This is a genomic window from Streptomyces sp. NPDC048484 (assembly GCF_040651415.1).
GTDB lineage: Bacteria > Actinomycetota > Actinomycetes > Streptomycetales > Streptomycetaceae > Streptomyces.
The window spans coordinates 1-57,671 of sequence record NZ_JBEZJY010000009.1; the positions used below are offsets into that span (position 1 = coordinate 1).

Genomic DNA, 57,671 nt, shown 5'->3' on the forward strand with positions numbered 1-57,671 from the left:
CGCCTGGCTGCACACCTACAATCACCACCGCGGACACACCGCACTCAAAGGCCAGCCACCCGCCAGCCGCGTCCCCAACCTCACGGGTCACTACACCTAGACCCGTCCGCGGGCCCGCCGGGACACCACGGCGCGCAGCACGCGCCGACCCTCCGTGGAGAGTTCCCGCGCCCGGCGCAGACCGCCCTGGCCGTGGGCCGACAGCAGTTCGAGGATGGCGACCTGACGGCGCAGTTCGGCGGCGACGAGGGGCGACATGTCCTGCGTACGGCCCTCGCGCCGGGCCGCCACCGAGAACGTGCCGTCGGACGCGGCGCCGGATGCGGCACCGGACGTGCCATCGAGGAGGCGGTGGATCTGGAGCGCGGCGACCGAGCAGGCGTCGGCCCACTCCCGGAGGTTCTCCGCGGTCCACTCGGCGGGGGCGGCGCCGAGCATGCGGTGAGCCAGCGCGACGGCCTCGCCCTCGGCGGACCCGTCGCCCCCCGAAGCCCCGGAGACGGCCCCGGAGAAGGCTTCGGAGACGGCTTCGGAGACGGCTTCGGAGACGGCTTCGGAGACGTAGAGCTTGGCGCGCGTCTGCTCGACACACTCGCCCCAGTCGCGTTTCCCCTCCTCGGACTCGGGCTCGGCGAGGCTCGCCCACAGGGGCCGCAGGATCTCGTCGTCGCCGCCCAACAGGGGCACACACCTGTCCAGGCACGCCAGACCGCCGGCCGCGAGACCCAGCTCGTCGGCCTGAGCAATCAGTTCCACCAGGCTCATCACGCCTCCCTCGGTGGGGCCGCCGCTGGTTGCGGAGCCCACACTTCCCCTTACTGCGCGCACAGTGGCCGAAACGTCACACTGTGAGGTGGCCGAAATCTACAGGGGGACGACCCCCAGCCGGTCCAGGAACCGAAAGAAAAGCATCTCGGCCGAGGGGCTCGCGTCGGAGGTGAGTACGTCGAAGAGCCGTTCCTCCGACGCGTCCCGCCCCGATTCGGCGGCCCAGGCGACGGCCCGTGCGACGGCGTCGCGCGGTTCCAGGAAGAAGTCGTCGACGGCCAGGCCGTCCTCGTTCCCGCCCAGGTATCCGGCCATCGCGCCCCTGTCCAGGCAGGTCGTCCAGGCCCCGCTGTCGGGCGCGGACGCCTCGACGACCACGCAGTCGCTGTCCATGACGTATCCGAAGAGCGCGGGCGCGCCCGTCTCCTCGGCCAGGTCGTTCATGTTCCCGACGTCGCCGGCGCCACCGTCGGGAGTGTTCGGGTACTCCCACACCTGCCAGCCGTCGTCCGTCGTCTCGTGCAGCGTCATGCCCGCCGTGCCCGACAACGCGCCGAACTCCGCGAGCGGCCGCTCGCTTCTGCCCACGACGAAATACCCCCAGTAACCCATGCCGCTCCCCCTGCTGTGTCGGTTCGGCCAGCGCCGAATAGACCACACGCGCACAGTAGTTCGCCACTCAAACACGCAAGCCGCCGCAACTACACAGCTGCGACCAAGGAGCCGCCGCGGGCTTTCTCGTCCTGCATACGGGTGAGGCGCAGGACCACGAGGACGGCGAGGACGCCGGCGACCATGTCGGTCAGGTCCGCGAACATCACCTGGCCGGCGGCGTCCCGGATCTCCTCGGCCGTCTCGGCCCTGCGGTACGCGGTGGAGCCCGCCCGGTTGGCGATCAGCGAGACGACCCAGAGCGTCCACCAGACGTTGACCAGGCCGTGCGACGCCCGCCCCGCCGGGCTGCTCGCGTCCCAGACGTCCACCATGACGCGGCGCGGGAACCACAGGTTGACGATGGGCACGAACCAGCTCCAGCAGGTCCAGCCGCGCTTCATCCGGTGCCCTGACGGGCTGAACACCTCGGCGTTGACCCTCGCCCGATGGAACCAGACCAGGAAGAGGATGACGGCCACGGAGAACGCGATCGTCTGTACGAGCCCGGTCACGGTGTAGATCGTGTCCGCGCGGTCGATGTCCTCCGCGGCCACCGCGCCGAACCTGTCGCCCGCCAGCCGGTCCGCGACGTCGTACGACATGTAGCCGGACCAGACCGCGACGAGGTCGGTGGCGACGGCCACCCCGATCGCCGCGGCGGCCACCTTCCCGATCACGACGGGCGAGCGCAGCCAGGCGGGGCCGTGCGGCTGGTAGGGCGCCCCGGCGTACGCATCCGGGGCGTACGCATCCGGCGCGGCGGTGAGCGGCGGGGCCATGGGCAGCGGACCCGGCCGGCCCGCCTGAACCTGCTGGGCCACCGGCCGGGTCGTGGCGCCGGCGCAGTTCTGGCAGAGCGTGCCGCCCGGTCTCACGGCGGACTGACGGCATTGGGCACAGAGCATGGGTGAGGGTCCCCCGAAGATGCGTGAACAAGGCGTGTGGACAACGCACTTGAACGAAGGTGAACGTAGAGGCCGGGCGCGCCCTCTCCCCAGAGGCCTCACGCGGCCTCCGGAACATACGGTTCGCGCACCCCGCCCGTCCACTTGGATTCAGCCGTTGTGCAGACCGGCCACCGTGCGGGCCTGCCGTCCCGGGAGCCTGCCGTCCCGGATCCGGCGGGACCTCAGCCCAGCTTGCCCGCAAGCCCCTTGAAGTCGGCCCACGACGACTCGGGGTCGCGCGGGTCCCACAGCTTCTGCGTCAGCGCCCGCAGCGGCATCCGGATCCCCGCCGCCACCTGGTCCTGCGTCTGGGAGCCCGAGAGGTCGCACCAGACGGCGAAGTACGCGCCGAGGATCTGGTCGTCGTACTCCTTGGACACCGGCTTCGTACCGCGTACGACGAGGGGGGTCCACTGCTCGTAGATGCGCTGTCCGGTCGGGTAGACGAAGGTGTTGGGCTGCCCGAGGACGTAGTAGAGGTACTCGTCGTTGTAGTTGATCATCTCCCGCCCGGCCCGCAGGTACTCGGCCGGCTCACGTGCGCCGATCTCCTTGCCCGTCCAGTACGCGACCTGGATGTCGTCGTCGGCCTGGACGGTGCCCCCGGCGAAGAACCCGTCGTTCCACGCGCGCATCGTCCGGTCGTGCCCGCGCATCGTGTCGGCCCGGTCGTTGAGCCACCCCGTCGCCAGGTCCGCGATCCCGGCATCCGAGCCGTACGCGTCCTTCGCGGCGTCGGCCAGCTGCGGATAGGAGGCCGCCGGGTTCGCGACCGTCAGGGCCTGGTACTCGTCGGCGCCGAGGTGCCAGTACCGCCCCGGGAACAGGTCGGCGTACTCGTTCAGCAGTTCGTCCACGATCTTCGCGGCGGCGGGCTCCGAGATGTCGATCGCGCCCCGCGACGCGACCCCCTGGGTGTTGCGCAGCTGGAGGTCCGGGTAGGCGGCGATCACAGCGCCGAGGTGGCCGGGCGAGTCGATCTCGGGCACGACGGCGATGTGCCGGCTCGCCGCGAGGGCGAGGATGCGCCGCACCTCCGCTTTCGTCAGGTGCTCCTTCGACACGATCTCGGGATGCGAGTCGGAGGCGATCCGGAAGCCCTGGTCGTCGGAGAAGTGCAGTCCGAGCTGGTTGTACTTCAGGTCGCCCAGCTCACGGATCCGGTCCTCGATCCACCCGGCGGTGAAGTGCTTGCGCGCGATGTCCAGCATGAATCCGCGCTGCGGCTTGGCCGGCGTGTCCCGTACGACCCCCTCGGGCGCCGTGGCGTTCCCGTGGACCTCCTGCTTGAGCGTGCGCGTGCCGTAGAAGACGCCCGCCTCCTCCGCGCCGCTGATCCGCACCCGGCCGTCCTCGACGGTCATCGTGTACGACTCCGGGTTCGCGTCCCCGTCCGTGAGGTCCAGCCCGACGTCCCCGGCGCGCGGCTCGCCCTCGCCCGCGTAGGCCAGCCCCAGTTCCTTCGCGAGCAGCCGCCCCTCGTCCGCGAGCTCCCCGTCGCCCACGACCACGCGCGAGCCCTTCGCGGGGCGCCAGCCCGGACCGCGGGCCGGGGTGTGCTTGCGCACGGCCGGAATCGTCCGGGGCGTCTGTGACAGCGGATACGTCCGACTGGGTGACGGAGTCGGGGAGGCATCCGGCGCCTGGGCGCTTCCCGCGCCGGAAGGCCGCCGGGTCGAGGGCGCGCCCGAGTCACCGCTCGGCCAGAGCCCGGCGGTCAGCGCGGCACCCGCCACAACCGCGACCACGCCCGCACCGACCAGCAGCGGCTTCCTGTTCGCCGATGCCGAAGCCGATACCGATCCCCTGCGCCTGCGCCTGTTCACCACGGACCACTCACTCTCCCGAGACCGTCCTCATGCGCTGTACCTCCGCTGTACCTTCGCTGTGAACCTAAGCCCCTGCTCCCGCTGCCGCCGTCCGGTCCCCTGCTGAAACTCTCCCTTACGGGTGAAGTTCGGGCATCTGTCGGACAACTCCGGTCAAGCCTCGATAGCGTGATGACACATCCCTCACTTGATCTCCTGTGATCTCCTGCCGAACCACGTGTGGCGCCCGTCCCGAGTGCCACCGAAACCGCTGAGGAACCCACGCTGTCCGCGCACCGTTCTTCCCGCCTCCCCGGCCAGGCCGTCGCCGCACCGGAGTCGCCCGAATCACCGGAGCCGCCGGAGCGGACCCGCTCGGCACCGGTTTCCTCCGGGCCGCGCCCCACCGGCCTGGACCGGTTCAACGCCCTGCCCGCCGACGCGGCCGAGCACGCTCTGCTCGCCTGCTGCGGCAGCTGCCACTGGGCCCGTCGTGTCGCCGCGCACCGCCCCTACCCCGACCTGGACTCCCTGCTGGCCGCGGCCGACGAGGCGGCGTACGACCTGGCGCCCGGGGATGTCGACGAGGCCCTGGCCTGCGAAACCCTCACGCTCCTCCCGGACGGCGCCTACTCCGCCGCGCACACCGCCCTGAGCGCCGCCCACGCGGCGTACGAGAGCCGTTTCGGTCATGTCTTCGTGATCTGCCTGGACGACACGGCCCCCGAGGAGGCCCTCGACCAGGTCCTGGCCGGAATCCGGGCACGGCTGGCGAACGATCCGGACGAGGAGCGGGCCCACACGGCCGAAGAGCTGCGCCGCCTGACCAGGGGCCGCCTCGCCAGATCCTTCGGCCCCCGCTCCATGAACCACGCCCGTAATAGCCCGTACGAGCCTGTTTGGCCGCCAGTTCGATCACATCGGTAGGCCCGCCGTAAACGTTCCGACAACACGTCGCTACGATGGCCAGGGCCGGTGGACCGTACCCGGCCGGGCCCGACCGACATCGAAGCCGGCAGGCTCCAATCCCCGCTCCCGGAGGGTTCTTCCGTGCCGGCTGGAACGCTGTACCGCGGCCGGGAAGGAATGTGGTCCTGGGTGGCTCATCGAGTCACCGGCGTCCTCATCTTCTTCTTCCTGTTCGTACACGTACTGGACACCGCTCTTGTCCGTGTCTCTCCCGAGGACTACGACAAGGTCGTAGCCACCTACAAGACGCCGATCGTCGCGTTGCTGGAGTACGGCCTCGTCGCCGCCATCCTCTTCCACGCGCTCAACGGCCTGCGTGTGATCGCCGTCGACTTCTGGTCGAAGGGCCCGCGCTTCCAGAAGCAGATGCTCTGGACCGTGATCGGCATCTGGGTCGTGTTGATGATCGGGGCCCTGTATCCCGTACTCGGCCACGCCGCTCGTGAAGTCTTCGGGAGCTGACGCGCAAGATGTCGAACAACACAGTCACCACCGAGAAGACCGCAGCCGGCATCGGCCCCGTGGAGGGCGCGTCCCTCTACGACGTCGACAACCCGGCACCCCTGATCGAAGCCCCGCGCAAGCGGACCAAGAAGACCCCGAAGTCCACCCGGGGCAACTTCGAGATGTACGGCTGGCTGTTCATGCGGCTGTCCGGCGTCGTCCTGGTCGTCCTGGTCCTCGGCCATCTGCTCATCCAGCTCGTCCTCGACGGCGGCGTCTCCAAGATCGGCTTCGCCTTCGTGGCAGGCCGCTGGGCCTCCCCGTTCTGGCAGGTCTGGGATCTGCTGATGCTCTGGCTCGCGATGCTGCACGGCGCCAACGGTCTGCGCACGGTCATCAACGACTACGCGGAGCGCGCGAACACCCGGCTGTGGCTCAAGGGCCTGCTCTACACCGCCACGGTGTTCACCATCCTGCTGGGCACGCTGGTGATCTTCACCTTCGACCCGAACATCCGCTAGGCACGGGGCTGCGAGAATCATGAAGATCCACAAGTACGACACCGTCATCGTCGGCGCCGGCGGCGCCGGCATGCGCGCCGCCATCGAGGCGACGAAGCGCAGCCGCACCGCCGTGCTGACGAAGCTCTACCCCACCCGCTCCCACACGGGCGCCGCGCAGGGCGGCATGGCCGCCGCGCTCGCCAACGTGGAGGAGGACAACTGGGAGTGGCACACCTTCGACACGATCAAGGGCGGTGACTACCTGGTCGACCAGGACGCCGCCGAGATCCTGGCGAAGGAGGCCATCGACGCGGTCCTCGACCTGGAGAAGATGGGCCTGCCGTTCAACCGGACGCCGGACGGCACCATCGACCAGCGCCGCTTCGGCGGCCACTCCCGCAACCACGGCGAGGCCCCGGTCCGCCGGTCCTGCTACGCGGCGGACCGCACCGGCCACATGATCCTCCAGACGCTGTACCAGAACTGCGTCAAAGAGGGTGTGGAGTTCTACAACGAGTTCTACGTCCTGGACCAGCTGATCACCGAGGTCGACGGCGTCAAGAAGTCGGCCGGCGTCGTCGCGTACGAACTGGCGACCGGTGAGATCCACGTCTTCCAGGCGAAGTCCGTGATCTACGCGTCCGGCGGCACCGGCAAGTTCTTCAAGGTGACGTCCAACGCGCACACGCTGACGGGTGACGGCCAGGCGGCGGTCTACCGCCGGGGCCTGCCGCTGGAGGACATGGAGTTCTTCCAGTTCCACCCGACCGGCATCTGGCGCATGGGCATCCTGCTGACAGAGGGCGCCCGCGGTGAGGGCGGCATCCTCCGCAACAAGGACGGCGAGCGCTTCATGGAGAAGTACGCGCCGGTCATGAAGGACCTCGCGTCCCGTGACGTCGTCTCGCGCTCCATCTACACGGAGATCCGTGAGGGCCGTGGCTGCGGCCCCGAGGGCGACCACGTCTACCTCGACCTCACGCACCTCCCGCCGGAGCAGCTGGACGCCAAGCTGCCCGACATCACGGAGTTCGCCCGTACCTACCTCGGTATCGAGCCCTACACGGACCCGATCCCGATCCAGCCCACCGCGCACTACGCCATGGGCGGCATCCCGACGAACGTCCAGGGTGAGGTGCTGCGCGACAACACCACCGTCGTCCCGGGCCTGTACGCGGCCGGCGAGGTCGCGTGTGTCTCCGTCCACGGCGCGAACCGGCTGGGCACGAACTCGCTGCTCGACATCAACGTGTTCGGGAAGCGCGCGGGCATCGCGGCGGCGGAGTACTCGGCCACGGCCCCGGACGTCGAGCTGCCCGAGGACCCGGCCTCGCTGGTCGTCGCGCAGATCGAGCGGCTGAGGTCGGCCACGGGCAACGAGCGCGTGGCGGACATCCGCCGCGAGCTGCAGGAGTGCATGGACGCCAACGTCATGGTGTTCCGCACCGAGCAGACGATCAAGACGGCCGTCGAGAAGATCGGCGAGCTGCGCGAGCGCTACCTGAACGTGTCCGTCCAGGACAAGGGCAAGCGGTTCAACACCGACCTCCTGGAGGCCGTCGAGCTGGGCAACCTGCTCGACCTGGCCGAGGTCATGGCCGTGTCCGCGCTCGCCCGCAAGGAGTCCCGCGGCGGTCACTACCGCGAGGACTACCCGAACCGCGACGACGTGAACTTCATGCGCCACACCATGGCGTACCGCGAGGTCGGCGACGACGGCACCGAGTCCATCCGTCTCGACTACAAGCCGGTCGTCCAGACCCGCTACCAGCCGATGGAGCGTAAGTACTGATGGCAACCCCCACTCTGGACAAGGCAGACAACACGGGCGCGGCCGGCACACCCGAGCCCGGCTTCGCCGACTCCCCGTACATCACGGCCACCTTCCGCATCCGCCGCTTCAACCCCGAGGTCTCGGGAGAAGCGGTGTGGGAGGACTTCCAGCTGGAGATCGACCCCAAGGAGCGTGTCCTCGACGCGCTGCACAAGATCAAGTGGGACCTGGACGGCACTCTGACGTTCCGCCGGTCCTGCGCGCACGGCATCTGCGGCTCGGACGCCATGCGGATCAACGGCAAGAACCGGCTGGCCTGCAAGACGCTGATCAAGGACATCAACCCCGCCAAGCCCATCACGGTCGAGCCCATCAAGGGCCTCACCGTGCTGAAGGACCTGGTGGTGGACATGGAGCCGTTCTTCCAGGCGTACCGCGACGTGATGCCGTTCCTCGTCACGAAGGAGACGAACGAGCCGACGCGCGAGCGTCTCCAGACGGCGGAGGACCGGGAGCGCTTCGACGATACGACGAAGTGCATCCTCTGCGCCGCCTGCACGTCCTCCTGCCCGGTGTTCTGGAACGACGGCCAGTACTTCGGCCCGGCCGCCATCGTGAACGCCCACCGCTTCATCTTCGACTCGCGCGACGATGCCGGTGAGCAGCGCCTGGAGATCCTCAACGACAAGGACGGCGTGTGGCGTTGCCGCACGACGTTCAACTGCACGGACGCCTGCCCGCGCGGTATCGAGGTCACGAAGGCGATCCAGGAAGTGAAGAGGGCGCTGATCACGCGCCGCTTCTGAGCGAACCGACCGCTGAGCCGTAGAACGGCGCCGACGTGCGAGGGCCCCGCTCCAACTACTGGAGCGGGGCCCTCGCACATCACCGGACGTCAGCCGCGCAGCACGCGGCCCTGCTTGTCGGTGCGGTCGTTGCTGGTGAGGAACAGGATGCCGTCGACCAGGGCCCAGATGCCCAGGCCACCGCAGGTGAGGAGCTGCGCGACGCCCACGCCGACGGAGCCGACGTAGAAGCGGCCTATGCCGAGCCCGCCCAGGAAGATCTGGAGGATGCCCGCGACGATCTTCGACTTGTCGGAGTAGGGGCGGCCCTGCGGGTCGACGCCGTACGAGGTGGGAGTGGGGACGGTCATGAAAACCTGCTCCTGGATTGCTGAATGAGACCGGAGCGGACCTGCTCCGGGGATCCCAGGAGGAACCGATGGCGGAGACCGCCAAAGACCGCGTGGCGCGTAGCCGCGTACACGTCATCCCCCTGTGACGTGTGAGCGTACGGAAAGCCGTGGGGCGGGTGGGAGAGTGAACCCCCTATCGTTCCCATCCCGTGATCAAATTACACCGAAATATCAACTCCGGATGTTACGAATCACGGTCCACACCACCGCCACCGCAAGTACCAACGCCTGCGTGCGCGCGCTCAGTTCGGGCCGCCAGCGGCGTCCGCGCAGCCCCTCCACGATCCAGCGTGCGAGCAGCGCGAGGGCGAACGGCGAGGCGAGCAGCAGCACCCTGTTGTCGAGCCAGGCCGCGGCGAACTGGCGGTGCATCAGGTCGTACACCATGCGGGTGCCCCCGCACGCCGGGCAGAGCAGCCCGGTGACATAGCGGAACGGGCACCCGGGCAGGACGTGGCCGGGCTCGTGCGGGTCGGTGGCATACAGATAGCCCGCGCCGACGGCTCCGGCGACGAGCACCACGAGGGGTGCCGCCGCCGGATGCCGCAGAACGCCGGCGCGCGCTCCACGCGCGCCGAGCATTCCGCGCACTCCACGCACTCCACCCACTCCGCGCACGGAGCCCGGCTCAGCCACGCAGGGGCCTGCCCTGGGCGTCCGTGGCGTTGTGGCCCGTCAGCAGCATGATCCCGTCGATGAGCGCCCAGATGCCCAGACCGCCACACGTGAAGAGCTGGGCGAGACCGATACCGACGCTGCCGATGTAGAAACGTCCGACACCGAAGCCTCCCAGGACGAGCTGGAGGACACCCGCTATGATCTTCGACTTGTCCGAGTACGGGCGCCCGTAAGGGTCGTAGCCGTACGGGGCGCTGGGGTCACCGGTGTAGGTACCGGGCGGGAACGCGCCGGGCGGAGGGTACCCGCCGGCTCCGGGAGGCGGGTATCCCCCCGGGTGCGGATACCCGTACTGCTGCCCCGGCCCCTGCCCCTCTCCCGGCCCTTGCCCCTGCCCCGGCTGACCGGTCGCGTACGGGTTCGGGCCGCCGGGCGGAGGCGGAGTGGCACCGGGGTTCGGATAGCCGTAGCCGGGCGGGGTTGCTCCCGGGTTCGGATAGCCGTAGCCGGGCGGCTGATTCGGGGGCTGTTGGGGCTGCTGCGGCTGCTCACTCACGGTCGCTACTCCTGGGGACGGAAACACGTATGGAAAGAATCAAGTCAGATCATCCTGCCCGAGAAAACCCATAACAGAGAATCCGGTTCGGCGAAGGGCGAACCGTGACCCACACCCCCACCCCCACCCCAGAGAGCCTGACCGCCGAGGCGACTGCTGGGGCACCCGCCGGGGACACCCCGCTACCGCGCGTCTATGCACCCGGGACGCGCCACTCCGCCCAGACCTCCTTGCCGCCGCCGTTACGACGTCCGTTGACCAGGAGGTAGTGCCCCCACTCGTCGGCGCACGCCCGTGTCAGCCAGAGCCCGCGCCCGCTCTCGGCGTCGGGTTCCGGTCCCGTCACGGGCCCTGGCCAGCGCGGAGGCGGAAACGGACTGCTGTCCCACACGCTGAGCCGCAACCGCCCGTCGGCGCGCACGAGCCTCACGGCGACGGAATCCCGCGTACACGCGAGAGAGTTCGTGACCAGCTCCGAGGCGACGAGCTGCGCGTTGTCGAGAACGGTGGAGTCGGCCCGGTGCCGGGTGAGCACGGCCCGCACATGGGCCCGGACGATGCCCGGACCGAAGGGCGAGTGGGGAATCCGGAGCGCGTACTCCCAGTCACCGTCGAGCGGCGAGTCGGCGGGGCGTTTCAGGGCGAGTTCAGTCATGGCCGTAACTCCTCTGTGCGATACGGGTGTTGATACAGGTGTTCATGCAGGGGCTGACGCGGGGGCTGATGGATGAGATCGAGTGACGCAGGCGGTGGCTCTGCCGCTGGTGCGGTGCACTTCCGGGACTCCGGCGCCACGTTGAGTAATCGTCTCGACACACAAAGTAGAGCACCTGGCTACAATACTGCTACCGAACACGGCAACTTCTTGGATTGGAGCCACGATGCCACCAAGGCCTACAGCAACCGTCAAGCAGCAGCGCCTGGGCGCTGAACTGCGCAAACTACGTGAGCGTGCGGGCCTCAACTCCCGCAAGGCGGGGCAGAAACTGGGTATCGATCCGGCCCGGATCAGCAACATCGAGTCCGGGCGGTTCGGCGTCAGCGCGGATCGTGTTCGAGCATTCGCCCACGGGTACGAATGCTCTGATGAGTCCTACATCGACGCGCTCGCGGCCATGACGGGCGGACGCTCCCGCAACTGGTGGGAGGACTACCGAGATCTCCTCCCGCCGGTCCTGCTGGACCTGTCGGAGATGGAGGAGCACGCGAGGGCGCTGCGCACGGTCCAGTTCACCCACCTGCCCGGCCTGCTCCAGACTGCGGACTACGCACGTCTGGTCTTCCAGCAGAACGTGCCCACCCTGCCGCCCCCGATGATTGAGCACCGCCTGTCCCACCGCATCAAGCGTCAGGGGATTCTCTACAGCGACGCCCCGACGCGGTATACCGGGATCATCCACGAGGCCGCTCTGCGTATGCGGTTCGGAGGCCCCGAGGTCATGCGCGAACAGTTGGCACACATTACGCAGATGAGTGAGCGTGAGGGCGTAACCGTCCTTGTGCTTCCCTTCTCGGCAGGCATCTTCCCCGGCGCCGGCCAGACGGTGGTCATCGCCAACGGTCCACACCCGCACCTGGACACCGTGCAACTGGACACAGAACACGGCTCCGAATTCCTGTATGCGGAAGCCCAGTTGGAAAAATACCGAACCATCATGGGCCGCATGGAACAGCTCTCACTGAACGCCGCCGACTCTCGCGACTTCATCCACAGACTCATCGCCGACTTGTGAAAGGCCCCGCCATGACCGAACTCCGGTGGCAAAAATCCACATTTAGCAGCGAGGCCAGCAACTGCGTCGAACTCGCAACCGCCCCCGACGGAACACTCCACCTCCGCGAATCCGACGACCCAACAACCACCCTCACCCTCCACCCCTCGACCCTCCACCCCCTCCTGACCGCAACCCGCCAGGAGATAGCCGATCACTCTTGAGGGCAGCCCGCCGAAAGGCCCTGCCGTCGCGTCTTCTCAACCTGGCCGACTTGGAAGACCACGCCACCACGATCCGCACCGCTTGAGTCGCACTCATCTCCGGCCTCCCGCGAACTGACCCACGAGATCATCAGCGACCCGTGAAAGGCCACAAGTGTCCAGCCTGCACTGCGTACAAGATGCCCTGCAGGCACTGCCGATCCGGCACCGGCCGCGGACCGGGCGCCTTCATCGGGCCACGGCGGAAGCAACGGCTCGAGAAGCTCCCACAACTGATCATTTAGCAGAGCGCGTGAGCAGCTCTCTAACGTTCGTCTCAGGTTCGCTCGGTAGGAAGTAGGCATGCGGACAAGCGATGCAACCCGTATGTAGAAGGCTAGTGATGGCAGTCGACGCAGCACCATCGGGGAAAGCGCAGGGCACCCGCACCACAAACCTCATAGAGTCACGACCGTCTCACTGGACTTGAAATCTTCCGGCAGCCCCTGGACTTCGGGCCCAGTTGCGACGGGCCTTGATTCTCGTGCGGGTGTCGAACGGCGCTCCGGAGAGTACTCCCGTCGGAGTAACGTCGTACCGCCTGTCTCCCGAGGGATGACGACCGCAGTATGACGAAACAGAACGGAATCGGGCCTAGCGTTGGGGCTATGCCGGAACTTGATAGTCCACTGCGGAGGTTCGGGGTGGCCACCAGGGCGCTGGCGACGGCGTTCCCTGTCGCCGCATGCGGGGTCACACACCGACAACAGTGCGGGCCCGCCGCGGCCGGCCCGCACAGCGCGCACGCGGACGGTCGTCAGCTCCACCACAGCCGCTGCGCACCGGCGAGCGGTTCCTCGACCTGAGCGCTGCCGCGGTGCGCGGGCAGCACGCGAAGACCCCCTGAAGCATCTCGCAGACGGATGCCGTACGGATACCTCACCACACAAACGCCTGAAGAGAGGGACTGACATGAAGCCCATGGGACGCCGCGGTTTTCTCGCCACCAGCACGGCACTTGGCATTGGTGCCGGCTTGTCCACGCACGCCATTGCCTCGGAGGTGAGCGAGGACGAGACTTCGGGCAAGACTTCGGACATTTCACGGCGGGACCAGGACCTGCCCTTCATCGGCGCGGAGGAGACCTTTTCGACTCCCACGTTGTTGAAGCTGAACTCCATCAATCAGGATCACATAGATTTCCTTGAGGAAATTGGTCTTTCGGATCTAGGTCAACGCCGCATCGGCGATATGGATGCGGGGGGACTCAACGTTCAAATCCTCTCTGCTCATACACCCTCCGTGCAAAATGTCCCTGGGCAGAGGGGCATCGACCTTGCCTATCGTCTTAACCGGCAGCTTGTAGACGGGCCAATCGCCAAATATCCGGGCCGCTTCAAGGCTTTCGCCACCTTGCCCTTGCAGAGCCCGGAGGCGGCGGCGGACGAACTGGAACGCTCGGTTCGGGAAGACGGCTTCTTGGGTGCACTGACCAACGGACACATCACGAAGAAGTATCTCGATCATCCCGATTTCGAGCCTGTGCTGGCACGTGCCGTTGCTCTCGATGTGCCGATCTACCTGCATCCCGGCTATCCAGCTGACGAGGTCTTCAAGATCTACTACAGCACCACGCGGTCTGAATACACGGAAGAGTTTCAAGACTACATTTTCAGTGGGTCTGGATATGGCTGGCACCAGGAGGTGCTGACCCAATGCATTCGGATGATCACGTACGGGGTTTTCGACCGATTCCCCAAACTGAAAATCATCATTGGCCACATGGGTGAAGGTCTTCCCTTCTACTACAAGCGGATCGTCAATGACATGGGCGAGCCGACCAAAGACTCGCTCGAGAAGCCCATCGCGCAATACTTCCAGGACAACTTCTGGGTCACAACCAGCGCATTCCCCCAGACCGAACTGCTCGATCTCCTGTTGAAATACATAAGCGTGGATCGAGTGATGTTCGCAACCGACTATCCGTTCGCGGACATAAAGGAGCAGACCGACTGGTTCCGCGGAGTCGATTTGCCACGCGAAGACAAGGAAAAGATTGCATTCCGAAATGCAGAGAAACTGTTCAGAATGAAAGTGCCCGTGAAGTGATACGCCAGCGTCGGCCGGAGTGAAAGAATGCTTTGCTGTAAGGCGAGAGTACGGCCGAAGTATGCGATGCGCGGCTGCCCCATAACGCGGTCTCATACAGGCTCTTCTAAGAGGATGTCTCACGTGCTCGTGTGGTGAGCTGCGGCATCATTGCTGCTTGTGGGTGTCGATCTGTCGCAGCGGCTGGTTCCTGACGGTCTGTGGGAGCTGGTCGCACCGTTGCTGCCGTCGTTCAACTCCCGTCCGCAGGGCGGCGGGATTGCTCCGTGTGACGAGCGGGCCGTGTTCACGACGGTCGTGTATGTGCTGACCAGCGGGTGCGCCTGGCGGCATCTGCCGGAGACGTTCGGCGTCTCGCCCGCGACCGCGCATCGCCGGTTCACCGCGTGGACCCGGGCGGGACTGCGGCGTCGGCTCCACCGGGCGGCCCTGGACGAACTCGGTGCGCGGGGCGAGCTGGACTGGGCCTCGGCGATCGTCGATGCCGCCTCGGTCCGGGCCAAAAAAAGGGGGGCCCGCTGACCGGGCCGAACCCGGTCGATCGCGGCAAGAAAGGCAGCAAGCTGCATGTGCTGTCCGAGGCCCAGGGCATCCCGCCGGCCGTCGCGGTGTCCGGTGCGAACACCCACGACAGCCTGGCTCTGAAGCCGCTGATCCGCGCTATACCCGCCGTCCGCTCCCGCCGCGGGCCGCGACGGCGTCGGCCCGTCAAACTCCGCACGGACAAGGCGTATTTCTCCGCCGAACACCTCACCTGGCTGCGCGAGCGAGGGCTCGTCCCGCGCATCGCGCGTCCCGGGATCGAATCGAGCGAGCGGCTCGGCCGGCACCGCTGGAAGGAGGATCGAGCGGTCGATCGCCTGGCTGTTCGGCTTCCGCCGGCTCACGGTCCGGTACGAGCGAAAGGGATCTCACTTCCTCGCCTTCCTCGGCCTCGCAGCCGCCCTCACCTGCTACAAGAAGCTCGCGAAACTCGCCACGTGAGACATCCTCTAATTCCTCTGCAGTTTATTAGATCCGCAGAAGGCAGACAGATCTGAACCTTGTTTACGCTACTCCGGCACCGGCACGCCCACAGTCTGAGTGCCCAGCCCCTCCTTCCCGGCTACTCGCGAAGGGATACTCGTCACAGCTCCCTGGAGCGGCCCAGGCACTTTTACAACCGGCGAACTCTCGATTCCCGCAACGCGCTCATACACGGACGGCCCGCCGGAAGCAGAACTTCCGGCGGGCCGTCCGTGTATGAGTGCGTTCAGCGAACCCGTCGGTGATCCACCGGATCAGGTCACTTCCCGTAGTACGCGTTGTAGATCGAGATCGTCGACTTGTTGCCCTTCTTGTCGGCGATCTTGGCGTGGAACGAGATCCCCTTGCCCTTGGCCGGGTTCGTGATCGCGATCTTGCCGTTCTTGACCGTGACCTTCTTCCAGGTCTGGCCGTAGTCGTACGACACGTACACCGACAGGGACTTCAGGTTCGAGCCCGCGGCCGAGCCCTGGACGGTCACCGGGACGGAGACCTTCTTGTCGGCCGGAGCCCTGCTGTCCAGGCCGACGGCCGCGTCGAAGCGGATCGAGGACGCGGGCAGCTTGGCCAGATCGGCCTTCTTGGAGCGGAAGGTCCAGCTGGCGTCGACACGGGTGGAGGCCGCGGCGACCTTGACGCTGCGCTTGACCGAGGTAGTCAGCTTGTACGCGGCATCACCGGCCGGGACCTTGAAGGCGCCCTGCCCTTCCAGCGGGTCGCTGTTCGAGCCGACCTTGGTGCCGTTGCGGTAGAGGGTCGTGGTGGCCGACGAGTAGAGCGAGGAGCCGACGTGGGTCTGTCCGTCGGCGAACAGCGGCAGGGAGCCGTAGATGCCGTTGCCCTCGCGGTAGATGCCCAGGCCGGAACCGATACGCGGGCCGAAGACCCCCGCGTTGAAGGTCTTTTCGTAGCTCTTGCCGGCCTTGAAGGTCTGCGGAGTGCCGAGCATGTATGCGGCCTCGACGATCGGGAAGCCGTCTTCGTCGAGCCCGCCGTGCTGCTCGAAGTCGAGCTTCCACTTCGCCCCGCCCGCGGTGGACAGGTGCAGCGTACGCGTGCCGGGCAGCGTCTGCTGGACCCCGGTCGGAAAGTAGCCTGGACTGCCGGGCAGCTTGCCCTCGGCGAAGATCGCGCCCTTCTTGCCGCTCGACGAGGCGCCCAGACCGGTCTTCACCGTGGCCAGTTCGCTCGCCTTGTAGTGCTTGGTGTAACCGGTGGCGAGCTGCTTGACCTTGCCGCCGACGATGATGTCGTACTCCTCGGCGGGCTTGGCCCAGAGACCGACCCATTCCTGGTACAGGGTGCCGTCGGTGACCTGCGGGCCGGCGTGCGCGGTACGGAAGTTGGCGTACGAGTCCAGCCACCAGCCGAACCCCTCGTTGCCGTACGCCGTGCCGACGGTATAGGTCGGCGAGACGGCCCCCGCCTTCGCCGCAGCGTCGGGCACGGTGATGTCCACCGGCTTGGCGGTCCGCGCGTCCACCGTGATCGTGGCGTTCTTGGTGATGCTCAGCTTCGGCTGCGCCACCCAGTCGATACCCTTGGCGGCATCCTCCGGGTCGCCCAGAATCCCCGTGTTGAAGATGTAACCGCCCTTGGGAACCCGGACCTTGACGGTGCCGGACTCGTCGTAGGGCGAGTAGTACTTGTCCTGGGCGAGCCCGGAGACACCGACCAGCTTGGCGCTGTAGTACTTCGCCGGGTTGCCGTCACGGCCGAGGAACTTCAGCGTGACGTCGTACGACTCCATCTCGCGCAGCACCGCCGCCGCCGTGCGTACGCTCTGCCCGCCGCCGGTCGCGGTCACGTACGCGGAGTAGGTGCCGTCGAGCGTGCCGCCCAGTTTGGTGTTGACCTTGAGGTCGGCGGAGGCCGTGCCGCCCGCCGGGACGGTCAGCGTCCTGGCGCCGAGTGTGAAGAAGCCGGCCGGTGCGGCCTGCCCCTTCGGGTTGGTGGCCGTCACCGCGAGGTTCAGCGTGACGTCGGCGGTCCCGAGGTTCTTGTACGTGACCTTCTCGGTCGCCGGGGTGTCATCGGTGTGCGGCCACTGCTGGACGCCGAAACTCACCGACGACGGGACGGCGACCACGCTCTGCTTGATGGCCTTGTCGACCTGGATCCGGCCCGAACCCTGCTGGAACGGCGTGTACTTGCCGCCCTTGGCGGAGCCGGTCAGCGCGCCCTTGAGTTCGGTGTACGTCCAGTCGGGGTGCTGCTGCTTGAGGATCGCCGCGGCGCCCGCGACATGCGGGGTCGCCATCGACGTACCCGAGATGCTCACGTAGCCGGCCGGGTTCTCGCCGACCTCCTTGGCTATGACGCTGCCCGGGGCCGAGGCGGCCGTGATGTCCACGCCGGGCGCGGTCAGGTCGGGCTTGATCTGCCCGTCGAGGCCGGGGCCCGTGCTGGAGAACTCGGCCAGCTTGTCCAAGCCGTCGACGGCGCCCACGGTGAGCGCGGCCTCCGCGCTGCCCGGGGAGCCGATCGTCTGCTCGCCCCCCTCGTTGCCCGCGGCGATGGCGAAGAGGACGCCCTTCTCCTTGGACAGCTTGTTGACCTGGGCCTCAAGCGGGTCGATGTCGGGGGTGTCCCCGCCGCCCAGGCTGAGGTTCACGACGTCGGCGCCCTGATCGGCCGCCCACTCCATGCCCGCCAGGACGCCGGAGTCGTCGCCGTAGCCGTCGTCGTCGAGCACCTTGCCGTTGAGCAGCTTGGCGCCCGGCGCGACGCCCTTGTACTTGCCCGCCGACTTGGCACCCGTACCGGCCGCGATGGACGCGACGTGCGTGCCGTGGCCGTACCTGTCGCTCGCGTCGGGGGACGTGGAGAAGTTCTTCTCCCCGACCACCTGCTCCTTGAGGTCCGGGTGGGTCGCGTCGACACCGGTGTCGAGGACGGCGATCTTGACGCCCTTGCCGTCGTACCCGGCGGCCCACGCCTTGTCGGCGCCGATCTGCGGGACGGACTTGTCGAGGCTGGCCTTGCGGACCCCGTCGAGCCACACGTGCGCGATGCCGGCGGCGGTCCTCGCGCCGCCGGACGGCGTGTCGGTGACCGCGGCCCACAGGTCGGACGCGTCGCCCTTGGGCGTCAGCACCGCGTCCGCGTTCAGCGTCTTGAGCGTCCTGCGGACCTGGGTGTCACCGGCGTCACGGACGTCCGCCTTCGCCGCCGCTGCCGCACCGCGGTAGCCGACGATCAGCTTGAGGCCCTGCTTCTGGGCCTTGCGGTTGGCCGACTTGTTGAGCTCGGTGACGTCGAAGAGCCGCTGGTCGAGCTTGCCGCCGGCTATCAGCAGCGCGGCGTCGGCCGGTACGACGAGGGTGTGTCCGTCGGTCTTGCGGACCTGGACGGGTATCCTCTCGCGGCCCTTGGCCCGTTCCAGGCCGATGACACGGCCCTTGGCGTCCACGACGACACGGTCGCCGGTGATCAGGGTGATGCGGTGCTTGGGCGCGGTCTGCGCGGTCTGCGCGGCCGAGTCACTGGCCGAGTCACTGGCCGTACGCTCGGCCTCCGCCGACGCCGGGCCGGTCATGCCCGCCGCCAGAGCCACAGCTGCCGCCGCGGCGATCGTGGCCGCGCACGCTCTTTTCACTTGTCTGCGCAAGTCTCCCCCTGGAGGCTCTCTGAGAACTTGTTGTCTTCCGGGTGTAATCACTGGGTTTCTGCTGGTCAGGCGTAGATCTGCCGCCGCCCGCTTCGCCATCGACGCGGTGTTCCTCATGTCGGCTCGTAAGGGCAAGGGTTCGCTTTCGCTCGCCCGTTCGGACCTCCCCATCGCTTGTGGCGTGATGATGGCCCGTCGTGCCCTTGAGCTTGACCAACTCGGCTCAGCAGCCCCGCGTCACCGCAGACGCACCCGAGGCTGGGGCACGCCATCGGTCACAGGCCTGAGCGGTGACTGACGACGGGCGCGTGCGGGACGGGAAACCGTCCTGGCCGCGGCGGGGGCACCTTCAGCAACGGACATCGGTGGCAGGGCCTTTCAACAGTGGCGAAGAGACTCGGCCAGCATGCCGGGACCTCGTTGACCGGATGCTGATCCAACCTGACCGGATGATCAGGAAGGCGGGCCGGAGCTGTGCGAGGCTGCACCGCATGCGCATCCTGGTGGTCGAAGACGAGGTGGACCTTGCCCACACCCTGCACACCGGTCTGACCGCCGAGGGCTACAGCGTCGACCTCGCCCACGACGGCCGGCAGGGACTGTGGATGGCCCGGACCGGCGAATACGCCCTGGTCGTACTGGACTTGATGCTCCCCGGACTCAACGGCTACAAGGTCTGCGCCCAACTGCGCCGGGAAAGCAACGCGACCCCCATCCTGGTACTCACCGCCAAGGACGGGGACTGGGACCAGGCGGAGGCCCTGGACACGGGGGCCGACGACTACCTGGCCAAACCCTTCTCCTACATGGTGCTCGTCGCACGGCTGCGGGCCCTGGTCAGACGAGCCGCCGCGGTCGCACCGCCCGTCCTTGCCGTGGGCGACCTCTCCTTGGATGTCGCCGCCCGGGTCTGCCGCCGGGCCGGGGTCCGGGTGGAACTCACACCCCGGGAGTTCGCCGTGCTGGAACTGCTGGCCCGGCGGGCGGGCCAGGCGGTCTCCAAGGCCGATCTGCTCTATCACGCGTGGCCCGACGAAGCCTGGGATCCCAACCTGGTGGAGGCACGCGTCAGCGCGCTGCGCAAGAAGGTGGACGCCGCGTTCCACCGGCAGTCCCTGCAGACCGTGCGGGGTACCGGCTACCGACTGGTGGATGACCGTGAACGCGACTGAGCCGCGACGCCGCTGGTGGCCGACCGTGAACGCGACCGGGCCGCGACGCCGCTGGTGGCCGCGTTCGGTACGAGCCCGCACGGCCCTGGCCGCCGCCTCGGCCGCCGCCGTCATCCTGGTCGGCATCGGCTGGTGGGTACACCGCGACGTCTACCGCGAGAGCACGCAGATCGCCGAAGGGCAGGCGGAGGCACAGCTCTTGGCTCTCGTCGACCAGGTGGAGGAGGGCGTGCTTCCCGTTCGCCGAAGCACTGTGCCGTACGAGGTCGTCGCGACCGGCCGCCGCGGTGCTGTCGCCTACGGCGGAGGCATGGAGGAGTTCGATCCCGGCACCCGCCATGTGCTGCCCGCCCCACCCAAGGCCGAGTTGCCCGCCCCACCGGATGACGGAGCAGCCTGGGGCTATGCGACCCGTCCCATGCGCATACCGGCGCGCCACGACTCCAAGCCCCGGGACCGGTTCGGCAGGGACGGTGGGACCTACCTGGTCATGTACGACGATGTCAGGGCCGATGAACTGAGCAACGACAAAGTCGCCGCTCTGGGTATCGACGCCGACGCCCAGCTGCGGATCCATGTGGTGATGCTCCCGCACGCAGGCGAGGACATCGCCGGGACAATCACCGAAGCCACCGACCGCCTGCTGCTGCGGGCCGGGCTCGTCGGCCTCGTACTGATCGCCGCCGTCGCCTACTTCGCCGTCCGCATCGCGCTGCGGCCGCTCGAAGCCATCCGCGTCCTCACCGCCTCGGTCACCGCGAGCGACCCCCGCGAACGCGTCACCGTCCCCGCCACGGGACACGAGATCACCGCCCTGGCCACCACCATCAACACCACCCTCCAACGCCTCGACAACGCCGCCGCCCAGCAACGCCGCTTCGTCGCGGATGCCGCCCACGAACTGCGCAGCCCCCTCACCACACTGCTGGCCAGCCTGGAAGTCGCGCTCGCCTACCCGGAACGCACCGACTGGCCCGCCGCGGCCACCACCGCCGCACGACAGACCCGACGCCTCCAGTCCCTCGCCGAAGACCTGCTGCTCCTCGCCCGCCTCGACACCCGCACCGCCGCAGCCGGCCCCGAAACCGTCGACCTGACAGCCCTCGCCTCCCGGCTGACCGAGCAATACCCCCTCACCGAACGGCCGTTGACCCTCACCTGCGACAGCACCGCCCCCGCACACGCACACGGAAACCCCGACGCATACGAACGACTGCTGCGCAACCTCATCGACAACGCCGCCCGCCACGCCGCACACCGCATCCAGATCACCGTCCGGAACCAGGACGCCTGGGTCGTCCTCACGGTGGCCGACGACGGACCGGGCGTGCCCACCGAGGACGCCGAGCGCATCTTCGAACGCTTCGTCCGGCTCGACGACGCCCGCTCCCGCGACCAAGGCGGCACCGGCCTGGGCCTCGCCATCGCCCGCGACCTGGCCCACCGCCACCAAGGCACCCTCACCCTCACCCCCCGGACCCTCGGAGCATGCTTCCAGCTACGCCTCCCCCAAGCCCCCACCCCAGCCGAGGAATAGCGCGCTTCACCCAGGCAGCACTGGCCACCTGGGGTTCGTCGAGGTCATCGGCCCCGTCGGGGTGGTCGCGGTGGGCGACGAAGGCGCCCTTACCGGGGCGGGAGGCCGCCCGCCCGTTCTGCTTCAGCAGGGCAATCGCCTTCTGCACGGTCAGACTCGACGCCCCGAACTCTCGCATCAGCGCGGCCTGCGTCGGCAACGCGCCATGACCGAACTCCGCTGGCAGAAATCCTCGTTCAGCAGCGAGGCCAACAACTGCCTGGAACTCGCCACCACCCCCGGCGGCACCCTCCGCCTCCGCGAGTCCGACGACCCCACCACGTCTCTCACTCTCCGCACCCTCGACCTGGTATCCCTCCTGACAGCCGCACGCCGGGGCATATCCACGGAGCGCAAGGTCCAGGGCGCCTGAGTGCGGAGGGGCTGTCTGCACGCCGCAGCTTCCCGCAACTTCATTCACAGACTCATATAGGGGCATGCGGATGGGCACGCCACGGCGTCCGCGGGGCACGTGTCGGCGCTCGACCTCCTCGGCCGGACGGCGGCTCCTCACACCCGCGTGTAGGTGAGCCGCTGGCCGTCGGCCAGTTCCCGCACGAGTTCGTCGCCCTCGGTGCGCAGCGTGGAGGAGCCGCCGTGGCTGCACAGGCCGGTGGACTTGGTCCGGTCGACCGCAGGCGGGGCGAGCCGTACCGGACTGTCCGCGTCCGCTACGGAGACCAGGTTCATGTCGGCCTCGCAGTACTCGCCGCCGCCGTCCGAGACCAGCACGGCGGCCGCACTGCCCACCGCCTTCTGTTCGATGGTCATCCGCTGTGTGCCGCCGTTGGCCAGGGGGCGTTGCCAGGTGCCGAGCAGTTCTCCGGGGAGTTGCTCCGGTCCCTCGATCCTGTGCAGTACGGCGGTACGCCCCGCCGCTTCCCAGCGGAGGGAGTCATCGCCGGTCCGGGAGAGGACATGCTCTCCGAGGGCCGAGCATGAGCCCGCGGGGACGCTGCTGACGACCTTGGTGTCCAACCGCAGCGACTTACCGCCGCCGGACGACGGCTTGGCAGCGAGTTTGCCGTCGCTCTTGCACTCGTAGTTCGCGCCGAGGCTGATGCTGGTGGCGACGATCTCGCCCAACTGCCCCGGCGAGACGGTGAACCGGCGGTACTGATCGGTGGGCTTCCCGTCCCGCTCGACCTCTCCCGCCCAGATGCCCACGAACTCCTTGGGCACATCGGATGTTGGGCCGCTCTCGTCACCGGAGCCGGATTCCGATCCCCTGTAGGGCAGCGGCAGACCGGTGGCCGACGCGGCGAACGCGGCTGCCGCGACCACGGCGGCGGCCACCAGCGCGATCACGGCCCGCCGCTTCCCGGCCGTACGACGAGGGCGCGGCGACGGAACCGGCTCCGCGGGCGTGAGGCCCGGTTTCCGTACGACCTGGGTCCCCCACTCAGCCGGTTCCGCATACTCAGACCCCTCCGACGCGGGAGATTCTTTCCGAGTCACGGGGGAAGCGGCGGGCGCGACTGGTGCCGACGCTGCCGTTGCTCTCACGTGCGGCGGCGTGTCCGTGTCGAGCAACTGGACGGCACTGCGCCCCAGTTCGGCGATGATCTGGGCAGGCAGCCACGGCAGCGACGAGGTGCCGGCGTCCACCGGCTGAACCCGTGCGAGTACATCCGCCGGAGTCGGTCTGGCCGTCGGCTCCTTGACGAGGCAGTCGGCGATGAGCCCCCGTATCGACTCGTCGATCCCCGTCAGGTCCGGCTCCTCCCGCGCGATGCGGAACATCACGGCGTGAATGCCGCCGGGACCGCCACCGCCGAACGGCGTCTGCCCGGTCGCCGCATACGCCAGCACCGCGCCCATGCAGAAGACGTCGGCGGCCGGACCCACCGGCTCGTCCTTGAGCTGCTCGGGCGACATGAAGCCGGGCGAGCCGACCATCACGCCCGTGCTGGTCGGGGTCGACCCGGGCACCGCGTCCAGCGCCCGCGCGATGCCGAAGTCGATGACCCGGGGTCCGTCGATGGTGATCAGGATGTTGGAGGGCTTGAGGTCCCGGTGGACCAGCCCCGCGCCGTGAATGTCCAGCAGAGCGGAGGCGAGTCCATGGGCGAGGCCACGTACGGACAGGGCGGGCAGGGGGCCGTACCCGCGAGATGAGACGAAGTGTTCGAGCGAGGGCCCCGCTATGTAGCCGGTGACCACCCACGGCATTTCGGCCTCGGTGTCCGCGTCGAGCACCGGCGCCGTCCAGCGGCCGCTCACCCTGCGTGCCGCCTCCACTTCCAGCCGGAAGCGCTCGCGGAACTCGGGTACGGCGGCCAGTTGCGGCTTGATGAGCTTGACGGCGACCGTGCGCCCGCCCTCCGAGCGCGCCAGACAGACCCGGCCCATGCCGCCGGTGCCGAGGGTTCTGAGCAGCCGGTACCCGCCGATTCTCTCGCCGACTCCACCGGAGTCGGCATCGAAGTCGCCTGTCGACGGCTTCGTCATCTGGCTGTCTCCCCTCGTTCGGCGCTCCCGCCCCACTATCCGTCACGAAGGTCACGAGTCGGCCGCCCATGAGCTTGCGTTTGACCCGAAGGAACGCTACCGGCTTTCCAGCCGCTGGTTACGGGGTACGGGGCACAGATCAACCACAGGTGGCCGAGGCGAGTGAGCTCGAAGCGGCCACAGCGAGCGTACGGCCGTACACCCTCCCCGCTGCAACCGGCCGGCCGCAGCCGGGGTTCGTGGGAAGCGACTCTGTTCGTCTCCGTTCGTCGAGACAGACGAATCCCTCCCCCACCTGCGGTTTGGTGGTGCGTCGAGGTGCTTGGTTGTGCGCTGGCGTGCGTAGTTGTTGCCGTCTGAGGTATAGACCACCGGTCGGGCTACAGCACGAGTATCAGCACGGGGACGTGGGCGGGCTTGACGACGCTGAAGTGCCGCCGGTCGAGGGTGGCTACCCGGTCCACGCCAAAGCGCTCGGCCACCGCGATGACCGAGGCGTCGACTCCACCGAGCGGGAAGGCACACACGCACGAACATGGGTGACTCTGCGAAAATCACCCCTCCCGCAAAGCCCTTTTGACCTCATCAAGCGCCGCCTTCGCTTGCACCCTCTCCGCATCATCGACCCAGCTACGCCACCACCAACCATCGACAGGGAGAGCGGCTTCAAGCGCATCAATCGCCAAAGTTCGCACCTGAAGCGAACTGGCTTCGGTAGCCATTCCGTTATCCCTGGAGCCTCTTCATTCCATAAGAAGCCCTCCCCAGAGGGGAGGTTTGCCGCAATCACTGCCGCAGCGGAAATAGCTTCCTCTGGAAGCGTTTCCGATGATACTGACTGTGCACTCGCCAGGATCGATTCCAGCGTTCGCTCCACAAATTCCAGCCGCCCCGCAGCTGGTAGCATCCCGAGTCCTTCTAGGAAGTCAAGCGCGATGTCACTGTCGAAAGGTTCTACACCCCACGTACCCGCTGCGTACTCCGATCTCGAATCCAGCTCGCCAGGCGTTCACCTGGGAGGATACCAAGGGGCGGCATCTCATATGACAGCTCTCCACACCGAGAGGAAAGGAGACGCCCCCGCCTCTCGAACTCTTCGCCTGCCAGACCGAGGTCTTAGCATAGTTACCTGCCTACACGCATTGGAAGTCACACCTGCTCCGGGATAACAATTCCCGATCTCGACTACCCTCCAATCGAGGCCCTGGCCGCAGAGATCTGCCGCCAGGGCCTCGGAGTCAAGGAAGATGGCTGCCGGTTGGTATATCTATTTCTGGGCCCCTTCGATTCGAGAGCGTGACACCTCTGCTCTTCAACCCTTCCATTACCTTTTTGTCTATTCGGCGAGCAGTAGTCGCCTTCACACCACTTGGCAGATTGAAGAAGGTGACGTTCTCAACGTCACCTGACCATAGCCACGCGATCCGACTGCACGCTTAGAGCGCATAGAGGCTGCGACGCGACTGTAATGTTCGTTGTGGACATTCCCGCATAATTTGTGCCGTCGTTGAGGTGAATGGTGTAAACACCCGGCTGCTCAGGCACGTTGAATGTGCCGGCGTGTCCGCAATTCGAACTGTGCATCAGGACCGGCGTGGCCCCCGCCAGCACATAGTACGTGTGCTATGCGAAGCCTTCGACACCCTCAGCAGCGCACTCGACTTCCCCTGACGGCCTGACGGAAAGTGCCCCTGAAACCCCACCAGACGCACGCTGACGGGGTTTCAGATTTGTAATTGCGTCAGCCCTCTTCGATAAATGCTCGTGCAGTCTCGATGAGCTTCCCCACCAGGGCTACGGGCACATCGCCCACCTGCGGGTCAATGCTCAGGCGCGCCTGAGCCCAACCTCCACCGTCAGGAACGACAACGGCAGCGAACGCGCTCTGCGCCGGAGCGCCGCCTCGGTAACGGAACTCAAGCACCCGTTCCCCAGCCGTGACGTCACCAAAGTCGGTTACTTCAATCTCTGCTGCGCCGAACTTCACTACTCGCACCTCAAGCACCTCCAATCAGTCCAAGAAACCCGAGAAGCTTCCACCGGGAGTGAACCTGGCCCCCAAGCCGCTGGGTAGGCGGATATCGACAACATCTTGCCATTGACCGCCGATTCGCCCTCGCCCTCGCGTCTCAATCGAACCGGGATGGGTGAGGATGTCGTCCAGCATGTCCTGCCCTGCCGAGTTCCATCCCTTGGGGTTCTGCTTGCCGGATGGCGTAGGCCAGCCATTCGGGTTTCCATTCCTCCCCGCGTGCTTCTGGAGGGCTCTCCCTGCCATCGAGTACTGACCACGGCTGTCGGACGGATCACTATTCGCTCCGGACTTCGACGCGAAATCGACATCCATCGTGCAATTGCTGTTGTGGACGAGAATCGGCGTCTCGCCCGCCAGCACATAGTACGTATGCAGGTCGTCGACCGTCAGGTTGTACGTGCGAGCGTGCTTGGTGAAGGAGCGGCTACCGGTGACGATGACGGTGTCACCGGCCTCGGTGAGCAGGGTCATCCCCGGGGTGAGGTCGCCTGCCTCGACCCAACTGCGCTCGGACGGTGACCAGAAGGGGTGCTCATGGGTGGCCGTGAGCTTTTCGATGCCGTCCTGCGTGGCGATGGACAGCTCGTTGAAGTGCTTGTCGTCCTCAGTAATGATCAGACGGGTGACTCGTCTGGGTCCGGACTCGCCGGTTTTCGGGTCGGCGGCCTGGACCTTGTCGCCGACCTTGACGTCCTCGATATTCTTAGTGCCCCCATCCGACATTAGAACGTCGGTTCCAGCAAGGAAGCACTTGGTGCAAGAAGAGGACAAGTTACGTCCCCGTGGCCTACCTCCCCCGCCGAGACCGCTCTGCCCTTCGCTGGCGCCTACCATAGCCAGGTATGCCATGGACGTCGTGAGAGAGGCAACCTTTCCCAAGCAACCACTCTGGCGACCGAGGCTCAAACAGGCGAGCGTTTTAAGGTGCATGAGTTGACTCAGGTCAGCTTGTGCTTCCTCTGGGTCCTGCGCATCAAGAAGGCAGCTGGAATTCTCCTGGCAATGATTATCGATCTGCCGATTGAGGAGGCGCGCGAACTCGTTGGCGTATTTCCACTGCCTGTCCACCCACACGCCGGGGTAGATCTCCATGTGTTTCTTACTGGATATCGTTACGGCCGGGTGGGCAGTACCCCTGTCCAGCGCTGCCTGATAGTTCTGTGAGTTCTTCTTCTTCCCGGGCTTATGGCCCGGTGTGGTGTTCTCGGAGTTGGCATCCGGACGGGTCGGGCAGTCGATGTACGGGCACAGACCAGTGGGGTCGCTCTTGCTGACGGGGCTGTTGCTGCTGTAGGCGTAGCCGTTCATCTGCAGCGGGTCCGCGATGTTGATGACCGGGTCGGCCGAGAGGAAGCGGCCCGAATTCTGGTCGTACTCGCGAGCGCCGATGTGGGTCAGCCCGGTGGCCGCGTCGTCGATGCCGACGCCCAGGTAGCTTCGCTTGTTCGGCCAGGTCGACGGTTTGGGTCCACGGGCTTCGCCGTAGGGCTTGAACGCGCGGCGGGTTACCGCCTGGCCACTCGACAACTCCACTGTTGTGTTGGCCGTGCCGACGTGGTCCGCAAGCAGCGTGCTGAGCTTGTGGCCCGTGGTAGCGCCGTTGCTCGTGGTGCGGACCACCGTGGGTGCTCCGGCCTGTCCGTAGGCACGTGAGGCGCGAGTGATCGTTCCGGTGGCGTCCGCCGTCACCTCGGTCTCGCCCATATAGAGGGTCGAGCCCGACGGTGAGTTCTCCAGGAGGCGGTTGCCGGCGGCGTCGTAGACGTACGTCGTCTTCTTGCCGTCGTCCGTGATCGTGTCGAGCTTGTTCTCGGAGGTCCAGGTCAGGTTCTGCGTGGCGTCCGAGAGGTCGCGGACTTCGGTGTTTCCCACGGCGTCGTACGAGTAGCTGCTGCCCTTGCCGGACGGGGTGGAGTTGATCCACTTCATGGTGTGCGGCTGGGGGGCGCCGTAGCCGTACGTGTAGCCGACGTTCTTCGTCGCGTCGGCCGGGTCGTGCTCGGTCATGTTGGCCCGGTTGCCGAGCCAGTCGAAGGTGAATGACTGGCGGTAGGCCGTGGCGCCACTCGCCACGGTGCCCGCGTCCGGTGCGCTCGCAGCCAGGGTCGACGTCAACGAGGTGTCCGGGCTCGATACGTCGGTCGACGCGTCCGGGGCGTCCGCCACCGGGCCGGACGAGGCGGCGAAGTCGGTGCGGTAACCCCAGGTTGATCCGCTCGACGATTTGCAGCCGGTGCCGTTTCCGTCCGGCGCGACGCTCGACGTCCAGGCGTTCACGAGCTCGCCCATCACGTCGTACGAGAAGCACTGGTTGTCCCACGTCGTGCCCGAACTCTCGGACAGCTTGCGGGCGTTGGAGGTGATGGTGCCAGAGGTGTCGTAAGAGTAGTGGCTGTCCGTGATGCGGTGCGGGCCGGCAGTCTCGCGGTCCGCGACCGTGCGCTGGAGGCGGCCCGTGTGCGGGTCGACGAAGTTCGTCGTCCATATCCGGTTGGGCTGAGGGCCGGAGACCGTCCGCAGGGCTTCGCCGTACGGCGAGTAGGTAACGTCGGAGGTGTACCAGGCCTGGCCCGACGTCGACTCGGCGAGGCCGTCCGCGTTGTAGCGGGTGACGACCTTCTCCTTGGCCAGGCCGCCCACGGCGGGCAGCGTGGTCGACAGCGGTTTGCCGGTCGGGGTGTAGGTATACGCGGAGGCGTACGTGCCGGCCAGGCCGGTGGTCGTGGTGTTGGCCGGGATCACCGTCTCGCTGCCGGTGGGCTGGTAGCCGGTGTCGTAGCCGGTGACTCGGTTGATGTAGTCGCCGCCCGTGGTGTGCCTGGTCGAGGCGACGGGCTGGCCGAGGGCGCCCGGCAGTGTGTCGTAGGTGAACGACTTGGCTGGCGTGGCGGTCGCGGAGCCTTCTCGGATGTACTTGATCCGGCTGAGTTCGTCGTATTCCGTGTACGTCGTCCGGGACTTGGCGTCCGTCACCTTGATCGGCCGGTCGGCCTCGTCGTACCCGGTATCCGTCTTCCCGACATCCGGATCGGTCGTGGACGTTACTCGGCCACGGGCATCGTAGGTGTAGGTCCAGGCGTTACCCGCCGGGTCCGTGACCTTGCTCTGCTTGCCGCGAGCGTCGTACTCGTAGGCGGTGACACGCCCGCTGTCCGAGCCCGAGTCGTCGTTGCTGTAGTGCCGGATCGAGGTGACCCGGCCGAGCGCGTCGTTGTAGGTCCGGGTTCGCGGAGCGGTCGAGCCCGCCGGATTCACGTACGTACTGGTGTCGCTGTAAGTGGTGTACGTCGCGTACTCGTAGTCGCCGTCGTAGTACGTCGACTGGCGGACCTGGCGCTCCAGGCCGTCGTAGCGCAGTTTGACCCAATTGGGGATCAGCGACTTCGACCTGGGGGCGAACAACTCGGCGGCCGGCTCGCCCTTCGCGAGGTAGGCGCTCGTCTGCTCATCGGGCAGGCCGTGGTCGTTGTAGGTGACGTCGGTGATGATCCGGCCCGGGCCATGGGCCTCGGACTGGGACTGGACCTGGCGCATCAGGCCGTCGTAGACCGTCACTTGACGGCTGTAGGAGCCGTCGTCCTTCAGTGTTCTGGCCGTGACGGCGGCCGGTCGGGTCTGCTCGGATGTGGCGATCGCTGCTTGGTAGTCGATCTCGATGTCCGGCGTCTTGCCGCCGGACGAGCGTGACGGTGACCAACCCTTCACCAGACGCCCGAGCGCGTCATATTCGCTGCGCGTTACCCGGCCATTGGCGTCGGTGACGGTCAACGCAAGGCTGCGGCCCGGATCGAAGGTCGTGGTGGCGGCATGCCCCTTCTCATTGATCGCCTTGACTGATGTGACCGGCCCACCTGAATCCGCAGGGGTGTATTGCGTCTCGCTCGTACCGGTGCCCGGCTTGGTGACGGTGCGCAGGCGACCCAGCGGATCGTAGGTGGTCTTCGTGATGACGGCGTACGACGATCCAGCAGCGTCGATACCCGCGGAGGAAGTGACGAGCCCCTTCGTCGGAGTCTCACCGTAGGCCAGGCCGTCGTAGCTGTTGCGCACCGCCGATACGAGCTTGGTGGCCGGATCTGCCGCCTCGTAGCCCGCGCACGAAGTCCCCGTGCTGCGCTGTTCCTTGGGCAGTCCGATCAGCCACACCGACGTGTTGTGCACGTACGACGTCTTGGTGCAGCTCTGGTCGGACAGGACCTCGCTGCTGCCGCTCGGCTTCACCACCGCCGTTTCGGTCTGGACCGGCAGTCCGTACGTGTCCTCGACCGTCGTCAGGGTGCGGACGGCGCGCCAGCTCGTGTCGACCGTCTGGATCTCGTCCGTGCGCTTGACGCCGCTGCGGTGGGCGAGCAGCGGGTCCATGTCCGTGCCGTTCTCGGCTTCCCTCGCACGGGACGCGGTCTGCTTCGACCAGGGGTAGTTGAGCGTCCGCTTCTGCACCCGCTTGTCGGAGTTGAGGTAGGTGATGCTCTCCGCCGCCATACCCGCGTACTGCGGCGCGTCGTCCGCGAGCAGCGTGTACGCGCCCGTGGAGTCCTTGACCTCGCCGCCCACGCCCTGGAAGTAGCGGGTATCGGAGTACGACTGGGACTGCGGATCGCCCTGCTGGGAGCTGGACTTGCTGCCCTTGGTGACCGCCACTTTTCGGTAGCCGCGCCAGTCGCTGTACGTGCGCAGGGACGGGCGGGTGAACTCGTCGTCGGACTTGGCCCAGGCTGGATCCGTGTAATCGTACGTCGTGTAGATGGGCTTGCCGTGTGAGGTGACCTTGTCGGTCTCGGTCACCGAGTCGACGACGTACTTGTTGAACCACGCCTTCGCGGGCGTCTTCTCGTCACCGTCGGGAGACCAACGGATCGGGTAGCAGGTGCCGTTCGCCTTGCCCTTGTCCTCGGACGGTTCGCTCGCGCAGCCGCCCTTGTACTCGACCTCGATGTCGCCGCCGTACTCGGTGGCGACCGTGCCGATGCGGGGCCGGGTGAAGCCGGGGCGCTGGTCGTTGGCGCCACTGGGGACCAGGTTCGGGAGCTGGCGGTCCTTGAGGCGAAGGCGCAGGGGTGAGGTGGCGCCGACCGAGTACTCGGCGAAGCTGACGCCGTCCTTGTGCTGGAGGGTGCCGGTGGTGTCGCCGGGCGCAAAGCCGCGGCGGGTGATCGAGTTCAGCCAGAGGCCGGGTGAGGTGTCGTACCAGTCCTCCGGGAAGGACTGGTGGAGGGTGTAGGTGTCGACCTTGCCCAGTCCGCTCTGGCCGGCGCGGGCGGCTTTCGTGGTCACCGTGTCCAGGCGCATCTGTGTCCAGAAGGACGGGAAGGCAGGGCACATTTTCGACGTCGACTTGCAGTTGAGGTTGCCGGGAGTGTCCCACCAAGGGCGGTAGGCGCCCGGGTCGTCGGTCTTGGCGAAGTTCGCCGCATCACAGGCTGTATCCGACTTCAGGCAGCGCTGCCTGGCGCCGAACTCGACCGTCGCGGACGGCTTGGTCAGGTCCGAACGCATGCCGTACTCGATGGTCGTCGGGTAGGCATATCGGTCGTATTGCTCGGGGGACTTGAACTTCTTCTTCACCGCGTAGTGGTTCGTCTCCTGCTTCCAGGTGACGACCAGCGCGTTGCCGTGCACGTCGACGACCTTGTCCAGGCCCCAGCGCCAAGCCTGCTTCTTGCCGGCGCCGCAACGGGAGTCGGCGAAGGCGGTGGCGTGGCAGGGCTCGCCGGGGTGGTTGCCGAAGACGGGGACGGTGGAGACGGAGTCGGTGTCGGCGTGGCCGCCGCCGACGTTGTTCAGGCCGTAGAAGTACTGGGTGCCGTCCGTGGTGGTGACGATCCAGTGCTCGCCGTCGTTGTCACCGTTACTGCCACCGGTCTTCAGCTGGACGCGGGTGCCGTCGTCCTTCATCGGGCGGTAGGTGTCGGTGGCGCCGACCCGCACCAGCTCGGTGGTCTTGCCGGCCAGGGACATCACCGCGTTGTTCGACACCCAGCACAGGTCGGACGTCTTGTCTGCCTTGGCCGTGTTGTTGGGTGTGCCGGAATTCAGCGCCTTGCGGTCGTCCTGGCAGGCGCGGTAGCGGCGCTCGATGTGGCCGGGGTCGTATCCCCAGCCCTCGCCGATCCAGGAGGCCTGCGGCGAGGACACCGCCGTACGGCCGTCCACCGTCTGCGAGTTGTAACTGAAGGAGACGTTGGGCGCCGGCCCGGCAGGCGCGGTTGGCACGGTCAGCGGATATGACCAGTTGAACGCACCCGAGGAACCGCCGGCCTCCCACTTGCCGTTGGAGGCGAGCGGCGTGGCCTTGAACGAACCACCGCCGCCGCCACCGGAGTCGACCGCGCCGATGACCGCGGTGTCACCTGCGGCTGCGACCGGGACCGCCGAGACGCGGTACGACGCCTGGGCTGCAGACGGCCCCTTCGCACCCGTCGCCGCAGCTGCGGCCGGAGTGACCGTTCCGTCAGCCGCCGTGTCGACCGTGGCGGTGATCGACTGGGTCTTCGTGTCGTTGGCCGTCTCCAGTTCCTCGTACGCCTGGCACGCCTCGTCGTCCGGCGTGGTCAGGTAGCACTCGGGGAACTGGACGAAGCGCAGCCGGGAGGCCCAGTCGGCGCCGTAGAGGTTCTTGAACTCGGCGTAGTCGAGCTTGACCGAGATCGGCACGGAGCCGGTCGCCGGGGCCTGGACGGTCACGACGGCGCCGTCGACGCCCTGGGACACGGGTGCGGTGCGGTCGGCGACGGAAACCTGCCAGGTTCCGGTGGGTGCGGCCTGGTCGGGGGCCTGACCGAGGCTGACGGGCAGGTCACCGACCGGGGTCAGGTCGACCTGCTGGGCGGCCGTGCCCATGCGGGATGCCGTCGCGGACGTGCCCTTGCGTGCCGCGGTCATGGGCGAGGGGGTGCGCGTCGAGGTCTGGGTCGCGCTTGCCGTTGAGCCAAAGCTGACTGTCCCGGTGTCGGCGGGCGGTGGTGTCGCCGTGCCGGCCGGGGCCTGTTCCAAGTCCTCGGGAACGTCGACCTTCAGGGTCTCCAGGTCTCGTTCGAAGGCCTCACCCGAAAGAGGTTTGTCCTGGTCCAGTGCCTCAAGGTCGAGTGTTTCGCGTCCCTGCTCGGCGGCGGCCGGGTCGGGCGGCAGGGCCAGCGACTGGGCGGGCAAGAGGCCTACCAGCAGGGCGGCCCCGAGGGCAGGGACGACGGCCGTGCGCAGGCGACGCGCATGGCGGCGCCGGGCAGGCGAAAAGCGACCGAACACGGTGGGGTCCCCCCGGACCACTAGGAGCGGGACCAGGTTCGGACCACGCGTGATGGCGTATCAGATGCGCAGATTCTGTGGTGCCTCTGTGAAGTTCCGCTAGATCGACTGTGCGGATGTGATCACCGTCACGGTATGCAGTATGACGTAACGGTTAGCTATGCCCGGACTTCATGATTCGGGCCATAGTGAGCGCTTTCGGATCTCTCTGATCTAACGCGTAATTCGTCAATCGCCCTGGCAAATACCCTTGGAAGCGTGGGCGTTGAAAGATGTCTTGTGGCGGTTTGCGACCGTGGCAGCCGCATGGCCGGACGGTTTCGGCATGTGCGCCCACCTGTGAGTACGGCTGACGCCGTCGATCGACTCAGCCTCCTCCCCCGAACGCAAAGGGTGACGACAGCGCGCTCATAGGTCATCATCGGCGGGCCCGGCAGCGCTCTGTCACGCGCCGGTTCCAAGGGGAGAAGGGGAACTCACCCGATGACGCGCACCCAGACGGGCAAGAGACGCGGCTGGAGCCGCGCGCCCGGGAGCCGCACCACCGCGACCGTCCTGGCGGCAGCTCTCGCCGCCACCGGCATCGCCTTCGTGGGCCTCGGCCTGGACGATTCCAGTACCGGTGGCAAAGCGGACGGCGACCGGAAAGCGAAGCCGGTCAGTGAAGCCGCAGCCTCCGCACAAGCGGCCAGGACCGGGAAGTCCGTCGAGGTCACCGCAGTGCGCACGGCCCGCTCCACCACCTGGGCCCGGCCCGACGGTCTCCTCGCCAAGAAGCTGTACTCCTCCCCGGTACGGGCCAAGGTGGGCGGCGAGTGGAAGGCCATCGACTATGACCTCCACCGCACCAGGGCGGGCTGGGAACCCCGCGCCACCAACGCACGCATGGTGTTCTCCGCCGGCTCCGAAGAAACCGGCACCAAGGGGCGTGACGGCGAGCAGCGTTCCTCCCGTGGAACGGCCCACCGCGTCTCCCTGGTCAAAGGACTCAAGGACGCTGCCGCAGCCGATGAGACGGCAACCCCGCTGGTCACGCTGACCGTTGACGGTTACGACATCCAGCTCACGTGGCCTGGCCCCGTGCCTGCCCCGGTCATCGACGGCTCCCGGGCGCTGTACCCGGAGATCTTCCCGGGTGCCGACCTGGTCCTGACCGCCGACGACGAGGGCTTCGGCCAGCTCGTCGTCCTCAAGAACCGGCAGGCCGCCGCCGATCCACGCGCCCAGCAGTTGTCGTACGGCATCACGTCGGAGGACCTGACCTTCAGACTCGACCCGGTGTCGGGCATCGTCGTGGCCGAGAGTGCCTACGGCAACGAGGTCGCCATGTCGCCCACCCCGCTGATGTGGGACAACAGCGGCGCCCCCGCCATCACCGACGGGACCGTCGGCGCCACCGCCCAGCCGACCGCCTCCGAGAGCCCCGACCCCACCGGCCCGGCCACCGACACACCCAGCGACAGCCCGAGCCCCACCGAAGAGCTCATCGAGACGGACGAGCAGACCGACACCACCCCGGAGACGCTGCCGGCGGCCACCGACGGCCCCGAGCCCACCGTGGCGGAGTCCCCGCTGCCCACCGCGCCGGCCGAACCGACACCCGCGCCGTCGCCCACCGGCTCGGCAGCCACGCTCGGCCTGTCCGGACTCGACGGCCCCTCCCCCGACTCCCGCGGCGAACTCGTCGAGACCGACCTGTCCGGCGCGAACTGGGTGATCACCCCGGCCCAGGACTTCCTCACGGACCCGGCCACCACCTACCCCGTGTTCATCGACCCGTCGGTGAAGAAACACACCCAGAACTGGACCACCGCCTACAGCCGCCACCCCAACGCCACCTTCTACAACGGCAAGGGCTTCAACAAGGGCGGCACACACGAGGCCCGGGTCGGCTTCGAGTCCGACACCTGGGGCACCTCCCGCTCGTACTTCAACATCTCCTTCGACAAGGACCTCAAGGGCACAAAGATCACCAGCGCCAAGCTGCGCATGCTGGAGACGTACTCCTGGTCCTGCAGCGACCGCTCGATGAGCGTGCACCTCACCGGCGAGATCAACTCCCACACCAACTGGAAGAACGCCCCCAAGCTGCACGACGGCAACAAGTTCGCGACCAAGAGCTTCGCGCACGGCTACAAGTCCGGCTGCCGGGACGCCTACGAGACCTTCGACGTGAGGAAGGCCGCGCAGAAACGGGCCGACCAGGGCAAAGACACGATCACGTTCGGTATGCGGGCCCGCGACGAGCACGCACAGTACGCGTGGAAGAAGTTCCGGGCCAACGGGGACAACGCGCCCGTCCTGGAGCTCGTCTACAACCGCAAGCCGACCGTCGACTCCAAGTCGCTCGACCTCGGCCCCGAGGGCAAGTGCACCACCACCGAGCCGTACGTCCGCATGGGGTCGGCCAATCTGACCTTCACCGCCCGGGCGTCCGACAAGGACAAGAACCTCGACTACCTCGACTTCGACCTGTGGGCCAAGGGCAAGTGGGACACCACCGGTGACCTGCTGAAATCCACCGGAAAGGTCTCCGCCGGCGGCGACAAGGGCACCGCGCTGCGCACCACCAGCGGCTTCTCCACCAGCACGCTCACCAACGGCACCGTCTACTCCTGGCGGGTGCGGGCCGTCGACGACGCCAACGCCACCTCCGGCTACACCCCGGCCAAGACACCCTGCCGGTTCGTCCTGGACACCGTCGCGCCCAAACCGCCCAAGGTCGCCTCCACCGACTTCCCCAACGCCGACGGCAGCGAGAACGGCTTCGGCAACGACGCCGAGGACGCCAACTGGAGCACCCTCAAGTTCGGCACCGCGGGCGCCTTCACCGTGCGCGCCCTCAACACCGACGTCGTGCGCTACGAGTACGGCTTCAACTCCGCCTCCTACACCGGCACCCTGAACCGCACCTCCGGAACGGCCACCACCACCAGCGCCACCATCACAGGTGCCAAACCGCCCACCGCCGGCCCCAACGTCCTCTACGTCAGGACCGTGGACAGCGCGGGCAACGTCTCACAGCCGACAAAATACTTCTTCTACGTCACCCCACGCGACCAGGCAGACGCCCCCGGCGACTTCACCGGCGACAAACTCGCCGACCTGCTGACCGTGACCGAAGCCGGCACCCTCTCCCTCTATCCGTCCCAGGCCACGACCGACCTCAGCAAGGGATCCGGCGACCTGGACTACTCCATGTCCGGCGCCTACCGCGCCAACCCCGACAAAGACCCCAACGGCGACGACCTGCCGCCCTTCGTCGCCGCACCCACCGGCCACTTCAAGGGCGCGCTGATCACCCACAACGGCGACATCTACGGAGGCGACGGCCTCCAGGACCTCATCGTCCGCGTCGACGGCAAACTCTGGGTCTACCCCGGGGACGGCTACGGCGCCGTCAACATCGACAAACGCCGCGAGGTCCTGCTGCCCGACGGCGCTCCCAGCCCCGCCGGCCTCACCCAGATCATCTCCGCCGGCGACGCCACCGGCGACGGACGCACCGACTTCTTCGCCACCGTCGGCGACGAACTGTGGGCCCTCACCGGCTACCACGGAGCAACCGTCGACCAGGCCACACGGCTCGCCGCCACCACCTGGACCGAACGAGACCTGGTCACCGCCCAGGACATCAGCGGCGACGGCATCACCGACATCGTCTACCGCACCGACGTCTCCGAGCGCCTGCTGCTGCGCAAGGGAATCGCGGCCAGCGGCGGCGGAGTCAACATGGACTCACTGAAGTCCGGCGCCGCCTCTTCAGGAGGCGCCGACACCGAGTACGGCGCCGCCGGCTGGTCCAGCGCCAACATCCCCCAGCTCATCGGAACACCCGACACCAACGGAGACTCCATCCCCGACATCTGGACCGTACGCTCCGACGGCTCCGTCCGCTTCTACGCAGGCGGCAAGACGGTCCTCTCAGGCTCCGGCACCGAGATCATCGCCCCCGCAAGCTACTGGAAGACCCGCATCGCCATCGGATGACGTGACTGTGGGCCCCGTTTCCCGGTTCCCTTCCGGGGAGCGGGGTCTCTGGCCTCCTCGGAGCTGCCATACGTCACACGTATGGCAGAGGCAGCGTTCTGATCACCCTTGAGCCGAGTCCCTCGCGTCCCCCGAAGCGCCCGGGCGCCTGTCGACGGCTGTCAGGTCGATCTCGACGTCGAAGGGTGCCGTGGCCTTGAGACGGTCGTGGAAGATGCCGGTGAGGCCGTACGACTTCGTGGCGGGGTCGAGTTCGTAGACGTAGACGACGGGGAAGCCCTTCTCCTCGTCCTTCTCGACCCGCCAGAAATGCGGCACGCCAGCGGCCGCGTACTTGCGGGGCTTGACCTCGCGGTCCCGTTCACGTGAGTCGGGCGAAACGACCTCGACCGCGAGGAGGACGTCCTCGGGCCTGTGCCAGGTCTGGTCGGGTCCCGTGTACGCCTCCGCCGAGACCACCAGCAGATCTGGCTCCGGCCTGTTTCGCCGATCCAGCTTGACGGTGAACTCCCGATAGACATCCAGGTGATCCGGTGCCTGACTCAGGAAGCCGTACTCCAGCAAACGCATGCTGCGCCCATGGAATCGGGTCTGCGGACTCCTGAAGACGAGGGACCCGTCGATCAGCTCCGTGTGCGGCGGGAGGTCCGGAATCCTGTCGAGGTCGTCCGCGGTCCAGCCCTCGGGGGGCGGGATCGGCCAGCGGTACGCCGCCTCGTCGTCGAGCCCGTTCTCGGACCCGTTCCCGGGCTCGTTCTCGGGCTCGTTCTCGGATGCGGCGCCTGTCATTGCTCCCATGGGACGGAGTCTCTCCTGTGAGGTCAGCGTACCCACGGGCAGTGACAGCGGGCCCAGCCGAACGAGTGACCGGCGGCGACGGCGCCACACGGGTGACTGTCCAGCCGCCTCCCCCGTCGCTCACTCCCGGGGACCTAATCTGACGACATGTCAGACGATGAGTCGTACGAACTGCTCGGCTTCGACAACGTCCTCTTCCCTGTCGGCAACCTCGACGAAGCCGTGGACTTCTACCAGCGGGCCGGATTCGCCCTCGGGGTCCGGCTCGACGAGGCCGGGATCGCCGTCCTGAAGGTCGGCAAGGAGGTGCCCGGGGTGCTGCTGCGCCTGGAGGGGGAGCTCGGGCGTCGGCCGCCGGCCTGGGCGACGCCCCGGGTGTGGTTCGAGGTGCAGGACGCCAGAGGCAAGGCCGACGCCCTGGCGGCCGCGGGCGTCCAGCCACTCGACGCGCCCCTCTCCGTGGCCACCGGCTGGACCGTCGAGGTCGCCGACCCCTGGGGCAACGTCATCGGCTTCACGGACTACACCAAGCGGCCGGAGCTTGCGCGCACCGGCTGAGCCGCAGGTCACACCGGCACCTTCGACCGACGACTTGAACGTGTTCAAAAACAGGTCTACATTCTCTCTCGACAGCGCGTTTTGAACGCGTTCAAGAAGTCGGGAAGGGGTGGGGACATGGACCTCACGGTCGTCGCGTACGTCATATACCTGCTGGTCAGCGTGGCGCTGACGGTGTGGGTGGCGCGGACGCTCAGTCACAACGGGCGGATCTTCCTGGCCGATGTGCTGCACGGGAACGAGAAGCTCGCCGACGCCGTCAACCACCTTCTGGTGGTGGGTTTCTACCTGGTGAACCTCGGCTTCGTGGCGCTCTATCTGAACCAGGACGACGAGATCGCCGACGCCCGCGGGGTGTTCGAGGCCCTGTCGACGAAGCTGGGGGTTGTGCTCCTGGTCCTTGGCGCCATGCACCTGGGGAACGTGTACGTCCTCAACAAGATCCGGCGCCGGGGGATCATGGAGCGCGAGCAGGTGCCGCCCGTGCCGCCGCAGGGCTGGGTCGCGCCGACGGTCGGAGCGTGACCGCGGTGACCACCGCCGCGAGCCCGGGCCGGGACGCCACGCGCGCCCCGGTCCGCGGGCTCACCGTCCTGTACGACGCCCGGTGCTCGCTCTGCGCCTTCCTGCGCGACTGGCTCGTACGGCAGCGGCAGTTGGTGCCCCTGGAGCTGGTGGCCGCCGGGTCGGCGGAGGCCGAGCGCCGTTTTCCGGGGCTCGACCACGCCACGACGCTCGACGAGATCACCGTGGTCGGCGACGCGGGCCAGCTCTACCGGGGTACCGCCGCCTGGGTCGTCACCCTGTGGGCGCTCGCCGATCACCGCCCGATGGCCCACCGCCTCAGCACCCCGGCCGGGGCCCGCCTGGCGCGGGGCGCGGTGCTCGCCGCCGCCAAGTGGCGCGAGGGACAACGGGCGCGCCGGGAGGGTGCGTGGGGCGGGCGTGCGGGGAACGAGGGTGCCTGGGGCGGGCGGACGTACGTCGCGGCCGACGGGTGGACGTACGACCAGGCCGTGGGCTGGACCTACCACCCGCCCGCCTGCGGCGGCGGTACCTGCGCTCCTCGTTAGGCTCTCCCGTGCCAGCAGCGAATGACAGTGCCCCCAGCCCGGACGGTCCCACGGTGCCCGAGGGCCCCGGCTCCTCACGTACGCCCGCCAAGAGCGACCCCTCGCGTACGCCCGCCAAGAGCGAGCAGACCCGGGCCCTGATCCTGGAGACGGCGATGCGCCTGTTCCGGGAGCGGGGTTACGAGAAGACGACGATGCGGGCCATCGCCAAGGAGGCCGGGGTCTCCGTCGGCAACGCGTACTACTACTTCGCCGGCAAGGAACATCTGATCCAGGGTTTCTACGACCGGGTCGCCACCGAGCACCGGGAGGCGGTCCGCGAGATCCTGGACCACGAGAAGGATCTGGAGGCGCGGATCGCCGGGATCCTGAAGGCCTGGCTGGACGTCGCGACGCCGTACCACGAGTTCGCGGTGCAGTTCTTCAAGAACGCCGCCGATCCGGACAGCCCGCTCAGCCCGTTCTCCGCCGAGTCGGAGCACGCGCGCGAGGAGGCCATCGACATCTGCCGCGAAGTGCTCACCGGCTCGAAGGCGAAGGTGCCCCAGGAGTTGCGGGAGGTGCTCCCAGAGCTGCTGTGGCTCTCCCAGATGGGCCTGGTCCTGTACTGGATCTTCGACCGGACCGAGGGCCGCGAGCGCAGCTACCGCCTCGCCGAACGCGGCGCCCGCCTCACCTCGCTCGGGGTCTCGCTGGCCCGCTTCCGCGTCCTGCGGCCCCTGGTCCGCGAGGTGCACGAACTGTTCACGGACTTCCTGCCGGGGATGACGAGCGCGCTGCCCGACCCCGCCAGGAAATCCGGCACCACCAGAAAGTCCGACCCCGCCAGGAAGTCCACCACATAGCGGCTTGCACGGTCGACGCGGTCAGTTCACCGCGTCCACCTCGTCCTCCGCCAGCTCCACGTCGTACACCAGCGGTTCCGCGCCGACCATCACGTGGCGGGCCCGGGACGGGTGTTCCTCGGCCGCCACGGCCAGCAGGTACGAGCCCGGGGACGGGACCGAGACGATGTACGAGCCGTCGGCCAGCGAGGTCACCCGGTCGAGCTGACGGCCGCCCTTGGAGAGCACGGTCAGCGCGGCGCCCTCGACGGGCGCGCCGTCCGGGGTGCGGACGAAGCCGTGGATCACGGTGGAACCACCGCCGGCGTCGGCCACGCGCGCGTGGGGCTCGGGGGCGGTCTCCTCCTCTCGGGGCTCCACCGCCAGGTGCGGCAGCCGCTTCTCCAGACCGGCCGGCAGCCACCAGTTGGAGTTGCCCAGGAAGTGCATCGCGGCCGGCACCAGGGCCGTACGCAGGATGAACGCGTCCAGCGCGACCGCCGCGGCGAGCCCGATGCCCGCCATCGCGCCCTCCATGTCTCCGCTGAGCACGAACGCGGAGAACACACAGATCATGATCAGGGCCGCGCAGTTGATGACCCGGCTGGTCTCGGCGAGGCCGACCCGCACCGCACGCGCGTTGTCCTTCGTGTGCACCCATTCCTCGTGCATGCGGCTCACCAGGAACACCTGGTAGTCCATCGAGAGCCCGAACAGCAGCGACAGCATGATGACGGGCAGGAAGGCGGTGATCGGCCCCTCCTTGCCGATGCCGAGGAGTTCCGTGCCCCAGCCCCACTGGAAGATCGCGACGAGCACCCCGAAGGACGCGGCGGCCGCGATCAGGTTCATCAGGGCGGCCGTCAGCGGCACCACCAGGGAGCGGAAGGCCACCATCAGGAGGAGGAAGCCGAGCGTGATGATCGCCGCGACGAAGTAGGGCAGCCGGTCCCCCGTGACGGCTGCGAAGTCCTTGAAGACGGCGGTCACGCCACCCACATGGGCCGTCGTCCCCGACTCCGGGATCACGCCGTCCCGCAGCCGGTCGATCAGCTGGTCCGTCTTCTCGGACTGCGGTGACGTGGTGGGCACGACCTGGATCACCGTGATGCCCTGGGCGGGCGGTGCGGCGGCGGCCTGGGCGACCCCGTCGGTGGAGCGGATGGCCGAGACGAGCGCGTCCGTGTCCGCACCGGCCCCGTCGCCTCCGCCGTCCACGACCACCTGGAGCGGCCCGTTGAAGCCGGGCCCGAAGCCCTCGGCCAGCAGGTCGTACGCCTGCCGTGTGGTCGTGGAGTCCTGGTGGTTGCCCTGGTCGGTGGCGCCGAGCCGGATCGACAGGACGGGCAGCGCCAGGATCACCATCACGACCAGCGCCCCGGCGGCGATCGACCGCGGCCGCTTCTGCACGTACGCGGACCAGCGGGCGGCGAGTCCGCTCGCCTCCGCCGACTCCGGTCCCTCGGCGGCGAGCCGGCGGCGCTGCCGGCGGCTGAGCACGCGCATGCCGAGCAGTCCGAGGAGCGCGGGCAGCAGGGTGGTCGCGGCGAGCACGCTCAGCACGACCGTCAGCGAGGTCGCGATGACCACGCCGTCCAGGAAGCGCATGTTCATCACCAGCATCCCGGCGAGCGCGATGCACACGGTGCCACCGGCGAACAGCACGGCACGGCCGGAGGTGTTGAGGGCCGTGACGGCGGACTCCTCGGGCTTCATGCCGCGCAGGATGCCCCGGCGGTGCCGCGTCACGATGAACAGGGCGTAGTCGATGCCGACACCGAGGCCGATCAACGAGCCGAGCAGCGGCGCCACTTCGGGTACGTCGGTGACGTGGCTGAGCAGCGAGGTCGCCATCAGGCCGGTGCCGAGGGCCGCTATCGCGACGACGAGGGGCAGCAGCATCGCGAAGAGCGAGCCGAAGGCGAGGAAGAGGACGACCGCCGCGGCCGAGATGCCGACCATCTCGGCGATGCCGGTGGGCGGTTCCTGGGTCCGGGTGATCGCCTGGCCGCCCAGCTCCACCCGGAGTCCGGCGCGTTCGGCGCCCTGCGCCGTGTCGACGACGTCCTCCACGAGCGCCTTCGGCACCCCGTTGGCCTGCTCGGTGAAGGTGACCTGGGCGTAGGCGATCCGCCCGTTCTCGCTGATCTGCGGGGCGCCCTGGGCGGCGTACGGGCTGCTGACCTCGCCTACGCCCTTCATGCGCCCGATCTTCTGGAGCGCCGGTTCGATCCGGGAGCGTACGGACTGGTCCCGTACCGACCCGTCGGCCCCGTCGGCCCCCTCGTCCACCTTCCACACCACCGTGTCGGTGTCGCCCGCCCTCTCCGGAAAGGCCTTCTCCATCAGGTCGTACGCGCGCGTGGAGTCCGTGTTCGGAAGGGCGAAGGTGTCCGCGTAGTTCGTGCCCGCGGCGGAGCCTGCGAAGCCCAGCCCCAACAGCGCACCCACCCACAGAATCAGGACCACCAGCCGGTGCTGATAGCACCACCGTGCCAATGTCGTCACGCCTCAACGCTCCTTAGTTGTCCGTCGGTTGGTCCCCCGGGTCCTGCGGCTCAGCATCGGGGCGGCGCGGGCCCCGGGACATGACCTGGCCATGACTCACAAGGAACTCCCAAGGGAGAGCCGACCCCGTTGTCGGTGCCCGCGCCGATACTGGGGGCATGACCGCTCATGAGGGGGCGACCGTCCTGGTCGTCGAGGACGAGCCGAGCATCGCGGACGTCCTGTCCATCGCCCTGCGCTACCACCGCTTCGAGGTGATGACGGCCGGGACGGTCCGTCAGGCCCTGACGATGGCCGAGCGCACGCGCCCGGACGCCGCGCTCCTCGACGTGATGCTCCCGGACGGCGACGGCCGGGCGCTGGGCCGCGAACTGCGCACGCGCCAGCCCGACCTGGCTCTGGTGTTCCTCACCGCGCGGGACGCGCCCACGGAGGTCGTCGGCGCGCTCTCCTTCGGCGACGACTACATCACCAAGCCGTTCAACATCGACGAGGTCATCGCCCGGATCACCGCCGTCCTGCGCCGCACCCGCCCGGCCGACGTCCTCCCCGAGCGCCCGCCGCTGCGCTACGGCGACCTGGAACTGGACGAGACGACGTACTCGGTGCACCGCGCGGGCCGTACGGTCGAGCTGACTCCCACCGAGTACGCCCTGTTGCGCTTCCTCGTGCGCAACGGCGGGCGGATCGTGCCCAAGGAGCAGCTCCTGCGGCATGTCTGGCAGTACGAGCATCCGGCGGAGTCGACCGTCGTGGAGACGTACATCAGTTATCTGCGGCGCAAGCTCGACGCCCTCGGCGCCCCGGTGATCACGACTCGCCGCGGCGTCGGATACGGGCTCGCATGATCTTCCAGCGCTGCCGCAACCACGGCATCCACTCACTGCGCGGCAAACTGACGCTGGCCAACGTGGCGCTGCTGGCACTCGGCATCGTCATGGCTACGGCGGTGAGCCTGATGGGCATGCGGTACTACCTGCTCGACCAGGTCGACTCCGGGCTGCTCAGGATGCGGGACTCGCTGGACGGTACGCAGCTGACCTCGCGGCAGATCGACTCACTGAGCGCGCTGGCGTTCATCCGCGACGGGAAGGTGCCGGAGGCGCAGGGCCCGCCGGACGCGGACTCCCTGTTCGCGGTGGTCGACGCGAAGGGAAAGCCTCTGACGCTCGGCAACTTCGAACCGACCTCGAACCAGCGCACCCTCGCCGAGGCGGTGGGCGATCCGCGGACGGTCACCGGCGACACGGACCCGCGCGACGTGACCTTGGACGGTGCCCCGTTCCGGGTCATCGGCGTCTCCCTGCCCGACGGGGCCACCGTCCTGATCGCCGGCTCGACCGACGCGCTGCACACCGGAATGGCCAAGGCCCTCAAACTAGACCTGTTCTTCGGGGTCCTGCTGTTGGGGCTGCTCGCCGTGCTGACGATGCTCAGTGTGAGCCGACGGCTGCGGCCCCTGGAGGACATGGTGGAGACGTCGTCGGCGATAGCCGAGGGGGACCTGGCCCGCCGGGTGCCCTCCAGCCACCACCCCACCCAGGAGGTCGAGCAGCTGCGGCTCGCCCTCAACTCGATGCTCCAGCAGGTCGAGTCGGCGTACCGCACCCGGGAGCGGAGCGCGGCCCAGCTGCGCCGCTTCGTCGCGGACGCCTCGCACGAGCTGCGTACGCCGCTGTCGGCGATCCGCGGCTACCTCCAGCTGTACGACAAGGGCATGCTGTGTGAGCCCGCCGAGCGCAAGCGTGCCTGGGACCGGATGACCGGGGAGGCCGACCGCATGGGCCGCCTGGTCGACGAACTGCTCACCCTGGCCCGCCTCGACCAGCAGCCCGAACTGCGGTTCAAGAACGTCGACCTGAGCCGCCTGGTGCGCGACGCGGCCGAGGATCTGCGGGCCCAGCAGCCCGGCCGGCCGGTGTCGGTGAGCGCCGAGGGAGCCCTCCTCGTACGCGCCGACGAGTCGGGCCTGCGTCAGGTCCTGGGCAACCTCGTGGCGAACGTACGTACGCACACGCCTCCCGACACTCCGGTCACCCTCGATCTGGAGCGGGTCGACGGAGTCGTGCGGCTCTGTGTCGCCGACGAGGGGCCGGGGCTGGCCGAGGAGGACGCCGCGCGCATCTTCGACCGGTTCTTCCGAGCGGGTGGGGGTGCGGGCAGCGGGCTGGGGCTGGCCATCGTCCAGGGTGTGGCCACGGCCCACGGGGGCGAGGTGACGGTACGGACTTCGCCGGGCGCGGGTCTGACGGTGACGGTCGCTCTGCCCGCGAGAGCGTGCGGGGGCTGACGTCTTCACGTCGGGGCGCCGCACTGTCGGTACGGAGCGCTGTCGGTACGGAGCGCTGAACGACCTCTCGGAGGGCCGGGACAAGGGACCGGATCAGGAACCGGATCAGGAGGCCGGGACCAGGGCCCAGACCGTTTTGCCGTGCCTTCCTCGGCTCCACACTCCCCAGGCGGTCGTGAGGCTCTCCACCAGCCGGAGCCCCCGCCCCGACTCCTCGTCGTACTCCCCGACCAGCCGCAGCCTGGGCTGAAGAGAGCTCTCGTCGGAGACCTCTATCAGGCAGGACCCGTCCGCGAGCGTGGTCACCGCGACCTCGAACTCCCGCTCCAGCAGCGGCGCGTGCCGTATGGCGTTCGTCGCCAGTTCGGACACCAGCAGCACCACGTCCTCGAACGCCTGCTCGCCCGCGCTGTGCCCCCAGTTCGACAGATGGTCCCGCACCCGGCGCCGTGCGAGCCCGACTGAAGCCGGGTGCCGGGGCAGCCGGAAGGAGTTGCGTCTCAACACGTTTGCTCCTCACCCCACCCACGCCTCCGTCACATGATGCTGCGTGAGGCAGGCCCGGCACGTCACTCTCGCAATCGTCAACCTGCGTGAACGCGTCAGGCCGCAGGCGGTCGGATCCCGTTGCGGCTCCACAACTGGAAGCCCCGGTGCCGTAACCGGAAGCCCCGGTGCCGTCCGACAGGTACTGCCCACCCCCACGTCCTCGCTGCTCAGCACGTGATTCGCGCACGGTCGCGCCGGCATGCGCGGCGCCTCGCACGCGACCGTCCGCCGGATCGTGTGAAGGTTTCCCGCCGTACACCCGCGGTCTGCGTGCTGCCGACTGGCCGGAATCGGCTGTCGAACCGGTCGGCCGGCCCCTGCCAGGGCACGCCCGGGGGCCGCTGCTCGGCTCAGGCCTGCCTGGAGGCCAGCTCCACGACGGTGATGTCGGACGGCGCGCCCACCCTGGTGGGCGGGCCCCAGGCGCCGGCGCCCCGGGACACATACAGCTGTGTGTCCCCGTAGCGCTCCAGGCCGGCGAGGGTCGGGTTGGCGAGGTCCGCGATGAAGTTGCCGGGCCACAACTGCCCTCCGTGGGTGTGCCCGGAGAGCTGGAGGTCCACCCCGTGGTCCACGGCGTCGTGGATCTGCACCGGCTGGTGGGCCAGCAGCACGCACGCCCGGTTACGGTCCCGGTCCCCGAGGGCCTTCACGAAGTCGGGCCCCTGCCCCTCCTCCTCCCCGGCCACGTCGTTGACGCCGGCGAGATCGAAGTCGGCCAGCTCGGTGCGGGCGTTCTCCAGCGGGCGCAGCCCCAGTTCGCGTACGCGCGTGACCCACTCCTCGGCACCCGAGAAGTACTCGTGGTTGCCGGTGACGAAGAACGACCCGTGCCGGGCCTTCAACTGGGCGAGCGGCGCGGCGGCCGGCCCGAGGTCCTTCACAGTGCCGTCGACGAGGTCACCCACGACCGCGATCAGGTCGGGCTGCGTCGAGTTGATCGTGTCGACGACCTTCTGGGCGAAGCCACGCCCCAGCACGGGCCCGAGGTGAACGTCGCTGACGACGGCGATCCGGTACCCGTGGGCGGACCTCGGGAGCTTGGCCAGCGGCACGGTGACCCGCTTCACCTTGGGCCCGCGCAGGACGCCGTACGTCCCGTATCCCACGGTGCCCACGGCAGCGGCCGCGGCGGCCCCGCCCACGACACGCGAGACGAAGAGGCGGCGGGAGGGTTCGGCGACCGCTGGTGTGAGCGCGGTGGCCGGCGTGTCGGCGCGCCCGGAGCCGGCGTCAGGGGTCGACGCGGCGGCGGGTGACTCGGCGGCGGCGGACGGCTTGGCATCGGAGAGACGGGCCGCGGCGGGCCGCTCGGTGTCGCTGGAGTGCTCGGCTTCCCTGGCGGGTGCCCCCGCCGGGACGGGTGCGGCCTCGCGCACGTCCGCCGGCTCGGCCGTAGGCGCCGACGCCGAACGCCGTTCCAGAGCCCTGCGCAGCAGCGGTCGTACGGCTTCGCCGACCAGCAGCGCCAGCACGAGGTAGATCGCCAGCGCCATCCACAGGAAGCCGGGCCAGGCCAGCACCTGCTGCAGCCAGAACGGCGCACCCGTCCGCTCGGCCGTGACCGCCGCGAACATGAGCAGCGGAGCGGCCACGACCGCGACCGTGCCGACCCGTCTGGAGACGCCGGTCCGCGCCGTCGTGTCGCGCACCAGCCGACGCCACAGGTACCAGTGCAACCCGCCGAACACGGCCAGGACCAGAACCAGGAACACGATGACCACGCGGCGACTCTCCCGTTAGGACGTTATGACGTGGGGCGTTATGGCGACGGCGTGTGGCGCAAGGCTCGAACACCACGCAACCCGATGCCGCCGACAACCGTCCCCAAGACAAAGGAGACAACGGCGAGCGTCAGGTGCACCCAGAAGTACCCGGTCGGATCGCCCGCGTCGTCGAAGGCGAGCCCGCTGCCGTCGTTCCACAGATTTTTGACGAAAGTGACCCAGATGACCCAGCTCCACACTCCGAAGGCGAGCAGGAACCAGGAGACGGGGCGGCTGAGCTTCATGGATTCAGTATCGCGGCCTTCGAACAGAGCCGGCGCGCGGGGTGGGGAGGAGCACGGCGCACCCGGCGGCGGCGGAAACGCCCCTGTCGGAATGGCTCCTGCCGACGAGGCCCGCGCGACTTCCCGCGCGACGCCATGTACGTTCTCGACCGTGCCTGCCATGAAAAAGACCGCCAAGCCCTCCTTGCTGGTCACCTCCGCCACCCTGTTGTCGTTCTCGCTCGCGCTCGCGGTGACCGCCACCGCGCCCGCCGCCGCTGCCTCGGCCGCGGACGACAAGCCGGCTTCGAGCCCGTCGGCGAGCCCGTCGACATCTGCATCGCCGTCGACCAGCACGTCGGGCACCCCCTCGGCCACCCCGCCGGCGGACATGTCGACCGTGGGCGGCGCCCAGCTCGGCCGGGCCGGGGCCCAGGCGAACCTCGGTGCCGGCGCGCCGGTCCTCCCGAAGGATCTGAGCGCCCGGTCCTGGATCGTCGCGGACGCCGAGTCCGGCGACGTCCTGGCCTCGCACAACGCGCACTGGCGGCTGCCGCCGGCGAGCACCCTGAAGATGCTGTTCGCCGACACCCTGCTGCCCAAGTTCCCCAAGACCCAGAAGCACAAGGTCGTGTCGTCCGATCTGGCCGGCATCGGGGCGGGCTCCAGCATGGTGGGCATCAAGGAGGACGAGACCTACTCGGTCCGCGACCTGTGGCTCGGCGTCTTCCTTCGCTCCGGCAACGACGCCGTCCATGTTCTGTCGGCGATGAACAAGGGCGTCGACCAGACCGTCAAGGACATGAACGCGCACGCCGAGGAGCTCCAGGCGCTCGACACGAACGTGGTCAGCCCGGACGGCTACGACGAGAAGGGCCAGGTGTCGTCGGCGTACGACCTGACCCTGTTCGCCAGGTCCGGCCTACAGAACCCGGACTTCCGGGAGTACTGCTCGACGGTCCGCGCGAACTTCCCGGGCGAGACCAAGAAGAACAAGAAGGGGAAGAAAGGCACGAAAGGCAAGACGACCCGCGAGTCCTTCGAGATCCAGAACACCAACCGGCTGCTGATCGGTGACGCCGGACTCGACGCCTACCAGGGCATTGCGGGTGTGAAGAACGGCAACACCACGAACGCGGGCGCCACCTTCACCGGAGTCGCCGAGCGCGACGGCAGGGTGCTGCTCGTCACGGTCATGAACCCGGAGAAGGAAGAACACAACGAGGTCTACAAGGAGACCGCCAAGCTCCTCGACTGGGGCTTCAAGGCGTCGGGCAAGGTCTCCCCGGTGGGTGAGCTGGTGCCTCCGAAGAGCGCTGACACGGACGCGCAGTCGGGCGCGAACGCCTCCGGTGAGGCAGGCGGATCGGGCGACGGCTCGGACTCGTCCAAGTCCGTCGCGGCCGCGGCGAAGACGGACGGGGCGAGCGGAGTCGGCATCGCCCTGGCGATCACCGGCGGCGTCCTCGTACTCCTCGCCGCCGGTGTCTTCCTGATCAACCGCCGGTGGCCGCTGCCCGAGCTGATGCGTCGCCGCCGCTGACGCCCGCGGAGCCGTCCGCCTCCGTCCCCTCTGCTCCGGCCGCCGTGTCCGCCGTCTCCTTGTGCTGCGTCGCCGTCCAGGCGGCGCAGAAGAGCAGCAGCTTGGACGTGAAGTTGATCCACAGCAGCAGCGCGATGGGCACGCCGAACGCTCCGTACATGCTCTTCGACGCGACGCCCTGGAAGTAGCCGCTGAGCAGCAGCTTCAGCAGCTCGAACCCGGCTGCGCCGATCAGCGCGGCGACGATCAGACGACGCCGCTCGGGCTCGACGCCGGGGAGCAGCGTCAGGAGGTACAGGAGCAGCAGGAAGTCGGCGAGGACGGCCACGGCGAAGGCGGCCGTCCTCAGGAGCACCCCGCCCCAGCCGCCCTCGTCGATGCCGAGGTGCCTGGTCGTCCAGCCCACCGCGGTGGACGCGAGGGTGGACGCGGCGATCGTGACGAGCGCGGCGCCGCCGAGGCCGACGAGTACGCCTCCGTCCTTGAGCTTGCTCAGGAACGGGTTGCCCTCCTCGTCCGGCAGCTCCCAGACCGCGCGCAGGCATTCGCGCATCGAGCCGACCCAGCCGATGCCGGTGAACAGCAGCAGCGCGCCCGCGATGAGCCCGACCGTGCCGGCGTTGTCGACGAGAGCGCCGATGTCGAGCTGGTCGGAGATGCCCGGCACCTGCTCGGCGATCTTGTCCTCAAGCGTCTGCTGCCCGCTCTCGTCGAGGGTCGCGGCGGCGATCGCGGCGGCCACGGTGATCAGCGGGAAGAGCGCGACAAAGCTGATGAAGGTCATCGCCGCGGCGAGCCGCGTCCACTTGACCCGGTCCAGTCGTTCGTACGAGCGCCAGGCGTGCGTGGCCATCAGCCGTGTGACCCACGGGCCCACGACGGGGAGCTTCTTCAGCCAGTCCATGATCCGACTCTGCCCTCGCCTCGGAAAACCAATGTCCGGGTACCCCAAAAACGCACGACGGTAGCGAGCACCATGCCGATTCCCGCGCCCGACACGGTGTCCGCGCGCGGGGAGGTGAACCCGAGGCCGTAGTGGCTGACGAGGATGCACAGCAACTGGACCAGGGCGCCCGCGATGTTCACACCGAAGAAGATCCCGTACCGGCGCAGGCTTCCGGTCGTGTACCGGAGCGTGAGCGTGTGTCTGGTTGTGGGCCCGGTCGTGCGCATGGCCGTGTGCCGGTAGGTGCCGAGCGCGTTGCCCGCGTAGGCGACCGAGCAGCCCGCCACGAACGACAGGGCCTTGGCGGTCAGCGGGCCCAGTCCGGCGGGGCCGCGCAGCCAGAGGAAGAGGGCGAGGTCGGCGGCGTACGCGAGAAGCCCGGCGGCCGCGAAGCCGAACACCTCCCGGGGCCGCGGCCGACGCGCGTGGGGCCGACGCGCGTGAGGCCGACGCGCGTGAGGTGGCGGCGCCTGACTCGGCCGTTCCCTGGCTGGCGGCTCGGTGTCCGGCGGCTCGGTGCGCGGCGGCTCGGTTTCCGGCCGCTCCGTGTCCGGCGCCCGCGCGTCGCGTACGCCCCCTGTGCCCGCTCCCTGCGCCTGGCTCACCAGTTGGCCACCGCGAGGCCGTACATCGCGAGCCAGGCCATCCCGATCAGGGCGAGCGCGCGGTCGCGCAGGACCACGTCCTCGGGTTCGCCGGCGGTGCCCCGGTCGGCGAAGACCGCGTACCGCAGGACGGCGAGGATGAAGGCGATCATCGACAGCTGCCGCCAGGGCAGCACGCTGGTGTGCGGCACCCCGCCCTCCTCCAGGGCCCACAGGCAGTAGCCGAGTACGGCGACCGAGGCGGCGAGCTGCCAGACGAAGCGCAGGTAGCCGGTGGTGTACTCGGTGAGCAACGCGCGCGTGGCGCCCGCTTTCCCGGCCATCTGGACGGCCTCGGAGTAGCGCTTGGCGGACACCATGAAGAGCGCGCCGAAGCCGGTCGTGATCAGGAACCAGCGCGACAGCGGAATGCCGAGCGCGAGCCCCCCGATCATGGCCCGCATCAGGAACCCGGTGGTCACCACGGCGAGATCAACGACCAGGACGTGCTTGAGGCTGAGGCAGTACGCGAACTGCAGGCCCAGGTAGGCGGTGAGCAGCGCCGAGGTGAACGGCGAGCACAGGAAGGCGGCCGCGGTCGGGGCGACGACGGCGAGGACGATCCCCACGGAGTAGGCGACCGGGACGGGCACCTGCCCGGCGGCGACCGGCCGGTGGCACTTGACCGGGTGGGCGCGGTCGGCGTCGGCGTCCCGCGCGTCGTTGACCAGGTAGACACCCGCGGCACAGGCCGTGAACAGCACGAAGACGAGGGCGACCTGGGTGAGGGCGTGGCGTGAGAAGAGCTCGCCCGCGGCGGCCGGGGCGGCGACGACGAGGACGTTCTTGACCCACTGTTTCGGACGGGCGGTCCTGATCAGCCCCTTCAGGAGGCCACTTTTCCGCGGAGTGGCCTGTTTTCTCTGTGTCCTCTCCAGGAGGGCCGTCTCAGCCATGGTCACGGCCCCCTGCCATCCAGCGGGCACCGAGCAGGGCCGTCACCGCGCCGAGAGCGGCGCCCGCCACGACGTCGGAGGGGTAGTGGACACCTACGACCAGCCGCGACACGCACATCGCCGCGGCGAGCGGGGGCACCAGGCGTGCGCCGAGCGCTCCGAAGGCCACGGCCGCCGCCGCCGCGGACGTGGCGTGCGAGCTGGGGAAGGAGTGCCGGCCCGCGATGCGGACCAGCGGCACGACGTGGCCGGGGCGCGGACGGCGTACGAGCCGTTTCACGCCCATGCTGGCGACGTGGGCACCCGCGGTCAGGGCCGTACCGCGCAGCCACGCGCCGCGCCGCTGCCGGTCGGTGGCCGCTCCCGCGAGGCCCGCCGCGAGCCACAGGGCGCCGTGTTCGCCGGCCAGGGACAGGACCCGCGCGGCGGCGGCGACACGAGGGGCGCCGCCGCGGGCGTGGAGGGCCGTGAGAATCCGGTGGTCCAGGTCAGAGCGCTCGTCGTGGTGGTCCATGTGGACTCACTGTTCACGTCAGCACCGCCGGAACTCCGGCAATATAGAGCGACATCCCATTAATCACCCATTTCGGGGAGGTAAGGGATGTTAGGGAACTAGCCAGCACTTTCGGTCGATACCGTCACTGGTATGCCTACCGACACGGTTTCCGTCACGGGGTGGGGCCGCACCGCACCCACCGCCGCACGCCTGGTGCGCCCCCGTTCGTACGACGAGGCCGTGGCGGCCGTCCGGGATTGCGGGGCCCGCGGAGGCATCGCGCGGGGCCTGGGACGGGCGTACGGGGACGCGGCGCAGAACGCGGGCGGGGCCGTCTTCGACATGACGGGCCTGGACCGCGTCCACGCGATCGACGCGGACGGCGGGACGGTGCTGTGCGGCGCCGGTGTCTCGCTGCACCGCCTCATGGAGATCCTGCTGCCGCTGGGCTGGTTCGTGCCGGTGACGCCCGGGACCCGCTATGTGACGGTCGGCGGGGCGATCGGCGCGGACATCCACGGCAAGAACCACCATGTGTCCGGCTCCTTCGCCCGCCACGTCCTTTCCTTCGAGCTGCTGACCGCGGACGGCGAGATCCGCACGGTGAGCAGCGGCACCCCCCTCTTCGACGCCACGGCGGGCGGGATGGGCCTGACCGGCGTCATCCTGACAGCCACCGTCCGGCTGCAGCCCGTCGAGACGTCGTTGATGTCCGTCGACACAGAACGCGCCACGGACCTGGACGACCTGATGGCCCGCCTCACGGCCACCGACCACCGCTACCGCTACTCGGTCGCCTGGATCGACCTGCTGGCCCGTGGCGCGGCCATGGGTCGCTCGGTGCTGACCCGGGGCGACCACGCCCCGCTGGCGGCGCTGGCCGACGGCACGCGCGCGCGTAGAGCCCCGTTGGAGTTCCGTCCCGGGCGGCTGCCCGCCGCTCCCTCCTTCGTCCCGGAGGGCCTGCTGGGCCGTACGACGGTCGGCCTCTTCAACGAACTCTGGTACCGGAAGGCGCCCCACGCGCGCGTCGGTGCACTCCAGAGGATGTCCGCCTTCTTCCACCCGCTCGACGGCGTGCCGCACTGGAACCGCGTCTACGGGCGCGGCGGTTTCGTGCAGTACCAGTTCGCCGTCGGACACGGCCAGGAGGAGGCCCTGCGCCGGATCGTGCACCGCATCTCACAGCGGCGCTGCCCCTCCTTCCTCGCCGTCCTCAAGCGGTTCGGCGAGGGCGACCCGGGCTGGCTGTCCTTCCCGATGCCCGGCTGGACCCTCGCCCTGGACATCCCCGCGAACCTGCCGGGGCTCGGCGGTTTCCTCGACGAACTGGACGGGGAGGTGGTCGCGGCCGACGGGCGTGTCTACCTCGCCAAGGACTCCCGCCTGCGGCCCGAACTGCTCAGGGCGATGTATCCGCGCCTCGGCGAGTTCCGGGCCCTGCGCGAGGAGCTGGACCCACGGTCCGTCTTCACCTCCGACCTGTCCCGGCGCCTCGGACTCTGACGTGAGCCGCCTGCCCGCCAGTCCACCTTCTTCCCCAACCTTCTTCCCCATAGGAGTTCGGTTCCATGAAGGACGCCTTCGGCCTCCCCCAGTCCCTGCTCGTCCTCGGCGGCACGTCCGAGATCGCGCTCGCCACCGCGCGGCGGCTGATCACCCGCCGTACCCGCATGGTGTGGCTCGCGGGCCGCCCCTCACCCGGCCTGGAGTCGGCGGCCGCCGGGCTGCGCGAACTCGGCGCCGACGTCCGTACCGTCGACTTCGACGCGCTCGACCCCGACGCCCACGAAGCGGTTCTCGGCAAGGTCTTCGCCGAAGGTGACATCGACATGGTTCTGCTCGCGTTCGGCGTCCTCGGCGACCAGTCGCGCGACGAGAACGAGCCGGGAGCCGCGGTCCGGGTCGCGCAGACCAACTACACGGGTGCCGTGTCCTCGGGGCTGGTGTGCGCGCAGGCACTCCAGGCGCAGGGCCACGGCTCCCTGGTGGTGCTGTCCTCGGTGGCGGGCGAGCGGGCCCGCCGCGCCAACTTCATCTACGGGTCCAGCAAGGCGGGCCTCGACGTGTTCGCCCAGGGTCTGGGGGACGCCCTGTACGGCACGGGCGTCCACGTGATGGTCGTACGCCCCGGGTTCGTCCGCTCGAAGATGACGAAGGGGCTGGACGAGGCCCCGCTCGCGACGACCCCCGAGGCGGTGGCCACGGCCATCGAGACGGGACTGCGCCGACGCTCCGAGGCGGTATGGGTGCCGGGGACACTGCGGGTGGTCATGTCGGCGCTGCGACACGTCCCGCGGAGTGTGTTCCGCCGCCTGACCCTGTAAGCGCGCCGCGCAGCCGCACCGACCGTCCGGTCCCATGATCCCTGTGATCGCCGTCCGGTCCCGTGCCCCCGCGCTCCCGCGCTCCCGTGCTCGCCCGGTCAGCAGGCCGGGTGGGTCAGCAGGCCGGGAGCGGGCCCCGCTCCACATGGGCCGCCTGCGGTGGCACGACCGCGCCGCCGAAGACGTAGTCACGCAGCCTGCGCCACACACCGTCGGGCCCCTGCTCGTAGAGCGCGAACCCGGTGCACGGCCAGTGCGCCTCGTACTCCGCCAGTTCCTCGAAGGCACGGTCCATCGCCTCGTCGTCGATGCCGTGCGCCACCGTCACATGCGGGTGGTACGGGAACTGCAGCTCGCGCGCCACGGGCCCCGAGGCGTCCCGGACCTGCTTCTGCAGCCAGGTGCAGGCCTCAGCGCCCTCGACCACCTGTACGAACACGACGGGGGACAGTGGACGAAACGTTCCCGTCCCGTTCAACCGCATCGCGAAGGGGCGGCCGGCGGCCGCGACCTCGACGAGATGCGCCTCGATCGCGGGCAGGGCCGACCCGTCGACCTCGGTCGGCGGCAGCAGTGTGACGTGGGTGGGAATACCGGAAGCCGCGGGGTCGCCGAAGCCCGCGCGCCGCTCCTGGAGCAGGCTGCCGTGTGGCTCCGGAACCGCGATCGACACACCGATCGTTACGGTCCCCACGTCTGTCTCCTGTCGTTGTGTCGGTGTTCCGTCATGTTGGTCATATCGGCGGGCAGAGGCTGCTGCCGGCTATCGACTGTACGGCGGTGCGGCCCCGTACCGTATGCCGTGCCGATGTTGTCCTGGTCTCGTCCCGGCCGCCGTACGGGCTCTCGTTCCGGCGGCCAGTAGCTTGGCGATCAGTGCTTGGCGGGCAGGAAACCCACCTTTTCGTACGCCTGGGAGAGCGTCTCCGCGGCGACCGCGCGAGCCTTCTCCGCTCCCTTGGCCAGGATCGAGTCGAGCGTCTCCGGGTCGTCCAGATACTGCTGGGTGCGCTCCCGGAAAGGCGTCACGAAGTCGACCATGACCTCGGCCAGGTCCGTCTTCAGCGCACCGTAGCCCTTGCCCGCGTACTTCTGCTCCAGTTCCGCGATACCGATGCCGGTGAGGGTGGAGTAGATGCCCAGCAGGTTACTGATCCCCGGCTTGTTCTCGATGTCGAACCTGATCACCGTGTCCGTGTCGGTGACCGCGCTCTTCACCTTCTTGGCGGTTGCCTTCGGGTCGTCGAGGAGGTTGATGAGCCCCTTCGGCGTCGACGCCGACTTGCTCATCTTGATCGCCGGGTCCTGCAGATCGAAGATCTTCGCCGTCTCCTTGAGGATGTACGGCTTCGGAACCGTGAACGTCTGCCCGAAGCGGCCGTTGAACCGCTCGGCGAGGTCACGCGTCAGCTCGATGTGCTGGCGCTGGTCCTCCCCCACGGGAACCTCGTTGGCCTGGTACAGCAGGATGTCCGCGACCTGCAGGATCGGGTACGTGAAGAGGCCGACCGAGGCGCGCTCGGCGCCCTGCCTTGCGGACTTGTCCTTGAACTGGGTCATGCGGGAGGCCTCACCGAAGCCGGTGAGGCAGTTCATGATCCACGCGAGCTGGGCGTGCTCGGGGACATGGCTCTGAACGAAGAGTGTGCAGCGCTCGGGGTCGAGACCGGCGGCCAGCAGTTGGGCTGCGGCGAGCCTGGTGTTGGCACGCAGGTCCGCCGGGTCCTGAGGAAGGGTGAGCGCGTGCAGGTCCACGACCATGTAGAACGCGTCGTGAGACTCCTGCAGGGCCACCCACTGGCGGACGGCGCCGAGGTAGTTGCCGAGGTGGAACGAGCCGGCGGTGGGCTGGATTCCAGAAAGCACACGGGGACTATCAGAGGCCATGCTCACCATTCTCTCAGGTGCCGGGACCCACTCCGGAACTGGTCGGAAACAGGTGGGATCCGATCTGTCCCCAGCGGTGTAACAAGAGTGTGGAGACGCGGAGAACTTCGATCGTCGCCAATGAGACGAGGAACACAGTGCTCTGGATTCGCACGGCGGCCGACGTGCCGCGGCCCATGCCTCCCCACGTCGTGCGCGGAGAGGCCGGAACAAACGGCGGACAGCCTGCCGGATCCGTGTCCGCCATGTTCGCCAAGTCCGCCGCGTCCGTCATGTGCTCCGTGTGCGCCGTGTGCACTGTGTGCGCCCTGGTCGCTCTCGCGTTCGTCGGACTCGCTGGGTTCGGGACGCCTCGGGCTCATGCGGCAGCCTCGGGGCCGCCGGGCCCCGACTCACCGAATCTGGCGGTCGTCGTCGCAGGCGACGGTACGGGGCGGACGACGAGCGTGAGCTCCGGGGAGCCGGACTTCGCACAGCTCTGGCAGCTGACGGGGCCGACGGCCACGGACACGGAGAAGGTTCCGCAGGACTGGGCCGAAGGCCGTTTCCCTGCCGTGCGGGCCACGGTCATCTGGGGAACGACCGGAGTGGGCGGCTGGCCGGCGACGGACAGTGCGCCCGGAGGGGACATCTATATGGGGCGCCAGGACCAGGTGTTCCTCGCGGCGGACGGCACGCCCTGGATCCGGTCCGACCCGGCGCTCGATGTGAACGACGACGACATCCGCTGGCACCGGGCGCCACGGTCGGTCTACGAGCAGGTGGAGCGGAGGGAGCTGTTCGGTCCCGGGCCCGTGGCGGGAGACGGGCCCCGTTCCGCGGACCGGGCGTGGTGGACGGTACCGGGGCTCGCGGCCGGCCTGGCCCTCGGCTCCGGCGGCACCCTGCTGATGCGCCGCGCGGCGGCCGGGCGTGAGCCGGGGCAGCCGCGGGAGTCACGACAGGAGCTGATCGATCTATGAGGCGACCAGGGC

47 protein-coding genes and 2 pseudogenes are annotated in these 57,671 nt (G+C 68.5%); 23 read left to right on the forward strand and 26 right to left on the reverse strand.

The window, feature by feature from the left end:
• Positions 1-96 precede the first annotated feature (96 nt).
• The 4 genes from AB0D14_RS11170 to AB0D14_RS11185 all read right to left on the reverse strand — a co-directional run bounded on the left by AB0D14_RS11170 (position 97) and on the right by AB0D14_RS11185 (position 4,090).
• A complete protein-coding gene (locus AB0D14_RS11170) occupies positions 97-765 on the reverse strand; it encodes a hypothetical protein (protein WP_362777055.1) in 669 nt (222 codons plus the stop codon).
• Positions 766-864: 99 nt separating this feature from the next.
• Complete coding sequence (locus tag AB0D14_RS11175; RefSeq protein ID WP_362777056.1) at positions 865-1,380, reverse strand: hypothetical protein; 516 nt, start codon at positions 1,378-1,380, stop codon at positions 865-867.
• 89 nt (positions 1,381-1,469) lie between these two features.
• Positions 1,470-2,243, reverse strand: coding sequence for a DUF4328 domain-containing protein (locus tag AB0D14_RS11180; RefSeq protein ID WP_362777057.1), 774 nt, complete (start codon positions 2,241-2,243; stop codon positions 1,470-1,472).
• 308 nt (positions 2,244-2,551) lie between these two features.
• Entirely contained in the window at positions 2,552-4,090 is a 1,539-nt protein-coding gene (locus AB0D14_RS11185) for a glycoside hydrolase family 20 protein (RefSeq protein ID WP_362777407.1), read from the reverse strand.
• A 498-nt stretch (positions 4,091-4,588) separates the two neighbouring features.
• Between AB0D14_RS11185 and AB0D14_RS11190 the strand changes: the two genes are divergently transcribed.
• The 5 genes from AB0D14_RS11190 to AB0D14_RS11210 all read left to right on the forward strand — a co-directional run bounded on the left by AB0D14_RS11190 (position 4,589) and on the right by AB0D14_RS11210 (position 8,673).
• The gene (locus tag AB0D14_RS11190; protein WP_362777408.1) at positions 4,589-5,104 is read left to right on the forward strand and encodes a 2-oxo-4-hydroxy-4-carboxy-5-ureidoimidazoline decarboxylase; all 516 of its coding nucleotides are present in this window, start codon (positions 4,589-4,591) and stop codon (positions 5,102-5,104) included.
• Between the two features lie 123 nt (positions 5,105-5,227).
• Positions 5,228-5,608 carry a succinate dehydrogenase, cytochrome b556 subunit gene (gene sdhC / locus AB0D14_RS11195; protein ID WP_362777059.1) on the forward strand — a complete coding sequence of 127 codons (381 nt, stop codon included), beginning with the start codon at positions 5,228-5,230 and terminating at the stop codon, positions 5,606-5,608.
• Positions 5,609-5,616: 8 nt separating this feature from the next.
• Complete coding sequence (locus AB0D14_RS11200; protein WP_362777062.1) at positions 5,617-6,111, forward strand: succinate dehydrogenase hydrophobic membrane anchor subunit; 495 nt, start codon at positions 5,617-5,619, stop codon at positions 6,109-6,111.
• A gap of 19 nt (positions 6,112-6,130) precedes the next feature.
• Positions 6,131-7,885 (forward strand): succinate dehydrogenase flavoprotein subunit, encoded by a 1,755-nt coding sequence (gene sdhA / locus AB0D14_RS11205; RefSeq protein ID WP_362777065.1) that lies wholly within the window; start codon positions 6,131-6,133, stop codon positions 7,883-7,885.
• Entirely contained in the window at positions 7,885-8,673 is a 789-nt protein-coding gene (locus tag AB0D14_RS11210) for a succinate dehydrogenase iron-sulfur subunit (protein ID WP_362777068.1), read from the forward strand. The genes sdhA and AB0D14_RS11210 overlap by 1 nt, the downstream gene beginning before the upstream one ends.
• Positions 8,674-8,762: 89 nt before the next feature.
• Here AB0D14_RS11210 and AB0D14_RS11215 read toward each other — a convergent pair whose 3' ends face one another.
• From AB0D14_RS11215 to AB0D14_RS11230, 4 genes are all read right to left on the reverse strand, one after another.
• On the reverse strand, positions 8,763-9,023 hold the full coding sequence (locus AB0D14_RS11215; RefSeq protein WP_362777069.1) for a TM2 domain-containing protein: 261 nt from the start codon (positions 9,021-9,023) through the stop codon (positions 8,763-8,765).
• A gap of 213 nt (positions 9,024-9,236) precedes the next feature.
• Positions 9,237-9,647, reverse strand: a complete 411-nt coding sequence (locus AB0D14_RS11220; protein ID WP_362777071.1) for a DUF2752 domain-containing protein — start codon at positions 9,645-9,647, stop codon at positions 9,237-9,239.
• Positions 9,648-9,693: 46 nt separating this feature from the next.
• Entirely contained in the window at positions 9,694-10,239 is a 546-nt protein-coding gene (locus tag AB0D14_RS11225) for a TM2 domain-containing protein (RefSeq protein WP_362777073.1), read from the reverse strand.
• Positions 10,240-10,432: 193 nt separating this feature from the next.
• Positions 10,433-10,894 (reverse strand): ATP-binding protein, encoded by a 462-nt coding sequence (locus AB0D14_RS11230; RefSeq protein ID WP_362777075.1) that lies wholly within the window; start codon positions 10,892-10,894, stop codon positions 10,433-10,435.
• Between the two features lie 226 nt (positions 10,895-11,120).
• Between AB0D14_RS11230 and AB0D14_RS11235 the strand changes: the two genes are divergently transcribed.
• From AB0D14_RS11235 to AB0D14_RS11250, 4 genes and pseudogenes are all read left to right on the forward strand, one after another.
• A complete protein-coding gene (locus AB0D14_RS11235; protein WP_362777077.1) occupies positions 11,121-11,972 on the forward strand; it encodes a helix-turn-helix transcriptional regulator in 852 nt (283 codons plus the stop codon).
• Positions 11,973-11,983: 11 nt separating this feature from the next.
• Positions 11,984-12,175 carry a DUF397 domain-containing protein gene (locus tag AB0D14_RS11240; protein ID WP_362777080.1) on the forward strand — a complete coding sequence of 64 codons (192 nt, stop codon included), beginning with the start codon at positions 11,984-11,986 and terminating at the stop codon, positions 12,173-12,175.
• A gap of 951 nt (positions 12,176-13,126) precedes the next feature.
• A complete protein-coding gene (locus tag AB0D14_RS11245) occupies positions 13,127-14,263 on the forward strand; it encodes an amidohydrolase family protein (protein ID WP_362777083.1) in 1,137 nt (378 codons plus the stop codon).
• 171 nt (positions 14,264-14,434) lie between these two features.
• A pseudogene (locus tag AB0D14_RS11250) lies at positions 14,435-15,247 on the forward strand (IS5 family transposase).
• A 301-nt stretch (positions 15,248-15,548) separates the two neighbouring features.
• On the opposite strand, the gene AB0D14_RS11255 reads toward AB0D14_RS11250, so the two are convergent.
• Entirely contained in the window at positions 15,549-18,887 is a 3,339-nt protein-coding gene (locus tag AB0D14_RS11255; protein ID WP_362777086.1) for a S8 family serine peptidase, read from the reverse strand.
• A gap of 503 nt (positions 18,888-19,390) precedes the next feature.
• On the opposite strand from AB0D14_RS11255, the gene AB0D14_RS11260 reads away from it, so the two are divergent.
• Together AB0D14_RS11260 and AB0D14_RS11265 are read left to right on the forward strand one after the other, a co-directional pair.
• The gene (locus AB0D14_RS11260) at positions 19,391-20,071 is read left to right on the forward strand and encodes a response regulator transcription factor (protein WP_362777089.1); all 681 of its coding nucleotides are present in this window, start codon (positions 19,391-19,393) and stop codon (positions 20,069-20,071) included.
• A gap of 25 nt (positions 20,072-20,096) precedes the next feature.
• A complete protein-coding gene (locus AB0D14_RS11265) occupies positions 20,097-21,608 on the forward strand; it encodes a HAMP domain-containing sensor histidine kinase (protein ID WP_362777409.1) in 1,512 nt (503 codons plus the stop codon).
• Here AB0D14_RS11265 and AB0D14_RS11270 read toward each other — a convergent pair.
• Positions 21,538-21,807 (reverse strand): GntR family transcriptional regulator, encoded by a 270-nt coding sequence (locus AB0D14_RS11270; RefSeq protein WP_362777091.1) that lies wholly within the window; start codon positions 21,805-21,807, stop codon positions 21,538-21,540. The genes AB0D14_RS11265 and AB0D14_RS11270 overlap by 71 nt on opposite strands.
• A 6-nt stretch (positions 21,808-21,813) precedes the next feature.
• Here AB0D14_RS11270 and AB0D14_RS11275 point away from each other — a divergent pair, with 6 nt between their 5' ends.
• A complete protein-coding gene (locus tag AB0D14_RS11275; protein ID WP_362777093.1) occupies positions 21,814-22,020 on the forward strand; it encodes a DUF397 domain-containing protein in 207 nt (68 codons plus the stop codon).
• A gap of 137 nt (positions 22,021-22,157) precedes the next feature.
• On the opposite strand, the gene AB0D14_RS11280 is transcribed toward AB0D14_RS11275, so the two are convergent.
• From AB0D14_RS11280 to AB0D14_RS11300, 5 genes and pseudogenes are all read right to left on the reverse strand, one after another.
• The gene (locus AB0D14_RS11280) at positions 22,158-24,098 is read right to left on the reverse strand and encodes a serine/threonine-protein kinase (protein ID WP_362777094.1); all 1,941 of its coding nucleotides are present in this window, start codon (positions 24,096-24,098) and stop codon (positions 22,158-22,160) included.
• A 380-nt stretch (positions 24,099-24,478) separates the two neighbouring features.
• Entirely contained in the window at positions 24,479-24,625 is a 147-nt protein-coding gene (locus AB0D14_RS11285; protein WP_362777096.1) for a hypothetical protein, read from the reverse strand.
• A gap of 242 nt (positions 24,626-24,867) precedes the next feature.
• A pseudogene (locus AB0D14_RS11290) lies at positions 24,868-25,095 on the reverse strand (DUF4259 domain-containing protein); the annotation flags it as partial.
• A gap of 744 nt (positions 25,096-25,839) precedes the next feature.
• A complete protein-coding gene (locus AB0D14_RS11295) occupies positions 25,840-26,085 on the reverse strand; it encodes a hypothetical protein (RefSeq protein ID WP_362777099.1) in 246 nt (81 codons plus the stop codon).
• A gap of 24 nt (positions 26,086-26,109) precedes the next feature.
• The gene (locus tag AB0D14_RS11300; protein WP_362777100.1) at positions 26,110-33,378 is read right to left on the reverse strand and encodes a polymorphic toxin-type HINT domain-containing protein; all 7,269 of its coding nucleotides are present in this window, start codon (positions 33,376-33,378) and stop codon (positions 26,110-26,112) included.
• 483 nt (positions 33,379-33,861) lie between these two features.
• Between AB0D14_RS11300 and AB0D14_RS11305 the strand changes: the two genes are divergently transcribed.
• Positions 33,862-37,368, forward strand: a complete 3,507-nt coding sequence (locus AB0D14_RS11305; protein ID WP_362777102.1) for a DNRLRE domain-containing protein — start codon at positions 33,862-33,864, stop codon at positions 37,366-37,368.
• Positions 37,369-37,470: 102 nt separating this feature from the next.
• Here the strand turns inward: AB0D14_RS11305 and AB0D14_RS11310 are convergent, their stop codons facing one another.
• Entirely contained in the window at positions 37,471-38,157 is a 687-nt protein-coding gene (locus AB0D14_RS11310) for a Uma2 family endonuclease (protein ID WP_362777411.1), read from the reverse strand.
• Between the two features lie 156 nt (positions 38,158-38,313).
• Between AB0D14_RS11310 and AB0D14_RS11315 the strand changes: the two genes are divergently transcribed.
• From AB0D14_RS11315 to AB0D14_RS11330, 4 genes are all read left to right on the forward strand, one after another.
• Complete coding sequence (locus tag AB0D14_RS11315; RefSeq protein WP_362777103.1) at positions 38,314-38,724, forward strand: VOC family protein; 411 nt, start codon at positions 38,314-38,316, stop codon at positions 38,722-38,724.
• A 117-nt stretch (positions 38,725-38,841) separates the two neighbouring features.
• Positions 38,842-39,249, forward strand: coding sequence for a hypothetical protein (locus AB0D14_RS11320; protein WP_362777105.1), 408 nt, complete (start codon positions 38,842-38,844; stop codon positions 39,247-39,249).
• Complete coding sequence (locus AB0D14_RS11325; protein ID WP_362777107.1) at positions 39,246-39,797, forward strand: DCC1-like thiol-disulfide oxidoreductase family protein; 552 nt, start codon at positions 39,246-39,248, stop codon at positions 39,795-39,797. Before AB0D14_RS11320 ends, AB0D14_RS11325 begins: the two co-directional genes overlap by 4 nt.
• Positions 39,798-39,850: 53 nt before the next feature.
• Positions 39,851-40,642 carry a TetR family transcriptional regulator gene (locus AB0D14_RS11330; protein ID WP_362777109.1) on the forward strand — a complete coding sequence of 264 codons (792 nt, stop codon included), beginning with the start codon at positions 39,851-39,853 and terminating at the stop codon, positions 40,640-40,642.
• 21 nt (positions 40,643-40,663) lie between these two features.
• Here the strand turns inward: AB0D14_RS11330 and AB0D14_RS11335 are convergent, their stop codons facing one another.
• On the reverse strand, positions 40,664-43,120 hold the full coding sequence (locus tag AB0D14_RS11335; protein ID WP_362777412.1) for an MMPL family transporter: 2,457 nt from the start codon (positions 43,118-43,120) through the stop codon (positions 40,664-40,666).
• A gap of 167 nt (positions 43,121-43,287) precedes the next feature.
• Here AB0D14_RS11335 and AB0D14_RS11340 point away from each other — a divergent pair, with 167 nt between their 5' ends.
• Complete coding sequence (locus AB0D14_RS11340) at positions 43,288-43,977, forward strand: response regulator transcription factor (RefSeq protein WP_362777110.1); 690 nt, start codon at positions 43,288-43,290, stop codon at positions 43,975-43,977.
• A complete protein-coding gene (locus tag AB0D14_RS11345) occupies positions 43,974-45,419 on the forward strand; it encodes a HAMP domain-containing sensor histidine kinase (RefSeq protein WP_362777112.1) in 1,446 nt (481 codons plus the stop codon). Before AB0D14_RS11340 ends, AB0D14_RS11345 begins: the two co-directional genes overlap by 4 nt.
• Before the next feature lie 105 nt (positions 45,420-45,524).
• On the opposite strand, the gene AB0D14_RS11350 is transcribed toward AB0D14_RS11345, so the two are convergent.
• From AB0D14_RS11350 to AB0D14_RS11360, 3 genes are all read right to left on the reverse strand, one after another.
• Positions 45,525-45,926 (reverse strand): ATP-binding protein, encoded by a 402-nt coding sequence (locus tag AB0D14_RS11350; RefSeq protein ID WP_362777114.1) that lies wholly within the window; start codon positions 45,924-45,926, stop codon positions 45,525-45,527.
• Positions 45,927-46,318: 392 nt separating this feature from the next.
• Positions 46,319-47,692, reverse strand: coding sequence for a metallophosphoesterase (locus AB0D14_RS11355; protein ID WP_362777117.1), 1,374 nt, complete (start codon positions 47,690-47,692; stop codon positions 46,319-46,321).
• A gap of 38 nt (positions 47,693-47,730) precedes the next feature.
• The gene (locus tag AB0D14_RS11360) at positions 47,731-47,979 is read right to left on the reverse strand and encodes a hypothetical protein (protein WP_362777414.1); all 249 of its coding nucleotides are present in this window, start codon (positions 47,977-47,979) and stop codon (positions 47,731-47,733) included.
• A 151-nt stretch (positions 47,980-48,130) separates the two neighbouring features.
• Between AB0D14_RS11360 and AB0D14_RS11365 the strand changes: the two genes are divergently transcribed.
• Positions 48,131-49,501 (forward strand): D-alanyl-D-alanine carboxypeptidase, encoded by a 1,371-nt coding sequence (locus tag AB0D14_RS11365; protein ID WP_362777119.1) that lies wholly within the window; start codon positions 48,131-48,133, stop codon positions 49,499-49,501.
• Here AB0D14_RS11365 and AB0D14_RS11370 read toward each other — a convergent pair.
• The 4 genes from AB0D14_RS11370 to AB0D14_RS11385 all read right to left on the reverse strand — a co-directional run bounded on the left by AB0D14_RS11370 (position 49,455) and on the right by AB0D14_RS11385 (position 52,501).
• Positions 49,455-50,405 (reverse strand): YihY/virulence factor BrkB family protein, encoded by a 951-nt coding sequence (locus tag AB0D14_RS11370; RefSeq protein ID WP_362777121.1) that lies wholly within the window; start codon positions 50,403-50,405, stop codon positions 49,455-49,457. The genes AB0D14_RS11365 and AB0D14_RS11370 overlap by 47 nt on opposite strands.
• Entirely contained in the window at positions 50,393-50,848 is a 456-nt protein-coding gene (locus tag AB0D14_RS11375; protein ID WP_362777123.1) for a GtrA family protein, read from the reverse strand. The genes AB0D14_RS11370 and AB0D14_RS11375 overlap by 13 nt, the downstream gene beginning before the upstream one ends.
• Before the next feature lie 200 nt (positions 50,849-51,048).
• Positions 51,049-51,987: a decaprenyl-phosphate phosphoribosyltransferase gene (locus AB0D14_RS11380; RefSeq protein WP_362777126.1), complete on the reverse strand. Its 939-nt coding sequence runs from the start codon at positions 51,985-51,987 to the stop codon at positions 51,049-51,051.
• Complete coding sequence (locus tag AB0D14_RS11385; RefSeq protein ID WP_362777128.1) at positions 51,980-52,501, reverse strand: phosphatase PAP2 family protein; 522 nt, start codon at positions 52,499-52,501, stop codon at positions 51,980-51,982. The genes AB0D14_RS11380 and AB0D14_RS11385 overlap by 8 nt, the downstream gene beginning before the upstream one ends.
• Positions 52,502-52,633: 132 nt before the next feature.
• Here AB0D14_RS11385 and AB0D14_RS11390 point away from each other — a divergent pair, with 132 nt between their 5' ends.
• Together AB0D14_RS11390 and AB0D14_RS11395 are read left to right on the forward strand one after the other, a co-directional pair.
• On the forward strand, positions 52,634-53,989 hold the full coding sequence (locus AB0D14_RS11390) for an FAD-binding oxidoreductase (protein WP_362777130.1): 1,356 nt from the start codon (positions 52,634-52,636) through the stop codon (positions 53,987-53,989).
• A 65-nt stretch (positions 53,990-54,054) separates the two neighbouring features.
• Positions 54,055-54,810 carry a decaprenylphospho-beta-D-erythro-pentofuranosid-2-ulose 2-reductase gene (locus AB0D14_RS11395; protein WP_362777132.1) on the forward strand — a complete coding sequence of 252 codons (756 nt, stop codon included), beginning with the start codon at positions 54,055-54,057 and terminating at the stop codon, positions 54,808-54,810.
• Positions 54,811-54,925: 115 nt separating this feature from the next.
• Here the strand turns inward: AB0D14_RS11395 and AB0D14_RS11400 are convergent, their stop codons facing one another.
• Together AB0D14_RS11400 and trpS are read right to left on the reverse strand one after the other, a co-directional pair.
• On the reverse strand, positions 54,926-55,504 hold the full coding sequence (locus tag AB0D14_RS11400) for a 2'-5' RNA ligase family protein (RefSeq protein ID WP_362777133.1): 579 nt from the start codon (positions 55,502-55,504) through the stop codon (positions 54,926-54,928).
• Between the two features lie 179 nt (positions 55,505-55,683).
• Complete coding sequence (gene trpS / locus AB0D14_RS11405; protein WP_362777134.1) at positions 55,684-56,697, reverse strand: tryptophan--tRNA ligase; 1,014 nt, start codon at positions 56,695-56,697, stop codon at positions 55,684-55,686.
• A gap of 245 nt (positions 56,698-56,942) precedes the next feature.
• On the opposite strand from trpS, the gene AB0D14_RS11410 reads away from it, so the two are divergent.
• Complete coding sequence (locus AB0D14_RS11410) at positions 56,943-57,659, forward strand: hypothetical protein (protein ID WP_362777416.1); 717 nt, start codon at positions 56,943-56,945, stop codon at positions 57,657-57,659.
• Positions 57,660-57,671 lie beyond the last annotated feature (12 nt).

Excerpts from the sequence above, each read along its gene's own strand:
- AB0D14_RS11170 (WP_362777055.1), bottom strand. The coding sequence starts at position 765 with ATGAGCCTGGTGGAACTGATTGCTCAGGCCGACGAGCTGGGTCTCGCG.
- AB0D14_RS11175 (WP_362777056.1), bottom strand. The coding sequence starts at position 1,380 with ATGGGTTACTGGGGGTATTTCGTCGTGGGCAGAAGCGAGCGGCCGCTC.
- AB0D14_RS11200 (WP_362777062.1), top strand. The coding sequence starts at position 5,617 with ATGTCGAACAACACAGTCACCACCGAGAAGACCGCAGCCGGCATCGGC.
- sdhA (WP_362777065.1), top strand. The coding sequence starts at position 6,131 with ATGAAGATCCACAAGTACGACACCGTCATCGTCGGCGCCGGCGGCGCC.
- AB0D14_RS11210 (WP_362777068.1), top strand. The coding sequence starts at position 7,885 with ATGGCAACCCCCACTCTGGACAAGGCAGACAACACGGGCGCGGCCGGC.
- AB0D14_RS11215 (WP_362777069.1), bottom strand. The coding sequence starts at position 9,023 with ATGACCGTCCCCACTCCCACCTCGTACGGCGTCGACCCGCAGGGCCGC.
- AB0D14_RS11220 (WP_362777071.1), bottom strand. The coding sequence starts at position 9,647 with ATGCTCGGCGCGCGTGGAGCGCGCGCCGGCGTTCTGCGGCATCCGGCG.
- AB0D14_RS11230 (WP_362777075.1), bottom strand. The coding sequence starts at position 10,894 with ATGACTGAACTCGCCCTGAAACGCCCCGCCGACTCGCCGCTCGACGGT.
- AB0D14_RS11235 (WP_362777077.1), top strand. The coding sequence starts at position 11,121 with ATGCCACCAAGGCCTACAGCAACCGTCAAGCAGCAGCGCCTGGGCGCT.
- AB0D14_RS11240 (WP_362777080.1), top strand. The coding sequence starts at position 11,984 with ATGACCGAACTCCGGTGGCAAAAATCCACATTTAGCAGCGAGGCCAGC.
- AB0D14_RS11245 (WP_362777083.1), top strand. The coding sequence starts at position 13,127 with ATGAAGCCCATGGGACGCCGCGGTTTTCTCGCCACCAGCACGGCACTT.
- AB0D14_RS11260 (WP_362777089.1), top strand. The coding sequence starts at position 19,391 with ATGCGCATCCTGGTGGTCGAAGACGAGGTGGACCTTGCCCACACCCTG.
- AB0D14_RS11275 (WP_362777093.1), top strand. The coding sequence starts at position 21,814 with ATGACCGAACTCCGCTGGCAGAAATCCTCGTTCAGCAGCGAGGCCAAC.
- AB0D14_RS11280 (WP_362777094.1), bottom strand. The coding sequence starts at position 24,098 with ATGACGAAGCCGTCGACAGGCGACTTCGATGCCGACTCCGGTGGAGTC.
- AB0D14_RS11305 (WP_362777102.1), top strand. The coding sequence starts at position 33,862 with ATGACGCGCACCCAGACGGGCAAGAGACGCGGCTGGAGCCGCGCGCCC.
- AB0D14_RS11310 (WP_362777411.1), bottom strand. The coding sequence starts at position 38,157 with ATGACAGGCGCCGCATCCGAGAACGAGCCCGAGAACGAGCCCGGGAAC.
- AB0D14_RS11315 (WP_362777103.1), top strand. The coding sequence starts at position 38,314 with ATGTCAGACGATGAGTCGTACGAACTGCTCGGCTTCGACAACGTCCTC.
- AB0D14_RS11320 (WP_362777105.1), top strand. The coding sequence starts at position 38,842 with ATGGACCTCACGGTCGTCGCGTACGTCATATACCTGCTGGTCAGCGTG.
- AB0D14_RS11340 (WP_362777110.1), top strand. The coding sequence starts at position 43,288 with ATGACCGCTCATGAGGGGGCGACCGTCCTGGTCGTCGAGGACGAGCCG.
- AB0D14_RS11345 (WP_362777112.1), top strand. The coding sequence starts at position 43,974 with ATGATCTTCCAGCGCTGCCGCAACCACGGCATCCACTCACTGCGCGGC.
- AB0D14_RS11360 (WP_362777414.1), bottom strand. The coding sequence starts at position 47,979 with ATGAAGCTCAGCCGCCCCGTCTCCTGGTTCCTGCTCGCCTTCGGAGTG.
- AB0D14_RS11370 (WP_362777121.1), bottom strand. The coding sequence starts at position 50,405 with ATGGACTGGCTGAAGAAGCTCCCCGTCGTGGGCCCGTGGGTCACACGG.
- AB0D14_RS11380 (WP_362777126.1), bottom strand. The coding sequence starts at position 51,987 with ATGGCTGAGACGGCCCTCCTGGAGAGGACACAGAGAAAACAGGCCACT.
- AB0D14_RS11385 (WP_362777128.1), bottom strand. The coding sequence starts at position 52,501 with ATGGACCACCACGACGAGCGCTCTGACCTGGACCACCGGATTCTCACG.
- AB0D14_RS11390 (WP_362777130.1), top strand. The coding sequence starts at position 52,634 with ATGCCTACCGACACGGTTTCCGTCACGGGGTGGGGCCGCACCGCACCC.
- AB0D14_RS11395 (WP_362777132.1), top strand. The coding sequence starts at position 54,055 with ATGAAGGACGCCTTCGGCCTCCCCCAGTCCCTGCTCGTCCTCGGCGGC.
- trpS (WP_362777134.1), bottom strand. The coding sequence starts at position 56,697 with ATGGCCTCTGATAGTCCCCGTGTGCTTTCTGGAATCCAGCCCACCGCC.
- AB0D14_RS11410 (WP_362777416.1), top strand. The coding sequence starts at position 56,943 with ATGTTCGCCAAGTCCGCCGCGTCCGTCATGTGCTCCGTGTGCGCCGTG.